Source organism: Agromyces intestinalis, from assembly GCF_008365295.1.
Classification (GTDB): Bacteria; Actinomycetota; Actinomycetes; order Actinomycetales; family Microbacteriaceae; genus Agromyces; species Agromyces intestinalis.
Genome location: NZ_CP043505.1, coordinates 2,618,399 through 2,673,546, shown reverse-complemented (window position 1 = coordinate 2,673,546; position 55,148 = coordinate 2,618,399). Strand labels below are relative to the sequence as shown.

At 70.2% G+C, this 55,148-nt stretch carries 56 protein-coding genes, 3 tRNA genes and 1 pseudogene (2 of these 60 running past the window's edge); 23 read left to right on the top strand and 37 right to left on the bottom strand.

Going from position 1 to position 55,148, the window contains the following annotated elements; all coding sequences use genetic code 11:
• The 15 genes from cls to hpt all read right to left on the bottom strand — a co-directional run.
• Nucleotides 1–489, bottom strand: partial view of a cardiolipin synthase gene (cls, locus tag FLP10_RS12160; protein WP_149161101.1) — the 5' end (the start) only. It extends 987 nt beyond the left edge of the window; the window shows 489 of its 1,476 coding nt (coding positions 1–489); it begins with the start codon at nt 487–489; its stop codon lies off the left edge, out of view.
• A 6-nt stretch (nt 490–495) separates the two neighbouring features.
• The gene (locus FLP10_RS12155; RefSeq protein WP_149161100.1) at nt 496–675 is read right to left on the bottom strand and encodes a hypothetical protein; all 180 of its coding nucleotides are present in this window, start codon (nt 673–675) and stop codon (nt 496–498) included.
• Between the two features lie 42 nt (nt 676–717).
• Nucleotides 718–876 carry a hypothetical protein gene (locus FLP10_RS17485; RefSeq protein WP_168209058.1) on the bottom strand — a complete coding sequence of 53 codons (159 nt, stop codon included), beginning with the start codon at nt 874–876 and terminating at the stop codon, nt 718–720.
• A gap of 37 nt (nt 877–913) precedes the next feature.
• Complete coding sequence (gene lysS, locus FLP10_RS12150; RefSeq protein ID WP_149161099.1) at nt 914–2,440, bottom strand: lysine--tRNA ligase; 1,527 nt, start codon at nt 2,438–2,440, stop codon at nt 914–916.
• 153 nt (nt 2,441–2,593) lie between these two features.
• Entirely contained in the window at nt 2,594–3,457 is an 864-nt protein-coding gene (gene panC / locus FLP10_RS12145; RefSeq protein ID WP_149161098.1) for a pantoate--beta-alanine ligase, read from the bottom strand.
• Nucleotides 3,454–4,227: a Rossmann-like and DUF2520 domain-containing protein gene (locus FLP10_RS12140; protein WP_149161097.1), complete on the bottom strand. Its 774-nt coding sequence runs from the start codon at nt 4,225–4,227 to the stop codon at nt 3,454–3,456. The genes panC and FLP10_RS12140 overlap by 4 nt, the downstream gene beginning before the upstream one ends.
• On the bottom strand, nt 4,220–6,034 hold the full coding sequence (locus FLP10_RS12135) for a PH domain-containing protein (protein ID WP_149161096.1): 1,815 nt from the start codon (nt 6,032–6,034) through the stop codon (nt 4,220–4,222). The genes FLP10_RS12140 and FLP10_RS12135 overlap by 8 nt, the downstream gene beginning before the upstream one ends.
• Entirely contained in the window at nt 6,031–6,633 is a 603-nt protein-coding gene (locus tag FLP10_RS12130; RefSeq protein WP_149161095.1) for a PH domain-containing protein, read from the bottom strand. The genes FLP10_RS12135 and FLP10_RS12130 overlap by 4 nt, the downstream gene beginning before the upstream one ends.
• Nucleotides 6,626–7,099 carry a DUF3180 domain-containing protein gene (locus FLP10_RS12125; RefSeq protein WP_149161094.1) on the bottom strand — a complete coding sequence of 158 codons (474 nt, stop codon included), beginning with the start codon at nt 7,097–7,099 and terminating at the stop codon, nt 6,626–6,628. The genes FLP10_RS12130 and FLP10_RS12125 overlap by 8 nt, the downstream gene beginning before the upstream one ends.
• Nucleotides 7,096–7,590, bottom strand: coding sequence for a 2-amino-4-hydroxy-6-hydroxymethyldihydropteridine diphosphokinase (gene folK, locus FLP10_RS12120; protein WP_149161093.1), 495 nt, complete (start codon nt 7,588–7,590; stop codon nt 7,096–7,098). The genes FLP10_RS12125 and folK overlap by 4 nt, the downstream gene beginning before the upstream one ends.
• Nucleotides 7,587–7,958 (bottom strand): dihydroneopterin aldolase, encoded by a 372-nt coding sequence (folB, locus tag FLP10_RS12115; protein ID WP_246150015.1) that lies wholly within the window; start codon nt 7,956–7,958, stop codon nt 7,587–7,589. The genes folK and folB overlap by 4 nt, the downstream gene beginning before the upstream one ends.
• Nucleotides 7,951–8,805: a dihydropteroate synthase gene (folP, locus tag FLP10_RS12110; RefSeq protein WP_210418396.1), complete on the bottom strand. Its 855-nt coding sequence runs from the start codon at nt 8,803–8,805 to the stop codon at nt 7,951–7,953. Before folP ends, folB begins: the two co-directional genes overlap by 8 nt.
• Complete coding sequence (gene folE, locus FLP10_RS12105; protein ID WP_149162240.1) at nt 8,798–9,397, bottom strand: GTP cyclohydrolase I; 600 nt, start codon at nt 9,395–9,397, stop codon at nt 8,798–8,800. The genes folP and folE overlap by 8 nt, the downstream gene beginning before the upstream one ends.
• Nucleotides 9,398–9,405: 8 nt before the next feature.
• Nucleotides 9,406–11,424, bottom strand: coding sequence for an ATP-dependent zinc metalloprotease FtsH (gene ftsH, locus FLP10_RS12100; protein WP_149161091.1), 2,019 nt, complete (start codon nt 11,422–11,424; stop codon nt 9,406–9,408).
• 76 nt (nt 11,425–11,500) lie between these two features.
• Nucleotides 11,501–12,052 (bottom strand): hypoxanthine phosphoribosyltransferase, encoded by a 552-nt coding sequence (hpt, locus tag FLP10_RS12095; RefSeq protein WP_149161090.1) that lies wholly within the window; start codon nt 12,050–12,052, stop codon nt 11,501–11,503.
• A 170-nt stretch (nt 12,053–12,222) separates the two neighbouring features.
• On the opposite strand from hpt, the gene FLP10_RS12090 reads away from it, so the two are divergent.
• Nucleotides 12,223–12,630, top strand: a complete 408-nt coding sequence (locus tag FLP10_RS12090; RefSeq protein WP_149161089.1) for a hypothetical protein — start codon at nt 12,223–12,225, stop codon at nt 12,628–12,630.
• Nucleotides 12,631–12,736: 106 nt separating this feature from the next.
• Entirely contained in the window at nt 12,737–13,081 is a 345-nt protein-coding gene (locus FLP10_RS12085; RefSeq protein ID WP_149161088.1) for a hypothetical protein, read from the top strand.
• 26 nt (nt 13,082–13,107) lie between these two features.
• On the opposite strand, the gene tilS is transcribed toward FLP10_RS12085, so the two are convergent.
• Nucleotides 13,108–14,283: a tRNA lysidine(34) synthetase TilS gene (gene tilS / locus FLP10_RS12080; RefSeq protein WP_149161087.1), complete on the bottom strand. Its 1,176-nt coding sequence runs from the start codon at nt 14,281–14,283 to the stop codon at nt 13,108–13,110.
• An 81-nt stretch (nt 14,284–14,364) separates the two neighbouring features.
• Here tilS and ppa point away from each other — a divergent pair, with 81 nt between their 5' ends.
• Nucleotides 14,365–14,859, top strand: coding sequence for an inorganic diphosphatase (gene ppa / locus FLP10_RS12075; RefSeq protein ID WP_149161086.1), 495 nt, complete (start codon nt 14,365–14,367; stop codon nt 14,857–14,859).
• Nucleotides 14,860–15,176: 317 nt separating this feature from the next.
• Here ppa and FLP10_RS12070 read toward each other — a convergent pair whose 3' ends face one another.
• On the bottom strand, nt 15,177–16,463 hold the full coding sequence (locus tag FLP10_RS12070; RefSeq protein ID WP_168209190.1) for a C40 family peptidase: 1,287 nt from the start codon (nt 16,461–16,463) through the stop codon (nt 15,177–15,179).
• An 85-nt stretch (nt 16,464–16,548) separates the two neighbouring features.
• Nucleotides 16,549–17,913: a M23 family metallopeptidase gene (locus tag FLP10_RS12065; RefSeq protein WP_246150014.1), complete on the bottom strand. Its 1,365-nt coding sequence runs from the start codon at nt 17,911–17,913 to the stop codon at nt 16,549–16,551.
• A gap of 378 nt (nt 17,914–18,291) precedes the next feature.
• On the opposite strand from FLP10_RS12065, the gene FLP10_RS12060 reads away from it, so the two are divergent.
• The 3 genes from FLP10_RS12060 to FLP10_RS12050 all read left to right on the top strand — a co-directional run bounded on the left by FLP10_RS12060 (nt 18,292) and on the right by FLP10_RS12050 (nt 18,642).
• Nucleotides 18,292–18,364, top strand: a tRNA-Glu gene (locus FLP10_RS12060).
• A 38-nt stretch (nt 18,365–18,402) separates the two neighbouring features.
• Nucleotides 18,403–18,476 (top strand) — tRNA-Asp (locus tag FLP10_RS12055).
• Nucleotides 18,477–18,569: 93 nt separating this feature from the next.
• Nucleotides 18,570–18,642: transfer RNA gene (locus FLP10_RS12050), tRNA-Phe, on the top strand.
• A 37-nt stretch (nt 18,643–18,679) separates the two neighbouring features.
• Here the strand turns inward: FLP10_RS12050 and FLP10_RS12045 are convergent.
• Together FLP10_RS12045 and FLP10_RS12040 are read right to left on the bottom strand one after the other, a co-directional pair.
• Nucleotides 18,680–19,978: a tyrosine-type recombinase/integrase gene (locus FLP10_RS12045; RefSeq protein WP_149161084.1), complete on the bottom strand. Its 1,299-nt coding sequence runs from the start codon at nt 19,976–19,978 to the stop codon at nt 18,680–18,682.
• Entirely contained in the window at nt 19,978–20,175 is a 198-nt protein-coding gene (locus FLP10_RS12040) for an XRE family transcriptional regulator (protein WP_127794348.1), read from the bottom strand. The genes FLP10_RS12045 and FLP10_RS12040 overlap by 1 nt, the downstream gene beginning before the upstream one ends.
• A 138-nt stretch (nt 20,176–20,313) precedes the next feature.
• On the opposite strand from FLP10_RS12040, the gene FLP10_RS12035 reads away from it, so the two are divergent.
• The 3 genes from FLP10_RS12035 (at nt 20,314) to FLP10_RS12025 (ending at nt 22,664) form a co-directional block, all read left to right on the top strand.
• A complete protein-coding gene (locus tag FLP10_RS12035; protein ID WP_149161083.1) occupies nt 20,314–21,027 on the top strand; it encodes a hypothetical protein in 714 nt (237 codons plus the stop codon).
• A 222-nt stretch (nt 21,028–21,249) separates the two neighbouring features.
• Complete coding sequence (locus FLP10_RS12030) at nt 21,250–21,561, top strand: hypothetical protein (RefSeq protein ID WP_149161082.1); 312 nt, start codon at nt 21,250–21,252, stop codon at nt 21,559–21,561.
• On the top strand, nt 21,558–22,664 hold the full coding sequence (locus tag FLP10_RS12025) for an ImmA/IrrE family metallo-endopeptidase (RefSeq protein ID WP_149161081.1): 1,107 nt from the start codon (nt 21,558–21,560) through the stop codon (nt 22,662–22,664). Before FLP10_RS12030 ends, FLP10_RS12025 begins: the two co-directional genes overlap by 4 nt.
• Here the strand turns inward: FLP10_RS12025 and FLP10_RS12020 are convergent.
• A complete protein-coding gene (locus FLP10_RS12020; RefSeq protein ID WP_149161080.1) occupies nt 22,648–23,580 on the bottom strand; it encodes an alpha-glutamyl/putrescinyl thymine pyrophosphorylase clade 3 protein in 933 nt (310 codons plus the stop codon). The genes FLP10_RS12025 and FLP10_RS12020 overlap by 17 nt on opposite strands.
• Nucleotides 23,581–24,525, bottom strand: coding sequence for a thymidylate synthase (locus tag FLP10_RS12015; protein ID WP_149161079.1), 945 nt, complete (start codon nt 24,523–24,525; stop codon nt 23,581–23,583). It abuts the gene before it with no gap.
• Between the two features lie 93 nt (nt 24,526–24,618).
• Here FLP10_RS12015 and FLP10_RS12010 point away from each other — a divergent pair, with 93 nt between their 5' ends.
• On the top strand, nt 24,619–25,032 hold the full coding sequence (locus FLP10_RS12010) for a (deoxy)nucleoside triphosphate pyrophosphohydrolase (protein ID WP_149161078.1): 414 nt from the start codon (nt 24,619–24,621) through the stop codon (nt 25,030–25,032).
• A 42-nt stretch (nt 25,033–25,074) separates the two neighbouring features.
• On the opposite strand, the gene FLP10_RS12005 is transcribed toward FLP10_RS12010, so the two are convergent.
• Nucleotides 25,075–26,130, bottom strand: a complete 1,056-nt coding sequence (locus tag FLP10_RS12005) for a DUF5996 family protein (protein ID WP_149161077.1) — start codon at nt 26,128–26,130, stop codon at nt 25,075–25,077.
• Between the two features lie 129 nt (nt 26,131–26,259).
• On the opposite strand from FLP10_RS12005, the gene FLP10_RS12000 reads away from it, so the two are divergent.
• From FLP10_RS12000 to FLP10_RS11990, 3 genes are all read left to right on the top strand, one after another.
• Entirely contained in the window at nt 26,260–27,306 is a 1,047-nt protein-coding gene (locus tag FLP10_RS12000; protein ID WP_149161076.1) for a hypothetical protein, read from the top strand.
• On the top strand, nt 27,303–27,683 hold the full coding sequence (locus tag FLP10_RS11995; protein ID WP_149161075.1) for a GntR family transcriptional regulator: 381 nt from the start codon (nt 27,303–27,305) through the stop codon (nt 27,681–27,683). The genes FLP10_RS12000 and FLP10_RS11995 overlap by 4 nt, the downstream gene beginning before the upstream one ends.
• Before the next feature lie 222 nt (nt 27,684–27,905).
• A complete protein-coding gene (locus tag FLP10_RS11990) occupies nt 27,906–28,598 on the top strand; it encodes a DNA alkylation repair protein (protein WP_168209189.1) in 693 nt (230 codons plus the stop codon).
• A 71-nt stretch (nt 28,599–28,669) separates the two neighbouring features.
• Here the strand turns inward: FLP10_RS11990 and FLP10_RS11985 are convergent, their stop codons facing one another.
• From FLP10_RS11985 to FLP10_RS11960, 6 genes are all read right to left on the bottom strand, one after another.
• Complete coding sequence (locus FLP10_RS11985) at nt 28,670–29,530, bottom strand: sulfurtransferase (RefSeq protein ID WP_149161073.1); 861 nt, start codon at nt 29,528–29,530, stop codon at nt 28,670–28,672.
• A 56-nt stretch (nt 29,531–29,586) separates the two neighbouring features.
• A complete protein-coding gene (locus tag FLP10_RS11980) occupies nt 29,587–30,630 on the bottom strand; it encodes a zinc-dependent alcohol dehydrogenase family protein (protein WP_149161072.1) in 1,044 nt (347 codons plus the stop codon).
• Nucleotides 30,631–30,743: 113 nt separating this feature from the next.
• Complete coding sequence (locus FLP10_RS11975) at nt 30,744–31,472, bottom strand: hypothetical protein (protein ID WP_149161071.1); 729 nt, start codon at nt 31,470–31,472, stop codon at nt 30,744–30,746.
• Complete coding sequence (locus FLP10_RS11970; protein ID WP_149161070.1) at nt 31,469–32,194, bottom strand: hypothetical protein; 726 nt, start codon at nt 32,192–32,194, stop codon at nt 31,469–31,471. The genes FLP10_RS11975 and FLP10_RS11970 overlap by 4 nt, the downstream gene beginning before the upstream one ends.
• Nucleotides 32,191–32,571: a PadR family transcriptional regulator gene (locus FLP10_RS11965; protein ID WP_149161069.1), complete on the bottom strand. Its 381-nt coding sequence runs from the start codon at nt 32,569–32,571 to the stop codon at nt 32,191–32,193. The genes FLP10_RS11970 and FLP10_RS11965 overlap by 4 nt, the downstream gene beginning before the upstream one ends.
• Nucleotides 32,572–32,638: 67 nt before the next feature.
• On the bottom strand, nt 32,639–35,113 hold the full coding sequence (locus FLP10_RS11960; protein ID WP_149161068.1) for an HAD-IC family P-type ATPase: 2,475 nt from the start codon (nt 35,111–35,113) through the stop codon (nt 32,639–32,641).
• Between the two features lie 74 nt (nt 35,114–35,187).
• Between FLP10_RS11960 and FLP10_RS11955 the strand changes: the two genes are divergently transcribed.
• Both FLP10_RS11955 and FLP10_RS11950 read left to right on the top strand, forming a co-directional pair.
• Nucleotides 35,188–36,219, top strand: coding sequence for a DMT family transporter (locus tag FLP10_RS11955; RefSeq protein ID WP_149161067.1), 1,032 nt, complete (start codon nt 35,188–35,190; stop codon nt 36,217–36,219).
• Complete coding sequence (locus FLP10_RS11950; RefSeq protein WP_149161066.1) at nt 36,162–36,866, top strand: alpha/beta fold hydrolase; 705 nt, start codon at nt 36,162–36,164, stop codon at nt 36,864–36,866. The genes FLP10_RS11955 and FLP10_RS11950 overlap by 58 nt, the downstream gene beginning before the upstream one ends.
• A 341-nt stretch (nt 36,867–37,207) precedes the next feature.
• Here the strand turns inward: FLP10_RS11950 and ypfJ are convergent, their stop codons facing one another.
• The 3 genes and pseudogenes from ypfJ to pip form a co-directional block, all read right to left on the bottom strand.
• A complete protein-coding gene (ypfJ, locus tag FLP10_RS11945; RefSeq protein WP_149161065.1) occupies nt 37,208–38,089 on the bottom strand; it encodes a KPN_02809 family neutral zinc metallopeptidase in 882 nt (293 codons plus the stop codon).
• A 46-nt stretch (nt 38,090–38,135) separates the two neighbouring features.
• Nucleotides 38,136–38,930: an alpha/beta hydrolase gene (locus FLP10_RS11940; protein ID WP_246150013.1), complete on the bottom strand. Its 795-nt coding sequence runs from the start codon at nt 38,928–38,930 to the stop codon at nt 38,136–38,138.
• Between the two features lie 185 nt (nt 38,931–39,115).
• Nucleotides 39,116–40,072 (bottom strand): annotated as a pseudogene (gene pip, locus FLP10_RS11935) (prolyl aminopeptidase); the annotation flags it as partial.
• Nucleotides 40,073–40,367: 295 nt separating this feature from the next.
• Between pip and FLP10_RS11930 the strand changes: the two are divergent.
• The 8 genes from FLP10_RS11930 (at nt 40,368) to FLP10_RS11895 (ending at nt 50,513) form a co-directional block, all read left to right on the top strand.
• Nucleotides 40,368–41,894, top strand: coding sequence for a sugar transferase (locus tag FLP10_RS11930; protein WP_149161063.1), 1,527 nt, complete (start codon nt 40,368–40,370; stop codon nt 41,892–41,894).
• A gap of 81 nt (nt 41,895–41,975) precedes the next feature.
• On the top strand, nt 41,976–42,950 hold the full coding sequence (locus tag FLP10_RS11925; RefSeq protein ID WP_246150012.1) for a glycosyltransferase: 975 nt from the start codon (nt 41,976–41,978) through the stop codon (nt 42,948–42,950).
• The gene (locus FLP10_RS11920; RefSeq protein ID WP_246150011.1) at nt 42,947–44,671 is read left to right on the top strand and encodes a GMC oxidoreductase; all 1,725 of its coding nucleotides are present in this window, start codon (nt 42,947–42,949) and stop codon (nt 44,669–44,671) included. Before FLP10_RS11925 ends, FLP10_RS11920 begins: the two co-directional genes overlap by 4 nt.
• A gap of 239 nt (nt 44,672–44,910) precedes the next feature.
• Nucleotides 44,911–45,546 (top strand): acyltransferase, encoded by a 636-nt coding sequence (locus tag FLP10_RS11915; RefSeq protein ID WP_149161062.1) that lies wholly within the window; start codon nt 44,911–44,913, stop codon nt 45,544–45,546.
• Nucleotides 45,543–46,424 carry a WecB/TagA/CpsF family glycosyltransferase gene (locus FLP10_RS11910; RefSeq protein WP_149161061.1) on the top strand — a complete coding sequence of 294 codons (882 nt, stop codon included), beginning with the start codon at nt 45,543–45,545 and terminating at the stop codon, nt 46,422–46,424. The genes FLP10_RS11915 and FLP10_RS11910 overlap by 4 nt, the downstream gene beginning before the upstream one ends.
• Nucleotides 46,421–47,473: a glycosyltransferase family 2 protein gene (locus FLP10_RS11905; RefSeq protein ID WP_210418395.1), complete on the top strand. Its 1,053-nt coding sequence runs from the start codon at nt 46,421–46,423 to the stop codon at nt 47,471–47,473. Before FLP10_RS11910 ends, FLP10_RS11905 begins: the two co-directional genes overlap by 4 nt.
• Nucleotides 47,470–48,378 carry a DUF6492 family protein gene (locus tag FLP10_RS11900; RefSeq protein WP_149161060.1) on the top strand — a complete coding sequence of 303 codons (909 nt, stop codon included), beginning with the start codon at nt 47,470–47,472 and terminating at the stop codon, nt 48,376–48,378. The genes FLP10_RS11905 and FLP10_RS11900 overlap by 4 nt, the downstream gene beginning before the upstream one ends.
• Before the next feature lie 275 nt (nt 48,379–48,653).
• Nucleotides 48,654–50,513 (top strand): DUF4082 domain-containing protein, encoded by a 1,860-nt coding sequence (locus FLP10_RS11895; RefSeq protein ID WP_210418394.1) that lies wholly within the window; start codon nt 48,654–48,656, stop codon nt 50,511–50,513.
• 31 nt (nt 50,514–50,544) lie between these two features.
• Here FLP10_RS11895 and FLP10_RS11890 read toward each other — a convergent pair whose 3' ends face one another.
• The 5 genes in view from FLP10_RS11890 to FLP10_RS11870 are tightly spaced (at most 30 nt apart) and all read right to left on the bottom strand, a layout consistent with a single transcriptional unit that may run on beyond the window.
• Nucleotides 50,545–51,933, bottom strand: coding sequence for an O-antigen ligase family protein (locus tag FLP10_RS11890; protein ID WP_149161058.1), 1,389 nt, complete (start codon nt 51,931–51,933; stop codon nt 50,545–50,547).
• Entirely contained in the window at nt 51,930–52,685 is a 756-nt protein-coding gene (locus tag FLP10_RS11885; protein WP_149161057.1) for a hypothetical protein, read from the bottom strand. Before FLP10_RS11885 ends, FLP10_RS11890 begins: the two co-directional genes overlap by 4 nt.
• A gap of 30 nt (nt 52,686–52,715) precedes the next feature.
• Complete coding sequence (locus tag FLP10_RS11880) at nt 52,716–53,411, bottom strand: hypothetical protein (RefSeq protein WP_149161056.1); 696 nt, start codon at nt 53,409–53,411, stop codon at nt 52,716–52,718.
• The gene (locus FLP10_RS11875; protein WP_210418393.1) at nt 53,408–54,727 is read right to left on the bottom strand and encodes a rhamnosyltransferase WsaF family glycosyltransferase; all 1,320 of its coding nucleotides are present in this window, start codon (nt 54,725–54,727) and stop codon (nt 53,408–53,410) included. The genes FLP10_RS11880 and FLP10_RS11875 overlap by 4 nt, the downstream gene beginning before the upstream one ends.
• Nucleotides 54,728–54,755: 28 nt before the next feature.
• Nucleotides 54,756–55,148, bottom strand: partial view of a glycosyltransferase family 2 protein gene (locus tag FLP10_RS11870; protein ID WP_168209188.1) — the final stretch only. The gene runs 618 nt beyond the window's last position; only the last 393 of its 1,011 coding nucleotides appear in the window; the start codon falls outside the window, past its right edge; the stop codon is at nt 54,756–54,758.

Here is a 55,148-nt window from a genome sequence, read left to right as displayed (position 1 = left end):
GAAGAAGTCGGCGGTCGTCTCGTCGTAGGCGAAGATGTAGAACTCCGCGTGCACGTACCGCTCGGCGCCGCGGATCGCGGCGGCCATCGCCGCGAGCGACCCGTCGTAATCGCTGATCAGGCTCGCACTGTTCGAGCCGATGAGCGGCATCGCCCCGAGGTTGCGATTCATGCGCACCACGCCCTCGAACCATGCCGGCCACGACCCGCTGTCGCTGACGCGCTCGACGCCGTGCGTGGACTCGAGGATGTACCGGTTCACCTCGGCCTGCTTCGCGCGGCGCGCCTTCGGCAGCTTCGGGTTGCCGATCAACAGGAAGAACAGCACGCCGATGAACGGGATGAAGAAGATCGCGAGCAGCCACGCCATGCCCGCGGTGGGCCGACGATTGCGCGGCACGACGATGATGGCCGTGACGCGGATCACCAGGTCGAGCGCGATGAGCAGGGCCGCGACGACCAGCGCCGTCGTCTCCCCCGTGCCCCCCATGCCCGGCTAGCTCGCCGGTCGTTCCCGAGCGGCGCGCTTCGCGCGCTCTTCGGCTTCGATCCGGGCGTAGGCGTCGCGCTCGGTGCGATCGGCCCGGAACAGCGCGCGCATCACGAACCAGAAGATGAGCCCGATGAGCACGGTCGGCGCGAGCGACCAGATCGCGTTCGCCCAGAAATCGTCCATAGTCCCCTCAGACTACCTGTGGATGTCTCACTGCCGGATGTCTCACTGCCCGCCGGTGATGATGCCCCACACGCCCGAACCGATCAGGTACAGGCCGATCGCCCCGACGATGATCCAGATCGCGACGCGAGTCGTCGACGGCTTCTTGGGGTCGCGAGGCTCGAGCTCGTCCTTGGGCAGGTAGTCGTTCATGCGGGGCATCCGTTCATGCGAGGCATCCGTGTGGCTGTGGCATCCGCTACTTGACCAGCGGGAAGAGGATGGTCTCGCGGATCCCGAGGCCCGTGATCGCCATGAGCAGCCGGTCGATGCCCATGCCCATGCCGCCCGAGGGCGGCATGCCGAACTCGAGCGCGCGCAGGAACTCCTCGTCGAGGCGCATCGCCTCGGGGTCGCCGCCGGCGGCGAGCTTGGCCTGCTCGACGAACCGCTCGCGCTGCACGACCGGGTCGACGAGCTCGGAGTAGCCCGTCGCGAGCTCGAAGCCGCGGATGTAGAGATCCCACTTCTCGACCACGCCGGGGATGCTGCGGTGCCAGCGCACGAGCGGGGAGGTGTCGAGCGGGAAGTCCATCACGAACGTCGGCGCGACCAGGTGGGCCTTCACGTGGTGCTCCCAGAGCTCTTCGACGTACTTGCCCGGCAGCGGGTGATCGATCTCGATGCCCGCGGCGTCGGCCAGCTCCTTCAGGCGTGCCATCGGCGTCTCGGGGGTGATCTGCACGCCGACCGCGTCGGAGAGCGAGTCGTACATCGAGATGCGCGCCCACTCGCCGCCGAGGTCGTATTCGGTGCCGTCGGCCCAGGTGACCACGTGCGAGCCCGACACCGCGACCGCCGCGTCCTGGACGAGCTGCTGGGTGAGGTCGGCGATGCCGTGGTAGTCGCTGTACGCCTGGTAGGCCTCGAGCATCGCGAACTCGGGCGAGTGCGTCGAGTCGGCACCCTCGTTGCGGAAGTTGCGGTTGATCTCGTAGACCCGCTCGATGCCGCCGACGACGGCGCGCTTCAGGTACAGCTCTGGCGCGATACGCAGGTAGAGCTCGGTGTCGAAGGCGTTCGAGTGCGTCACGAACGGGCGAGCGGATGCCCCGCCGTGCATGACCTGCAGCATCGGGGTCTCGACCTCGATGAACCCGCGGCTTGCGAACGTGGTGCGCAGGCTGGCGTTGACCTTGGCGCGGTCGATGACGTTGCGCCGGGCCTGCTCGCGCGCGATCAGGTCGAGGTAACGGCTGCGCACCCGGGTCTCTTCGCTGAGCTCGTTGTGCAGGTTCGGCAGCGGCAGCACGGCCTTCGCCGCGATGCGCCACTCGCTGACCATGATCGACAGCTCGCCGCGACGGCTCGTGATGACCTCGCCCTCGACGAACACGTGGTCGCCGAGGTCGACGAGCTCCTTCCACGCCTGGAGCGACTCCTCGCCGACCTCGGCGAGCGAGACCATGGCCTGGATGCGGCTGCCGTCGCCCGACTGCAACGTCGCGAAGCACAGCTTGCCGGTGTTGCGCGAGTAGACGACCCGGCCGGCGAGCCCGACCCGCTCGCCCGACTGCTCGTCGACGCCGAGGCCGACGAAGCGGTCGCGCACCTCGGGGATCGTCGACGTGATCGGCAGGCTGACCGGATACGCCCCGCCACCGAGGTCGGCGCCGTCGTTCAGGCGGTCGCGCTTCGCGAGCCGCACGGCCTTCTGCTCGGAGATCTCGGCGGCGATCTCCTCAGCGGTGGGCTCGTCGGCGGCGGCGTTCTGCGTGTCGGCCATGGCTCTCTCTCGTGCGGCGGAAAACAGCATCCCAAGCCTACGCTGCCGACCTCGGCGCGCCTGATCGCGGCCGCCCGAGGCATCCGCAGCACTCGTCGCTCGTCCGGCACCCGCCCGGCCGCGCGCTCAGCCGGCACCCGCCCGGCCGCGCGCTCAGCCCAGCGTGATCGCCGAGTTGTCGATGAGGCGGGTGGTGCCCACACGCGCGGCGACGACGACGATCGCGCGCCCGGTCGCGTCGTCGGCGACGGGCAGGAACGTCTCGGGGTCGACGATCACCAGGTAGTCGGGCTGCACGTCGTGCGCGCCGAAGGCCGCGTCGGCCTCGGCGAGTGCTTCGGCGACGCCGTCGGCGGCGGCGCGCTCGGCGGCGCGGAGCGACTCCGACAGCGCGAGTGCGGCGCGGCGGTCGTCGGCCGAGAGGTAGCGGTTGCGACTCGAGAGGGCCAGCCCGTCGGCCTCGCGCACGGTCGGCACGATCTCGATGCGCAACGGCAGGTCGAGGTCGCGCACCATGCGCTCGACGAGGAACACCTGCTGCGCATCCTTCTGCCCGAACACGGCGACGTCGGGCTGGGCGATATGGAACAGCTTCGACACCACGGTGAGCATGCCGTCGAAGTGCCCCGGGCGCGACGCGCCCTCGTAGAGCGCACCGACCTCGCCGGCGGTCACCAGCGTCGAGACCGGCCCGGTCGGGTACATCTCGGCCGCGCTCGGCGCGAACACCAGCTCGACGCCCAGCCGCTCGAGCGCGGCGACGTCGGCGTCGAGCGTGCGCGGGTAGCGGTCGAGGTCTTCACCGGCGCCGAACTGCAGCGGGTTGACGAAGATCGAGACCACGACGACGTCGGCGAGCTCGTGGGCGCGGCGCACGAGCGCGAAGTGGCCGTCGTGCAGCGCGCCCATGGTGGGCACGAGGGCGACGGATGCTCCGCCGGCACGTCGCTCGGCGAGGATGCCACGCAGTGCGGAGATGGTGTCGACGATGCGGGTCGCGACGGCGGGCGTGGTCACCGGGTACCTCCTGGCGGCCGGTCGGTTCCGGCCTCATCGATGCTACCCGCATCGTCTGGAAGCGGCCCGACCTCGGGCAGCGGTCCGCCGTCATGGCGGGCGAGCGCGTTCTCAACCGTGCTGCGCACGAGTGGCGCGAGCACCGCGCCCGGCCGGGCCACGCCGATCCCGCCGAGGATGCCGCTGGCCTGGTCGACGATCGCGGTCGAGAACGACACCGCGGTCTCGATCGCCTCGGCGTAGGCAGGCCGGTCGGCCTCGGCGACGACGAACGGCTCGCCGCCCATCTCGACGACGAGCGCTTGGGCGATCGGCAGCACGGGTGCCGGCGCGGTGACCGCGAACCAGGTGCCGACGAGTCGCGCCACGTCGATCGTGGTGCCGGTGAAGCTCATCGCGGGGTGCACGGCGAGCGGAATCGCCCCCGCACGGCGCGCGGGCTCGAGCACGTCGGTTCCGTAGCCCGCCGCGGTGTGCAGCACGAGCTGCCCCGGCTGCCACACGCCGGCGGCGGCGAGCCCCGCGACGAGCTGTTCGAGTTCGTCGGCGGGGATGGCGAGCAACACCAGCTCGCTGCGCTCGACCACGTCGGGCACCGCAAGCACCGGCACGCCGGGAAGCATCGCGTCGGCACGGTCGCGGCTGCGTTCGGACACCGCCGCGACGCCGGTGATCGCGTGCCCCGCGCCGCCCAGCGCCGCGGCGAGCACCGCGCCGACCCGGCCGGCGCCGATCGCGCCGACGCCCAGACGCCCCGCCCGCTCAGGCACCCGAGACTCCCGCCTCGCCGACCGCGGCCTCGCCGGCGCCGGCCTCGCCGACCCCGGCCTCGCCGACCCCGGCCTCGCCGACCTCCGCCTCAGACGATCGCGCAGGGTCGGCGGCTCCGATCGCCGCGAGGCCCCAGTGGTGCGAGGTGTCGCCGGCAGCCCGCACGATCGCCTCGCCCGCCAGGTGCGCCCACGCGCGCTCGGCCGCCACGGCGTCGAGCACGGGCACCCGCGGCGTGATCGGGCCCATCACGGTGTGCAGCCGAATCGTCGCGAGGCGCAGCATCCGTCGCAGCGGTCCGTCGCTCACCGCAACCGACTGCAGCCGTGCGAGCGGCACCAGCACAAGGCTGCGCGAGAGCACGCCGCGACGCAGCGCCGCGACCCCCTCGCGCTCGGCCCAGCCGATGCGCCGCCACGAGAACGGGTGCAGCCAGGCTGCGCGGCGCGGCGCGGGCTCGAAGCCGCCGTCGTCGCCGCGCCCGGTGAGCCCTGCGGGCACGAGCGCGTCGAGCGCGCCCGGCTCGCCCGGCAGCATGAGCGCCAGCACCCGACGCACGTCGTCGGCGGTGCCGACCGGCAGCACGATGGTGCGAGTCTGCGACTCGGCGTTCGCACTGATCGACTGCCCGGCGAGGTTGACGCGCACGCTCCACCAGCCGAACGGTCGCCACAGGATCCACTGCGACGCCTCGATCGCGTGCACGCGCCCCGGCGGAATGGTTCGGTTCGCCGTCGACAGCAGGCCGTGCCCGATGCGTACGCCGTCGGGCGTTCCGGCGATCGAGTACCGCAGCGACTTCGTGATCTGCGACCAGGCGTAGCTGGCCAGGCCGATCACGCCCGGCACGATCGAGAACCAGATCCAGAACCAGCCGTTGATCGTGCCGGCGACGATGAGCGCGATCATGAGGATGAGCCAGATCGTCCATCCGCCGAGCAGGGTCGAGCCGATCACCCGCCCGATCGGCAGGTGCACGACCGACTCGGGCGGGGCGAGGGCGGGGTCGAGCTCGGGGGCCAGGAACTCGTCGACACGCCGGTTGAGCAGGTCGGCCGTGCGCGATCGGGCGGATGCCTCGGTGCCCGCGTGCCCCGCGGCATCCGTCGTGGCATCCGCATCGGCCGCTGCGCTCAGCCCGGCCGCGGCGCCCGGCCCTGCCGCACCCGGGCCGCGCGCGCCGCCCGCGCCCGCCGCCGCGCGCGCGGCGCGCGCACCCGACGAGAGCCGCAGGATGTCGGCGCGCAGCCCGTCGGCGAGCGCCGAGCCGAGATACGCCAGCTGCACGTTGCCCGACTGCCCGGCGACCGACACGTCGAGCTTCGCCGCGCCGAACAGCCGCGCGAACAGCGGCCGGGTCACGTTGATGCCCTGGATGCGGTCGAGTCGCGCGCTGCGGTGCGATCGGAACAGGATGCCGCTGCGCACCTCGACCGCCTCGTCGGTGATGCGGAACGAGTGGAACCGCCACGACAGCCAGAACCCCGCGATGATCGCGACGAGCACGACCACGAGCCCCAGCAGCGCCCACCCGAGCCATCCGTGCGACACGATGCCGCCGATCGGGTCGTTCGCCCAGTCGTTGCGCCAATCGCCGAACCCGGTGTCGAACGCGTCGTCGGCGTCGGGCGAGAAGACCGGGATGAGGAATTCGGCGAGCCGCTCGCGGAGGTTCGCGATCACGATGCCGAGCACCGCGAGGAACGCGAGGCCGCCGCGCAGCAGCGGGCTGGCCGGGTGCAGCCGATGCCACTCGCCGTCGGCGAGGCCCGTCGACGCGCGCGCGATGCCCGTCTCGCCGGTCACAGTCCGGCCCGGCGCGACTCGGCGAGCTCGACGAGGTGGTCGCGCAGCCGGTCGGCCTCGTCGGCCGGCAGACCGGGCACGGTCACCGCGGTCGCGGCGGCCGCGGTGACGAACTTCAGATCGGCGAGGCCGAGCGCGCGGGCGACCGGCCCCCGGGTGATGTCGACGAGCTGCATGCGGCCGTACGGCACCGCCACCTGCCGGTGGAACATGATGCCGCGGCGGAACAGCAGGTCGTCTTCGCGCAGCCGGTAGCCGATCGAGCGCACCCGGCGGGGCTCGAACGCGATGCCCACGATCGCCACGACGGCCAGCGCGAGCGCCGCCCACAGCCCCCATGCCCAACCGAGCACGCTCCACATGACGAGCAGCGCCGCGACCGCGATGACGGTGCCGATGAGCGAGCCGATCACCTCGACGACGATGTACTTCGGCGAGACGCGTCGCCAGTCGGCGTCGACGTGGTCGAGCGCGTCGGCCGGCGCCTCGGCCGGCGCCTCGGCCGGCGCCTCGGTGGCGGCGCGCTCGGGCAGGGCGCGTTCGGGCAGGGCCGGCTCGGATGCCTCGGGCTCGACGTCGTGCTCGGGCGCATCAGGCATTCGCGTGGGTCTCCTTCTGGGCTTCGGGGTCGTCGGGCGGGAGGGTGCAGCACCACTCGGCGACCAGGCCGCCCGCGAGCAGGAGTGCGGCTCCGGCGGCGGTCGCGACGGCGAGCCAGACGTTGCCGAGGCCCGGCACCACCACCCGAGTGAGCAGGAACAGCGCGATGCCGCCGGCGACGCCGATCACGAGCGCGCCGCTCACGCTGCACGCCTTGGCCAGCGCGGCGACCCGCATCGCGTGGAACGGATCGATGCGGCGCTTCGACGTGCCCTTCACCGCACGCCGGATCGGCCAGGCGACGAGCACGACGATGACGCCGATGCCGGCGAGCGTGACGGCGAGGGAGATGGGCGGCACGAGCGCGGGGCGGCCGGCCGTGACGATGCTGAGATCGAGCAGGTAGCCCGCGACGAGTCCGCCGAGGGCGAAGGCGACGAGGGTCGACGGATGGGTGCGCTTCATCGCCGCACCACCTCGTCGTCGGCCTGCGCACGCAGCACGGCGATCGGCCCCCGGCCGGCGAGCACCGCGTCGGGCTCGACGTCGAGCCACGGCTGCAGCACGAACGCGCGCTGCCAGGCTCGCGGGTGCGGCAGCGTGAGCCGCTCGTCGTCGACCTGGAGCCCGTCGACGTCGATCAGGTCGAGGTCGAGCGTACGATCGCCCCAGCGTTCAGCGTCGGGGCTGCGGTCGCGACCGTGCGCGGCCTCAATCTCGAGCAGTCGCTCGAGCAGCACGAGCGGTGCGAGCTCGACCTCGAGCACGACCACGCCGTTCAGGTACCCGGGCGCCTCGTGGTCGACCCCGTCGAGCTTGATCGCCGCCGACTCGTACACCGGCGACACGGCGACCAGCCGCACGCCCGGAGTGTCGGCGAGCTCGCGCACCGCTCGATCGATCGTCGCCTCGCGGTCGCCGAGGTTCGCGCCGTACGCCACCACCGCGCGGCTCATGCGCGCCCCCGCACGACGGTGACCGAGACATCCTCGAACGGAACGCCGATGGGCGCGCCCGGCTTGTGCACCGTGACCTCGACCTGCTGCACCGCGTCGTGGGCGAGCACGACCGCGGCGACGCGCTCGGCAACCGTCTCGATCAGGTCGACCGGGTCGCGCCGCACCGCGGCGACGACCTCCTCGGCGAGCACGCCGTAGTGCACGGTCTCGCCCAGCGCGTCGCCGGCCGCAGCCGGCGCGAGATCGACGAAGGCGACCACGTCGACGACGAACTCCTGCCCGTCGCGCCGCTCGAAGTCGAAGACCCCGTGGTGGGCGTGCACGCGCAGCCCGGTGAGGGTGATGCGATCGCGCAGGTCAGCCACGTCGACCACTCTGCCATGCACCGAGCACGTCGAGCGCTCGTCTCGTGGCGACCACATCGTGCACGCGCACCGCCCACGCGCCCTGCTGCGCCGCGAGCACGCTGATCACCGCGGTGGGCAGGTCGCGTTCGTCGATGGATGCCTCGTCGGGAAGCATCGCGCCCAGGAACCGCTTGCGCGACGCGCCGACGAGCACCGGGAACCCGAGCGCCTGCAGTTCGTCGAGCCGGCCGAGGAGTTGCCAGTTCTGGTCGCCGCGCTTGGCGAACCCGAGGCCCGGGTCGAGCACGATGCGCCCGGGATCGACCCCGGCTGCGACCAGCGCGTCGACGCGGACAGCGAGCTCGTCGCGCACCTCGCGGGCGACGTCGTCGTACTCGGCGAGCCGGTCCATGCGGTCGGAGTGCCCACGCCAGTGCATGGCGACGTACGTCGCGCCCGACGCTGCCGCGATCTCGGCCATCGCCGCGTCGGCCAGGCCGGCGGACACGTCGTTGATGATCGAGGCCCCCGCCTCGACGGCGGCCGCGGCGGTCGCAGCGCGCATCGTGTCGACGCTGACCCGTATGCTCCGGCCCGCGAGTTCGCGGATGACCGGCACCACCCGGCGCAACTCCTCGTCGGGGTCGACGCGGGCCGCGCCCGGACGCGTCGACTCGCCGCCGACGTCGACGAGGTCGGCGCCCTGCTCGACGAGCTCGAGCCCGTGCGCGATCGCGGCGTCGGCGTCGAACCACCGGCCGCCGTCGCTGAACGAGTCGGGGGTGACGTTCACCACGCCCATCACGAGCATCGGCGTGCCCGCCGCCGACGCGGGCGCCGCGGCATCCGGCGCTGGCTCACTCATCTGCGGAGCCCGCGCCGATGAGTGCGATGATCTCGGCCCTCGCGGCCGGCTCCGAGAGCGCACCGCGGCTCGCGACGGTGACCGTCGAGCTGTGCTGCTGCCGCGCGCCCCGGGTCGTCACGCAGCGGTGCTGCGCGTCGAGCACCACGAGCACCCCGCGCGCGCCGAGACCCGCCTGCAGGGTGTCGGCGATCTCCTCCGTCAGGCGTTCCTGCAGCTGCGGCCGGCGGGCGAGCGTGTCGACGACCGCCGGGATCCGCCCGAGCCCCACCACCCGGTCGCCCGGCACGTAGGCGACATGCGCACGCCCCACGAACGGCAGCAGATGATGCTCGCACACCGAACGGAAGTCGAGATCGCGCAGCACCACCGCCTCGCCCGTGGCTGCAGCGCCGCCGTCGTTCTCGCCGACGGGCACGCTCTCGGCGAGGTGACTCAGCGGGTCGATCGCCAAACCGCCGAAGAAGTCGGCGTAGGCCTCGCCGACACGCTCGGGCGTGCGCTCGAGCCCCGGGCGATCGGGATCCTCGCCGATCGCGAGCAGGATCTCGCGAACGGCCCGTGCGATGCGCTCGACGTCGACGTCGGCCATGCCATCGGTCACGCCGTGGCCGGTCGCGGCTTCTGCCGCGGCGAGCGCGCCGGCGTCTTCTGCTCGGTGGGGGTGTCGCCCGAGTCGACGCCGCCGTCGACCATGCCGCCGTCGATCGGCAGCTTGTCGGCCGGGAACGTGATCGGCGGCACATCCGAGACCGGGCGCTTGTCGCTCGAGAGCCACAGCGGGCGCTCGGGCAACTTCTTCACGTCCTTGAAGATCTCGGCGATCTGGTTGTGGTCGAGGGTCTCCTGTTCGAGGAGCTCGGCGGCCAGCTTGTCGAGGATGTCGCGGTTGTCGTTGAGCACCTGCCAGGCCTCGTCGTGCGCCTGCTCGATGAGCGTGCGCACCTCGGCGTCGACCTTCTCGGCGATCTCTTCCGAGTAGTCGCGCTGGTGGCCCATGTCGCGACCGAGGAACACCTCGCCCTGCGACTGGCCGAGCTTGACCGCGCCGACGTTCGCCGACATGCCGTACTCGGTGACCATCTTGCGCGCGGTCGCCGTGGCCTTCTCGATGTCATTCGAGGCGCCCGTCGAGGGGTCGTGGAACACGATCTCCTCAGCGACGCGGCCGCCCATCGCATAGGTGAGCTGGTCGAGCAGCTCGTTGCGGGTGACCGAGTACTTGTCTTCGAGCGGCAGCACCATCGTGTAGCCGAGTGCACGGCCCCGCGGCAGGATCGTGATCTTGGTGACCGGGTCGGTGTAGTTCATCGCCGCCGCAGCGAGGGCGTGGCCGCCCTCGTGGTAGGCGGTGATGAGCTTCTCCTTGTCTTTCATGACCCGCGAGCGGCGCTGGGGGCCCGCGATCACGCGGTCGACGGCCTCGTCGAGGGCGCGATTGTCGATGAGCTGCGCGTTGCTGCGTGCCGTCAGCAGCGCGGCCTCGTTCAGCACGTTCGCCAGGTCGGCGCCGGTGAAGCCCGGCGTCTTGCGCGCGAGCACCTCGAGGTCGACGCCCTTGGCGAGGGGCTTGCCCTTCGAGTGCACCTCGAGGATCTTCTGCCGACCCTTGAGGTCGGGCGCATCGACGCCGATCTGCCGGTCGAAGCGGCCGGGGCGCAGCAGCGCCGGATCGAGGATGTCGGGGCGGTTCGTCGCGGCGATGAGGATCACGTTCGTCTTCGGGTCGAAGCCGTCCATCTCGACGAGCAGCTGGTTCAGGGTCTGCTCGCGTTCGTCGTGCCCGCCGCCGAGGCCGGCGCCGCGGTGACGTCCGACCGCGTCGATCTCGTCGACGAAGATGATGGCCGGCGCGTTCTGTTTGGCCTGGTCGAACAGGTCGCGCACGCGGGACGCGCCGACGCCGACGAACATCTCGACGAAGTCGGAACCCGAGATCGAGTAGAACGGCACGCCCGCCTCACCCGCGACCGCGCGGGCGAGCAGCGTCTTGCCGGTGCCGGGAGGGCCGTACAGCAGCACGCCCTTCGGGATGCGCGCGCCCACGGCCTGGAACTTGGCCGGGTCCTTCAGGAAGTCCTTGATCTCGTGCAGCTCTTCGATCGCCTCGTCGGCGCCGGCGACGTCGTCGAAGGTGACCTTGGGGCTCTCTTTCGAGACGAGCTTCGCGCGCGACTTGCCGAACTGCATGACCCGGTTGCCGCCGCCCTGCATGCCCGAGAGCATGATCCAGAAGAAGAGGCCGATGAGCACGAGGGGCAGCAGGATGCCGAGCATCGAGAGGAACCAGTTCGGCTGCGGCACCTCGTCGTTGAAACCGTCGCTCGGCTTCGCGGCGTCGACCGCCGCGACGACGTCGGCGCCGCGCGGCGTCACGTAGTAGAACTGCACCTGCTTGCCGAACTCGTCGTCGGCCTCTTTCAGCGTGAGGTCGACCCGGTTCTCGCCGTCGACGATCTTGACGGCGGCGACCTTGCCGTCGTCGAGGAACGCGAGGCCCTCCTGGGTGGAGACCTGCTTGAATCCCGACGCGGTGATCAGGCTGGAGCCGATCCAGACCGCGACGATCGCGAGCAGAATGTAGATGATCGGCCCGCGCAGGATCTTCTTCATGTTCATGGTCTTGCAAGGCTACCGTCGCGTACCCGAGCGGCACCTGTCTGTTCGCTGTGGGCTCAGCTGCAGCCGTGACCGCTCAGCTGTAGACGTGCGGCGCGAGGATCGCGACATCCCGCAGGTTGCGATACCGCTCGGCGTAGTCGAGGCCGTACCCGACGACGAACTGGTTCGGGATGTCGAAGCCCACGTATTTCACGTCGACCTCGACCTTGGCGGCATCGGGCTTGCGCAGCAGGGCGCAGATCTCGACCGTCGCGGCACCCCGCGACTCGAGGTTCTCGCGCAGCCAGCTCAGGGTGAGGCCCGAGTCGATGATGTCCTCGGCGATGAGCACGTGCCGACCGGTGAGGTCGGTGTCGAGGTCCTTCAGGATGCGCACGACACCGCTCGACTTCGTGCCGGCACCGTAGCTGGACACGGCCATCCAGTCCATCTGCACGTGACTGCGCAGCTCGCGCGCGAGGTCGGCCATGACCATGACCGCGCCTTTCAGCACGCCGACGAGCAGGATGTCGCGACCCTCGTAGTCGGCCTCGATCCGGCGAGCGAGCTCGGCGAGCTTCGCGTGGACCTCGGCTTCGGTGACGAGCACTTCGGTCAGGTCGGCCTCGATCTCGCGCGCGTCCATTCGCGATCCCTCTCTCTCCAGCGGTCGGATGCCACGAGCCTACGCCGCCCGCAGCATCCGATCTCGGTGCTGCCCCTGATCCGATGCCCTCGTTATCCGGAGGACGCTGTCCGCACAGGTGCTCCCGCACCCGGCACATCCCTCCCACCGACACGCAGAAGGAGCACGACATGCGCATTCCCGACATCCCCATTCAGCATCTCGAGATCGATCCGAAGGTCTTCGACGGCCTGCCCGACATCACGGCGCTGCTGTACGACGAGCCGATCCTGATCGCGAGCGACACCGCCGCCAAGCCGGCGATCACGGCGGTCAACCGCGCGAAGGCGCCCGACATCGGCGTCGCGATCCGCGCGAAGGGCGCGGTGCTCGTCGACGGCCCGCTCATCGTCGACGGAACCGTCACCGCCCTGCGGCTCGGCGGCCAGGCCGCCGCCGAACTCGACGGCCTGCACGCCGACATCGCCGCCGCGCGCTCGGAGCTCGCCGCGCTGCGCTCGGAGCTCGACTCGGTGAAGCGGTTCCTGCGCGACACGTCGCAGCGCTACGGGGCGCACACCTCGGGGTACTTCGTCTGAGCCCGATCTCGGTGCTGTCCCTGATCCGCCGGCCGCGGCATCCGGAGGACGCTGTCCGCACGGGCGAAGGACGCCCGGCGCACCCCGCGCGAAGAAGGAGTGGATCATGTCGGACCCCGTCCCGGTCGACCGCCGCAAGAAGCTGCCGAACCTCGAGCTCAGCGACGACGCCCGCCTCGACCAGTTGGAGCGCTACCTCGACGACCTCAGGCGACTGCACGAGCTGCGCGACTGGGCGACCACGACCGGTCAGACGGTCGCGGATCACGACGACCGCCTGAACGAGCTGACGACCAGACTCGACGAGCTCGTCGCGAAGGTCGACCACGTGGCGTGGGAGCTCCTCGCGGTGAAACGGGTCATCCTGGGGGGTCAGCTGCACAGCGCGGCGAGCTTCTTCGACCCGAACGATCCGATCCCGCCGGCGGACGCCTTCAACCACGACGCCTGATCGGCACCGTCCTGCCCCGCGTCACCTCAGTGGTCGTGGGGCAGGACCTCGGTCGACCCGGTGGTCGAGAGCACGACGTGCGCTCCCGCCCGAGTGGCGCGGACACCGGCCGGCAGATCGATCGGCCCCTGACCGTGCCAGTCGGTCACGAGTCGGGCCACCTCGAGGGTCTGGGTGCGGCTGAGGGCGACCCCGAACTCGCTGTGCACCACGTGCCGGATGACCCGCTGGCGGATCGCCGCCGGGTTGGCGGCGAGCCATCCGGCGCTGATCGCGATGCCCGCCTCGGCGGGCGCGCAGACCTCTTCGATGAACTCGTCGATCTGGTCGTCGAACGCCTGCTCGTCCTCGCGGAGCTGCTCGGCCGTGCGCCCGAGCGCCTCGGCGATGCCGGGGCCGAGCTCAGCCTCGAGCACCGGCAGCACGCGCTCGCGTACGCGCACGCGCGCGTACGCGGAGTCGGAGTTGTGCGGGTCGTCCCACGGGTCGAGCCCCGCGTCGAGGCACGCCTGACGGGTCGTCGCACGGCGGATGCCGAGCAGCGGCCGCGCGTACCGGCCGCTCGCGGGCGCCATGCCCGAAAGGCTCGCCGCCCCCGATCCGCGCGCGAGCCCGAGCAGCACCGTCTCGGCCTGGTCGTCGAGCGTGTGGCCGAGCAGCACGAGGGCCGCCCCCGTCTCGTCGGCGGCCGCATCGAGGGCGGCGTAGCGGGCGGCGCGGGCGGACGCCTCGGGGCCGTCGCCTCCCGCCGCGTCGACGTCGACCCGGCGCACGAGCACGGGATCGAGCCCCAGTTCGCGCGCCTGTGCGGCGGCCCGTGCCGCGACCTCGGCCGAGGCATCCTGCAGTCCGTGGTCGACGATCACCGCGCCGGCGCGCCATCCGCCCCGGGGCGCCTCGAAAGCCGTGGCGGCTGCGAGCGCGAGCGAGTCCGCCCCGCCCGACAGCGCGACGAGCGCGAGCGGCGCGTTGGACGGGGGCGCCGCCGCCGCACCGGTGCGCGACGGAGGAGTCTCGGGCGACACGCCGGGTGCGACCCCCGCGGGTTCGGCGTGTCGGCCCGAATCTCCTACGCCGTGACCCGCGGGCAGGTGGAGGGCGGCCCTCACGGCGCGACGAATGTCGGCGATCGGCGGCGTCAAGCGCGGGCGGCGTGGGCTCGAGGCATCCGCGCGCTGCTCGGAAGGCTGGTCGGAAGGCATCGGGGTAACCTTATTCCGCCGATCGCGCGCCCGTTCCCGGGCGGCCGGCGAGACTTCCACGTTCTGAAGGAGCACATCATCATGGGCGAGTACACCGCCGTCATCGAGATCCCCAAGGGGAGCCGCAACAAGTACGAGGTCGACCACGAGACCGGCCGCGTCTTCCTCGACCGCGTGCTCTACACGACCTTCGTGTACCCGACCGACTACGGCTTCTTCGAGCACACGCTCGGCGACGACGGCGACCCGCTCGACGTGCTCGTGCTGCTCGACTACCCGCTGTTCCCGGGCGTGGGCGTGAAGGTGCGCCCGGTCGGCGTGTTCCACATGACCGACGACGGCGGCGGCGACGCGAAGGTCATCGCGGTGCTCGCCGGCGACCCCCGGTGGAACCACATCCAGGACGTGAACGACATCCCCGAGTACACCCGCAAGGAGATCGAGCACTTCTTCGAGCACTACAAGGACCTCGAGCCCGGCAAGTGGGTCAAGACCGAGGGCTGGGCCGACGCGGCCGAGGCCGAGCGCCTGATCCAGAAGGCGATCGAGGCGTACGTGCCGCCCGCCGGTCACTGACGTCGCGCTTCCCGAGGGGGCGAGCCCGTGCGGCTCGCCCCCTCGGCGTCTCCGCCGGCGCGCCCCACGCCCACGCCGCCGCGGGGACGCTCGTCGTCGCTTCGAGCGCGATCGAACGGCAACACACGTCCCCGGCGCGCCCCACGCCCGCCGCGGGGACGCTCGTCGTCGCTTCGAGCGCGATCAAGCGGCAACACGCGTCCCCGGCGCGCCCCACGCCCGCCGCGGGGACGCTCGTCGTCGCTTCCAGCGCGATCAAGCGGCAACACGCGTCCCCGGCGCGTCGGGTCGGCAGGAGGGCGAGCCGGTGTCGCGGGTCAGGCCGCGGGGCGCGCCGCGGCCGCCGGTGAGCCCCAGATGAAGTAGTCGCGCACTGGCACTCCCTCGCGCGGCGCCTCGAGGATGCGCCCGCCGCCGAGGTAGATCGCGACGTGGTAGTAGTCGCCTCCGCCTCCCCAGAACAGCAGGTCGCCGCGCTGGATCTGCCCGAGCGGCACCGCCTTGCCCTGCCCCGCGAGGGTGCGGTACTGCGCGGTCGCACTGTGCGGCCCGATCCAGATGCCCGCCGACCCGTACGCCTGCATCGTGAGGCCCGAGCAGTCCCACACGTCGGGTCCGGCGCCGCCGAGCACGTACGGCTCGCCGAGTTGGGCGCTCGCGTAGGCGATCGCCGCCTCCACGGCCGATCCGTCGGGCGGCGCGGGCGCCGGGTCGGGCGCAGGGGCGGGGCCGGATGCTCCGCCCGACGTCGGCGGATTCGCGGCCTGCTCGGCGGCTGCAGCTGCCGCTGCCGCCTCCGCTGCCGCCGCTGCCGCGGCTGCCTCCGCCTGCTCACGCGCGATGCCCTCGGCACGCTGCCGCTCGAGGTCGGCGGTGGTGTCCTTCAACGAGGCGAGCTGGGCGTACAACTCGGTCGAACGACGCGCGGCCTCCGCCACCGCGGCGGCCGCGGCATCCGCCGCCGCGCGTGCCTCGGTGGCGCGCTGCTCGGCCGCCGCCGCGAGCCGTTTGCGCTCGGACGCAGCGCGGTCGGCCTGCCTGCGCAGCGACTCGGCACTGTTGCGGTCGGCCGTCGCCTGCTCTGAGATCGTCTGCGACCGGGAGCCGAGCTGGGCCGCCATGCCGAGCTGCTGCAGCAGTTCCTCTGGATCGCCCGAGAAGGCCAGCTCGGCGCCGAGATCGGTGCCCGCCGAGCGCGCCAGGTGGGCGGCGAGCAGCCCCGCTCTCATGCGCGAGATCTCGGCGACGGCCTCGGCCTCGCCCGCCCGCTTGGCGAGCACGCGTTCGCGTTCGACCTGCGCGTCCCGCGCGATCACGGCATTGCGCCATGCCTCGTCGGCGATCTGCGAGGCCTGGATCGCGGCATCCGCCTGCTGTTGCAACCCGGCCAACAGCTCACCCAGCCGGGCGATCTCGGCCTGCTTGGTCTGCTCGTTCTGCTTGGCCTGCTCGATCTCGGCCCACGACGGGTAGTCGTCGGCCACGGCGGGCCCAGCACCGCCGACGACCGCGACCGACGCGGTCACCGCGCCGATCGCGACGGTCGAGAAGACCGTCGCCGGCTTCACCCGCGACACGGGTCGAGTTCGATTCGGTTCGGTCATCGCCGATCCCCCTTCCGGCGAACGGATGCGCGAGGCATCCGCCATGGATCTTGCTGGTGTGGACGCTGGATCCGAGGCCCCCACCTCAGAAGTAGATGCCCCGATCGGCCATGAACGAGATCGGGTTGATGCGGCCGCCGCCCTCCCACACCTCGAAGTGCAGGTGGCACCCCGTCGACGCCCCCGTGGTGCCGGAGGAGGCGATGTTCTGCCCCGCGTCGACCCACTGCCCGACACCCACGAACGTGCCGCCGGGGCGGATGTGCGCGTACCCCGTCCAGATGCCGCCGCCGTGGTCGATCTGCACGTAGTTGCCGTACGTGCCCGACCAGCCCGCGAACCGGACGATGCCGCTGTTCGCCGCATAGATGGGTGCGGAGCATCCGGTGCCCAGATCGACCGCGTAGTGGAACGAACCCGAGCAGCCCCCTCCCGAGCAGATCGAGCCGCGCGCGCCGTACCCGGATGTGATGTAACCACCGGCCGGTCGCGCCCAACCCGAGCTCGCGACCACGCCGGGCGAACCCGAGCGCATCGCCTCCTCCATTCGGCGGCGCTCCTCCTCCTTGCGGATGCGCTCGCCCTCTTCGTACGCGGCGGTCGTCTTGGCCTCGGTGTCCTGCAGGAACTTCAGCTGCTGGTCGAGTTCGATCTTCTTCTGCTGCGACTCGGCGAGCGCCGCCTCGGCGGCCGCCTGCGCTTCGAGCGCGGCCTGCAGGGCCTCTTCGGCGGCGATGCGCAGCTGCTCGCGCTCGCCGCGAGCGACCTCGGCCTGAGCGCCCAGCGATCGCGCGGTGTTCGACTTCTCTTGCGCACGACGGTAGACCGTCGACGTGCGCTCGACCATCTTGTCCATGTTGCCGAGCCGACTCAGCAGCTCGTCGGTCGCCTTCGCGTCGCCCTGATCGAGCACCAGGTTCATCGTGAGGTCGTTGCCGCCCGTGCGGTAGAGCTGCGCCGCGACCTGCCCCGCGTTGCGCTTGGCGGTGTCGGCCTCGGCGGCCGACGCGTCGGCCTGGGCCTGGATCTCGTCGGCCCGCCGCACCGCATCGTCGTACTTCTGCTGCGCGACGATGAGCTCGTCGGTGCGCCGCTCCGCCTCGGCGCGCGTCGCCGCGACGTTCTGCTCGAGCTGCACGAGCAGCGCCTTGATCTGCTCGACTGCGGCCGCGGCCGCGGCGGTATTCGCTTTCGCCGCCTGCAGTTCGTCCCACGTCGGGTAGGTCGCCGCGTGCGCCGGCGGCGCGGCCGGCTGCAGGATGGGCAGCGTGATCGCGAGCGCGACGATCGCAAGGGCGGCGACGGTCCGGCGGGCAGAGCCGGGGCGGATGCCGCGGAGCCGGCGTTCGCCGTGGGGCCGGCGTTCGCCGTGGGGCCGGCGTTCGCCGTAGGGCCGCGCCGCGTCGTGCCGCGCGCCGGTGCGCGGGCGGAACAAAGCGGTTCGGTCCATGGTTCCCCGTCCGCGCGGAAGTCCCCCGCGCCTCGTGTCGTGCAGGCGGTCGCTGCCCACGATAGGCACGGGCGTCGCGTGATCCGGGCATTCGCGTCGCGCGTGGCGCGAACGGTGCCGCCCGCAGCATCCACCGCGACTGCTCGCTCGGCGCGGCGCGCGCGACCCCCTCGATTCGCACCAATCTCCGATCGAGTGGGCAGAGAACGCGCGAAGCCGGGTGCGAACTGCGCGTGCTCTCCCCGCTCGATTCACTCGGGCGAGGAGCGGTCGGGTGCGGAAATGCGCGGGTCGCGGCATCCGGTCGCCCTCGTTTTGGAATCTCGTCTCGTTACCCGTATGCTTTTCTCTCGGTGGTTCTGCCAGGCAAGAACCTCCGGCCCCATCGTTTAGCGGCCTAGGACACCGCCCTTTCACGGCGGCAGCACGGGTTCGAATCCCGTTGGGGTCACGCCGAACGGTGAGTACAATTGAATAGCTTCTTTACGAGGCCCTGTGGCGCAGTTGGTTAGCGTGCCGCCCTGTCACGGCGGAGGTCGCGGGTTCAAGTCCCGTCAGGGTCGCTCAGGCGACAAGCCCTTTCCCTTGGTTGAGAGAAGGGGCTTTCTCCTTATCGAGGCATCTTTCTCGTGCAGTTCTGCGAAGCGGATGCCCCGGGCTCTGTAGCTCAGTTGGTAGAGCGTTCGACTGAAAATCGAAAGGTCACCGGATCGATGCCGGTCGGAGCCACAGTCAAAACCCCCGGTTCACCGGGGGTTTTTTCGTGTTAGCGGGACATTCCGCGAGGCCGTCGGTGAGGCTGTGCCATTAATGTGCCATTAACGGTTCGCCTGGTTCGGCGTTGTGCCATTTCTGGTTCTGGGCCGGCGGTCTTCGCGGTGCGCTTGTCGGCGTTCCGGCCGATACTTCTGTCGGTGCTCTTGCCCGTGCTTTCGTCGGCTCGCTTGAGCGCATCGTTCAACGCGGCGCCGGCTCGGATCGCGACGCCTTCCCGAGCGCGTGAGTAGCGCTCGGTGACCTGCAGGCTCGAGTGTCCGAGGGTCGCCTGCACGTCGGGCGCGGTGGCGCCGGCGTCGAACAGGATCGTCGCGAACGTGTGCCGCAGGTCGTGGATGCGCAGGTCGGGTCGGCCGATCACCTCGCGCAGCGCCTCCCAGCCCACCGCGCGGCGGGCGTTGTGGTTGGTAAGTCGCCCGCCGTCGGGTCCGTCGAACAGCAGGTCGCTCCCCCGCTTGCCCCGCGCGGCGGCTTCGGCGTACGGACGCAGCGCGTCGATCAGCGGGACATCCCGTGACTTGTGGCTCTTGGGCGACTGCTCGATGAGCTCGCCGCGCATGCCCGGGCTCAGCGAGCGGCTGACGCGGATGACGCCGCGCCCGAAGTCGACGTCGCCGACGCGCAGTGCCGTCGCCTCCCCCGCGCGCATGCCCGTGTAGACGAGGGCGGCGAAGTAGCGGCGGTAGACGCCGTCGGGAATGAGGTCGAGCAAGGTGGCGATTTGCTCGAGCGTGAGCGCACGCGACACCGGCGAGATCGACTCGCGCATGCTCGGCCGCTTCACCTCGCGGGCCGGATTGTAGTCGATGAACCGCGAACGGCGAGCACCGTCGAGCAGTCGGGAGAGCACCGCGAGTGCGTCGTTCTTGGCGGATGCCCCGCCCGACCAGGCAACCATCGCCGACTCGATCATGGGCGAGGTGATCTCATCGAGCCGGTGCCGGCCGAGACTCGGCTTCACGCGGAGCCGCCAGGCAACGCCGTAGCTGCGCGCCGTCGCCGGGCGGATCGACGACTCGATCGCAGGCCAGTACGTGTCGTACCACTGGTCGAGCGTCATCGACCCGTTCGGGTTGCGGCCGGCCACCATCTTCGCGAGCTCGCGTTTGGCCTCGGCGAGGGTGAGGAAGGTGCGCGAGCGCTCGGCGGCGCCACCTTCGACGCTCGGGGCGACGACGCGGATCTGGTAGCGCTGGCGGTCGGCGCGCCAGCGGATGCCCTCGGGCAGCGGCCGGCCCGTGCGCGGATCGACGCGCGACGGGGTGTCTTTCGTCGGCCGCCCAGCCATCAGTGTTCCGTTCCACCCCGCGCGAGCAGCTCGTCGATCGTGTCGGCACTCCAGAGCAGGTGCTTGCCCATGCGCGCGTCGGGCTCGGGGATAAGCCCGTCGTGGCGCAGCTTGTCGAAGCTCGAGACCGGGATGCGACAACGCTCGGCCGCCTCTACTCGGCTCAGATACTCGACCCTCCACGCGGTGTCGGCCATAACGCTCCCCCTCGACTCATCGGCCGCCGGCTGGCATCTCGTGCATGCCGACCCACGCGCGGCTATTTGCAAGTACCTGAGATTATCACCGCACATGGGTTTCGGCAAGTATCTGAGTTGTGTGGCTAGACTCGTGCCATGGACCTACCCGAGTCCCCCTGGTGGGCGGACCAGTCTCGAGACGGACTCCTCGTCGCAGACGACCTCCCCGAAGAGTGGTACCTGCATCTCCACTTCCCGGGCGACCGAGGTGACGACCCGTCGCTCGAGATCGACGAACTGCTCGGCTACGACCGGTGGATGACCGCGCCGAATGAGCAGTACCGCGTTTCCGTGGCCGACCAGAACGAGACGATCGACGGCCGCTGGCGATGGATCGAACACATTCCGACGCACACACGCGTGATGATCCGCCTGCAGCGCCAGACGTTCGCCGTACCGGAGGAAGTGCGCATCACCGGTGTCATCTACCTTCCTTGGCGAGGCGGCCAACCGATCACCAGCCAACTCCTCCGCGAGTTGCCGACCGCCCGCATCGAGGCCGCGATCAACAAGCGGCTGTTCGCGATGAAGCGCACCGAGACGAGATCCGGCGGCAAGATCGTGCTGCCGTCAGGCCACAAGATCAGCGAGCGCGACCTGCTCAACCCGATCGGCGACCCGAAGAAGACGCCCGACTTCTACGAGCTGGTCGCCCTGCAGCACGGCCAGCTCTCCCGGAAGAACGACAGGAACCCGAGCGCGACGATGTCGGAGATCAACGGCGTCGCCCTGTCGACTGCCCAGGGTTGGATCACGAAGGCCCGCGACCGAGGGCTCCTGCCGCCCGGGAGGCGCGGACGCGCCGGCTAGCGAGACGAAACATTTCCAGATTCATGAGACGCAGGGACTAACTTGGGTCGCTTCCTCGATGTCGGTCGCGTGCAGACTCCTGCCCACGCGACACGACCCTGGCTCAATACGCTTTTATCCAGCAAATTTGGATACGCCGGTAGTGTTTCGGGCACGGCGTTCGGCATCAGGGGCGTAGCTCAACCAGCTCCTTCACCATCTGGGACAGGCCCTACATTGGAATTGAGCTTTCGCACTCGGCACCTTCGCGAGTTTTGTATCCATCCGCAGGTCGACGCACTTGGGCCGGATGATGTAATTGACCTCCAGGCACGCCTTGCCGAGCTGCTGGCTGCTGACACCTTGGGCGAGATCCCGATCGGCGTTAAGGTGTTCCCGGAGGATCCGGCGAAGGTGTGTGTCGAAATCAATGAGCGGTGGCACCTTCTGGCACGGTTGATGCAACTTCAGAGCAACGGGGCCACTGACGATGGGGTGGGCCTGGATCAGTATCGAATCCGCTTGGATGAGCTCAAGCCCACGGAGGAAGCGTGACTACTGCCGTTAGCACCTTCGAACCACGTTGGGCCTCGACGCCAGGCGACTCCATCCGGGCGATCTTGGAGCGGCGCGGCTGGACAGCAGACGACCTTGCAGATGAGCTCGGAATCGGCGACCCTGCAACTCGTCGCCTGATCCAAGGTGAAACGGAAATATCCGAGGATCTCGCTTCGAAGCTTGCAGCGTGCTTGGGAGGCTCGGCCAAGTTCTGGCTGACCCGCGAGCGACAGTATCGCGAGAGCCTGTTCTGGCTGTCTGCCGACCAACTCGCTCAGCAGATGCCGATCGCCCAAATGGTGCAGTTGGGCTGGATCGCGAAGAGCGAGTCTTGGCGCGAACAAGCGAAGCTGGGTCTTGAGTTCCTCGACGTTGAGAATGCCGAGGAGGGCGCAGCCCTCGTAGCACAGGCGAGTAGCAACACTCACTATCGCGCGTCAGACACGTTCTCCTCAGATGCTGTCACCCTTGCGGTCTGGCTCAGGAAAGCGCAGCTTGAAGCAGCTCAACTCGATGTCGCCGATTGGTCGGCGCAGGAGTTGCGGGCCCAGCTAGACAAGATTCGAGCGCTCACGAAAGAAGCCGATCCAGCGGTGTTCGTGCCAGCACTTCAGAGGATCGCGGGCCGCGCTGGCGTGGCAGTCGTGGTCGTCCGCCCTCCAAAGGGAGCTGCTCTGAGCGGAGCAGCGCTCACAGGAATGGGCGGCCGACGCATAATCGCACTGACCGCCAGACATCTAAGCGATGATCATTTCTGGTTCACGGTGTTTCACGAGATCGCACACCTCCTCCTACATGGTGCAGAGGAGACCTTCATCGACGACTTTGGTGTTGGTGCAGATGCCGCTGGTAGTGCTGCGATCGAAGAGGAAGCGGATAGCTTCGCGCGGGATGCTTTGGTGCCGCGCGGCACCGGGCAGCTCCACGGACTCACCGGGCGCGGTCCCACTAAACGTGACGTACTTCGACTGGCTTCCCGAGCGGGGGTCGCTCCGGGCATAGTCATCGGTCAGCTTCAGCATGCTGGCGTGCTCCAGTTCAACCAGCTCAATACTCTAAAGCGACGCTATAAGTGGGATGGATCTAGCCTGAGAACCTGAGGTACTTGCTCGGGCTCTTCTGCCAATTGCATACGGCATCCTCCATTACATCGGGCGGAAGTCCGGTCAAGTTTGAGAATTCGCGCAACGCCTCCTGCGCTTGCCGCGCACTCAGGCTGTGGGTGCCTTCTTCTTCGAGCAGAAGTCGAGCACCTGCGAGAGGGCCAGTGGCTCCCACAAGATACGAATGCGGTGGCGCAATATCAGCGAGCCCCAGTTTCTTCAGCGTCATGAGGTAGTCAAATCGACCGATGCGCCCCAGCCGTTTGACGTCGCCGAGCGACTTGTACATAGCCTCAAATCGCGACTCTGGTGTCGCTGCATCAAAGGTGGAAAGCCTGGCCTCGTGATCATCACCGGCGTCATGCACCCAATTGATGTAGCTTTCGAAAGCCTCACCTGTTCCAGTCGGCGTCCAAGCCTTCAGGCTTTCATACTTGCGATGGTTGCCGAACCCGTGGGGGCCTGGGGATCGTCGCAGCTCCTCCTGGTGGTCGTCGAGCCAGAATCTGAAAGACGTGATGTCATTCGACGTACGCTCCCATGTCCAGGGCTCGGCTCCAAGTGCCCCGTAGACGTCTCGAACGTAGCGCCAGCCTGCTCTGCGGTGTCGGCCAAAATGCACGAAAAGATAAGCCAGCCAGATGGCCTCGTCGAGATCTCCTCGGTCCCGATGGATGATCGATGCTTTGACGGGGTCGAACGCATCGTCATGCGGGTCACCGCTCGCGGCGCTCAATGGGCGCGACTGGAGCAAGCCAAAGTAGCGAACCCGCTGCTCCGAATCGATGATCTGCTCGATCAACGCTTCCCTATGTTCGGGTTCAGATATCCCGGGCAATGGTCCGACCTGGGCTTCATATAGATCGATCGCGGCTGAGATTCGCCGCGCATCTTCAACGTAGTTTCGTCGCACTCAGTGCTTATCCAATCGTGCATGCTTATCAGTGATGTAGATGGCGTAGAACTCGTCGTCCAGACTCTCTCGAATACGGACAAAGTCAGACTCGGACGTTGCACGGTGCGCGAGCAGCAACCTTCCGAGGTCGTCCCAGTATGGATGCGTGCCGAAATCTGCAGGCCCGGGAGCTTTCGAGTCTCCACTCCTAATCTGCTCTTCAACGCCGAGCAGCCATCGCAAGCCACCTTCGGGATCCTCTTTAGGCATCGCCGGCATGGGCTTCAGGTGGTGCCAACCTTCTTCTAAAAACTCGGTGGCCGCAGCAGCGTCCGAATCGTACAGATGAAGACTCCCGACGAAATGCATGTAGGTCCCAACCTCGGTGCCGAGGCACCTTGCGACCACTTCTTGAATCATCGTGAATGCAAAGACATCGTGGGGCAATCCACGGTACGCATCATTGGAGCGCATCGTGACGGCCAGGTGCAGCGCTTGGTCACGGAGAAAGAACTGGAGCGTTGTGGTGCATGGAATGTCCTTCTGATTCGACAGGTCCGAATGCTCGAACAGTTGGATTACGGCCTGGCGGCTGTCTTGCTTGCTACGCAGCCGCTTTACTACCTCCATCAGGCGTTGACCATCTCCGAACAACCGAGGCCCGTACGCGCCCTCCACCCTGCCCGCAACCGCAAACCTCTCGTACATCGGGATGTAGTGGACGATCGGAGCAACCTCATCCGTCCCCGATAGGTACCAGAGCCACTCCCCGAGAGCGCTAAAGATCGGGCTGCGCCGCTGACTTCGGCTAAGTCGAGCAAGCGGGTTTCGTAGCTCGATTGCCGCGCCGAGCTGCTCAAGTGCGGACCCTTTGCTCGGCGCGATCTGCTTACCTGACTCGAGGAGGTGTTTAAACACCACCTGCAGGACGTCGTCGAGCGAGTCCTCCTCGACCAGTAGCATTCCGGCGCCTCCTTCCTTCCGGAGCTTAGAGCAGCATCAACCCTTCGCGAGCTTGAACACGGCCCAGCAGGCTCGCGTGTCTAGAGTGGCTTCATGGCAGCCGCCCACAACGAACTACAAGTCGTGGCCGCAATAATCATGCGCGAGCATGAGGTTCTTGCTTGCCGTCGGAACCCCGACAAAACCTTCGGTGGGAAATGGGAGTTCCCTGGCGGCAAACTCGAGCCTGGCGAGTCGCTCCGCGAGGCGCTTGTCCGCGAGATACACGAAGAGCTCGACGTTTTGATTGAGGTCGGCGACGAACTAACAAGTGACGTCACGACCACCGATGGGCTGGTAATCAAGCTCACCTGCTTTCGGGCGTCGCTAAAGGCGAGAGCACCAGAGCGAAGTACCGATCACGACGCCTTGACTTGGGTTTCGATTTCATCCCTGCCCGGACTCGACTGGGCCCCAGCTGATTGGCCAGCCGTCCGCGTACTGCAGTCAACGGAAGCCGCAAACTAGATTTCGGCAAGCCGCCGAGTTGCCGAACCGAATCCGAACTCTTCAGAGCGTTACTACCTTGTATTCGCAGTTCCCGCGACGCACCGCGCGGAACGAAACGATCTCGCCCGCAGAGAACGACCAATGCAACACCCGGAGTGAATGGACGTATGCTACCGTAGGTAGTTGCAAGAACCTGAGGTAGCTCGGAGGAAGGCGATGCGTGGTGGAGTGATCCTGTACCGGGGTTCCGGGGCCGACGCGCGCCGATACCTCGAGTCCGATCGCTCCCGCGCCGACGACTACTACCTCGAAGGCGGCACGGCACTGGCCGAGTTCTCCGTCGTCGACGGCAACGGAGACCTGATCGGCGAAGGCGCACTCACTCCAGGCCAGTACGCGCAATGGGTCGACTGGATCAACCCGCTCACCGGCGAATCGATGGGCACGCCCGGCCCAGAATCCTGCGGCCGCGTTCTCACGGGACTCGGCCTCCTCCATCACCCAGGGCGGGCAGTTCGGCGGGGCGACACGAGGCGGCGGTGCGAGCCGGCCCGAGAAGCGCGTGCTCGAGAGGTCCATGGATCCCCAGAACAGCTGCACGGGGCTCGCCTTGCCGGCGAACCCGGCACGCCAGCGGGCGAACACCCGCTCGACCCGCAGCAGCTGCTGCCAGAACGTGTGCGCGGCGGAGGCGTCGTAGGCGCGATCAGAGGTGTCCTCGGCGAACGGGATCGCCGGAGACACCTCGTTGGGTCGTGCCGAGATCGTGCACGGCACCCCGAGTCGGGCGCACGCCTGTGTCACGTGCGCGAAGAAGTCGGCGACCGATCGCGGGCGCAAGGCGATTGTTTCGGTGCTGCCATCGCCAGTCCGCAGCACCAGCACCTGGTCGACGAAGTCGAACTCCGCATCGAACGGCCGGTCGAGCGCGTGCATGAGCCGGGTGCGCAGACCGCGGGCACTCACTTCATAGGCGACGTTCCACCAGTGGTTGACGAGCACCGTCGACGCCAGCTCGACCTTGCCGACGACCTGCAACCAGAGGTGCAGTGTTTCGCGCGTGGCGGTCCAGTCGTCGACCCTCAGCGCCGGCCAGGCAGCGACATCGGCATCCATGTGGCGAGGCTACTCCGCGACGCCTGCGCGTCGGCTACCGCTCATCCATCGGGTGGATTTGTACTCGCGCAGTGGCACAAGTTGTGTTAGACATATGACACAACAGCCCAGATCGATCGGATGCCTCGTATGCCCTACGACAGGATCGCCTCGCTCAGCCCATTCGACTTCTTGACCTTCGCGTTCTCGTTGCCACTGTTCTCCCTCGTGGTCGCGGCAGTCGTGACCGGGATCGTGCTCATCGTCGCCCGGGCGCGCGAGGATCGCCGGCAGCGCACGCCGATGACATCGCTCGCCGTGGAGTCGGTCGCGGTGGGCTACCGGCGCGAGCACCTCGCGGTGGGTATCGGGGCGATCTTGGTGATCGTCGGGTTCGCGATTGAGAACGTGGTGCGCGGGTACATGCTGAACTTGGTCGACATCGTCGAGTGGTGGCAGTACGCCACTCCGGTGTTCGTCGCGACCCTCTCCCTCACCGTCGCGCTCGTCCTCATCGTGTTCCGGGGCTCCGCTCCGCCGGAACAGCCGGTCTTGTCGGTCGCCCGTCGCACGTGGACCACGTTCATCCCGAGGGCTGGTCTTCTCGGCGCATCGGTGACCCTTGCTGTTCTCCTCACGACGACCATCGCGGCCGGCATGGCGTCGTCCGCGGATGATCGCGGCCGATACATCTACGTCGAGATCGCCGTCCCGAACGAGGAGGCAATCGGTCCGCTCCGGCCCTGGTTCTACGGGTGGTCGTTCGGGGTACCGGTCCTCGTCTGCGCGGCCGCGCTGGTCGTGGTGGCGTGGGCAACGCTGCGAGCGAACGCGATCCGGTCGTTCCGGCGCCCCGAGACCGTGAGTGCCGAGCAGGCGGCTCGGGTTCAGATCGCGTCGGGAGTCGTCCGCATCGCGACGGGCGGGATGCTGCTCGCACTCGCCGGCGCCTGGCGGTTCATCGGCCGGTCGGGCAGTTTCTCGCAGCTGACCGTCGGGGATGCGCAGGGCGAAACCTACGAGGCGTCATGGCGGTACTCGGAGTTCGCCGCCGCGGGCGGTCTGCTGGCCCCGGCCCTCGAGATCACCGCATTCATCCTCCTTCTGCTCGTTGCGAGTCGCATCGGGCGCTCGACGTCGCGACACCGAACGGCGGCCCCTGTCGAACACCTCCCCAACCCCGAGGCCGTGCGATGACCGCCCAATCGATCGTGCCCCCGGTCGATGAGACGAGCCCGATGCTCGGCATCTACCGCCAGTTCCGCGGCCTCATCGTCTCGGGGCAGCTCGGCGCGGGCGAACGGCTGCCCACCGTTCGCCAGACCGCCAGCGATCTCGGCGTCGCGCCCGGCACCGCAGCCAAGGCGTACAAGATGCTCGAACGCGACGGACTCGTCGTGACCCGCACCGCCGCAGGAACCCGCGTCGCCGCCGAGGCCGCGGTACTGCCGGGCGCGGTCGTGCGACGCATCCGCGAACTCATCGCCGAGGCCGAGGCCGCCGACGCGAACCCCGAGGACGTCATCGATGTGCTCCGCCTCGCATGGCAGTCAGCGCGCACGCCCACCGCCTGAGGCAGCCTCGGGGCAGATCGGTCATGCGGGATGCGTCCACCTCGCGGTTCCCGGCGCGACCGCACGACGGGCAGGACTCACGGCACGTACGGCTGCGACCAGAAATCGGCACGAATGCTCAGAAGCCGCGCCCCGGGTTCGGCCCAGAGAGCGACCAACCGAGGCGATGTTCGGGGTGCCGGCTCCTCGACAGCACCGCTGCCCCCGGCCATGATCGACCACATGGCGTCGTCCACCGCATCGGCCGCTAGCGGCCCGCCCACCGCCGCCTCGGTGCGGCGGCAGCTCGAGGCATCCGTCTCGCTCGCCGAGCGCGAGAGGACGATGAAGCGCATGGCGGATGCCTCGATTCCCGTGCTGGGGGTGCGCATGGGCACCGTGTTCGAGATCGCGAAGGCGAACGTCGGGATGCCGCTCGACGAGGTCGACCGGATGCTCGACGACGATACCTACGAGGTGCGGGTCGCCGCGGTGAGCGTCCTCGACTTCAGGGCACGGCAGCGGCGCACGACCGACGCCGACCGGCGGGCGATGTTCGAGCTGTGGATGCGGCGGCTCGACCGCATCGACACGTGGGACCTCATCGACCGCGCGGCACCGCGCGTGATCGGCTGGTACCTGCTCGACAAGCCGCGCGACCCGCTGTTCGCGCTCGCGCGCGACGACGAGTGGTGGCATCGTCGCACGGCGATCACCGCGGCGTTCTGGATCATCCGCGCCCGCGACCTCGATGACCCGCTCGCATTGTGCGAGCTGCTCGCCGACGACCCCGTGCACTTCGTGCAGACGAACGTCGGCGTGGCCTTGCGCGAGATCGGCCGGGTCGACCCGGGGCGGCTCGAGGACTTCCTCGCGCGGCGGGGCGACGACCTCAGCGCGCACGCGCGTCGCACGGCACGTTCGGCGCTCGGCTGAGGCATCCGGCCATGCGCTGCGCCGCGGGATACGCCGCCGGACGCGGCGCCGATCCTGACAGCCGGCGCTGATCAGCCCGCGTCGGGCCCGGTGGCGACCGGCCGGTCGGGGTGGTTCGACCATTGCGACCACGATCCGGGGTAGAGCGCGGGCTCGTACCCGGCGAGCTCGAGTGCGAGACCCGTGGTGGCCGCGCTCACGCCCGATCCGCAGTACGCGCCGACGGGCGCGTCGTCCTGTACGCCGAGCGCCTCGAATCGTGCGCGCAGCTCGTCGGCGTCGAGGAACCGCCCGTCGGCGTCGAGCACGCTCGCGGCCGGAGCGTTGCGGGCGCCGGGGATGTGCCCGGCACGCGGGTCCATCGGCTCGACCTCGCCCCGATAGCGTTCGGGCGCTCGCGCGTCGAGCAGCGTGCCACCCGACGGCAGCGCCGCCGCCTCGCCGATCGAGAGCACCGGCAGGGCGCCGTACTCGAGCTCGATGTCGCCCGGTTCGGGTGCGACCGGTTCGCCGGTTTCGACCGGAAGGCCCGCGGCGACCCAGCCGCGGTATCCGCCGTCGAGCAGTCGCACGTCGGACACGCCGGCGTAGCGCAGCAGCCACCGCGCTCGCGACGCCGGCATCTGGGCCGCGTCGTCGTACGCCACAACCGGTCGGCCTCGGCGGAGTCCCCAGCGCCGCGCCGCGTGCTGCAGCACCTCGACCGTCGGCAGCGGGTGCCGCCCGTCGACCGGCGCGCCGTGCGAGGCGAGCTCGTGGTCGAGATCGACGTAGACGGCGCCGGGCAGGTGCCCCGCGAGATACTCGGGGCGCCCGTCGGGCCGATCGAGCCGCCACCGCACGTCGAGGACGAGCGGCGGGTTCGGCCCGGACAGCAACGCGGCGAGGTCACGCGGGTCGACGAGCAGGGCGGAGCGGTCGGGGCGGGGCATGGCCCGACCCTATCGCCCGGGCGACGATCCGGCGCTCGCCGCGAACCTGCCGACGCCTACAGCTCGACGACCGTCATGCCCGAGCCCTGCGCTCCGGCGGTGCCCATCTTGGCCAGCGCCTCGGGCACGTCGTCGAGGCGGATCGTGCGCCCGACGAGCTCGATCGGCCGGAACGCCTCGCTCGCGACGGCACCCAGCATGTCGGGGTACTCGTGGGCGGCCATGCCGTGACTGCCGAGCAGTTCGAGCTCGCCGGCGATCACGGCGTCCATCGGCATGGGCGCCGACGCGGCATCCCCCACCATGAGGCCGATCTGCACGTGCCGGCCGCGCTTGCGCAGGCTGCGCACGCTGGCGAGCGAGGTCTCGGGGCTGCCGTACGCGTCGATCGAGAGCTCGACGCCGCCCTCGCTGATCTCGCGCACCCGCTGCGCGGCGCCCTCGCCGCCCTCGACCGGGATGGCGCCGAGCTTCTCGACGAGCTGCAGGGCTGCCGGCGAGACATCCACCCCGTAGGTCTCGACGCCCGCCGCGACCGCGATCATGATCGCCGAGAGCCCGACCCCGCCGCAGCCGTGCACCGCGATGCGCTCGCCGGGCTGCAGCCGGCCCCGCGTGACGACCGCGCGGTACGCCGTCGCGAACCGGCAGCCGAGCGACGCTGCCTCGACGAAGCCCAGCGCGTCGGGCAGCCGGATGAGGTTCAGCTCGGCCTCGTGCACGATGACCTCTTCGGCGAACGAACCCCAGTAGGTGAACCCGGGCTGCTGCTGCTGGTCGCAGACCTGCTCGTTGCCGCTCAGGCACTCGGGGCAGCGGCCGCACGCGCTGATGAACGGCGCGGTGACGCGGTCGCCGACCGTCCACCCGCTCTCGGGCGAGACCTCGGCACCCAGCTCGAGGATCTCGCCCGCGAACTCGTGGCCCGGCACGTGCGGCAGTCGCACCGTGTCGTCGTGGCCCATCCACGCGTGCCAGTCGCTGCGGCACAGGCCAGTGGCGCGCACGCGCACGATGGCGCCGCGCGGCGGGCATGCGGGTCGATCGACCTCCACGACCTCGGGCTCGGCACCGAACTCGGTGTAGCGGACTGCGCGCATGCTCCTCCTCGTTCAACGCCCCAAGTGAGTATGGCGGATGCCGCGGCGCGGGTGGAAAACGGGCAGGATGCCCCGGGCCGTGTCGGCACCGGGGCATCCTGCGCGCCTGCTGATCAGTGCGCGTCGTCCATGCCGGTCACGTGCACGGCGTAGCCGATGCAGCCGGCCGTCGTCCAGTCGTAGTCGTCGCCGAGCGGGCGGTCGGGCGCACCGTCGAGGGCGAGCTTGAACTCGTCGGTGTATCCCGCCCAGCCGGTGCCCCAATCGCCTTCGACACGCAGCCAGTACGGCGTGAACGTGTACGTGAACCCGGCCTCGAGCATGCAGTCGGCGATGATGCCCTGCTGCGTGAGCCAGATCTCGGTGTTCGCGGGGTCGTCGCCGTGGGAGTCCGCGAGCCGTGGGATGACGGCGATGTCGGTCGAGGCGTCGAAGATCGGCGAGCCGGCCGCGTTCGTGCCGACGGCCCCGGGGATTCCGGCACCCTCGACGGTCGTCGTCGCCTCGGTCGAGGGCGCCGGGTCAGTCGTCGAAGTCCCGCCCGTCGAGGGCGCGACGGAGTCGGGCACCTCGGTCGCCTCGGTCGCCGCCGGGTCGGCCACAGGCGCAGCGGATGCCTCGTCGAGCGCGTCGTCCGACGCCGGCGTGGTCATCCGGGCGTCGTACTCGGCCACGGAGTTGGCCGCGCTTGCGGCGAGCGTCGCACCTGCGCCGGCCGCGACCACGAGGCCGGCAGCGGCGACGAAGACCAAGACGCGTGCGGCGCGCGTCGGCCGGCGTTCGAGGCGCCGCTCCTCGTCGAGCAGCTCGGTGAGCTCGGGGCGGTCGGGGTGATGGGTCATCTGGATCTCCTCGGGTTCACGGCGTGCGCGGCGCGCACGGCGACGTCTTCGCGCCACCAGTGGAATGCGGCGGCGAGGCAGAGGATCGCGAGGCCCGCGCTCGCGATCGACGTTGCGGCGTCCCACCAGGGCGCACTGCCGACGACGACCACCATGGTCGCGCTCGCGTACCAGAGGATGCGCCCGGCGTGCAGGGCGAGCAGGGCGGTCGGCACGGCGAGGGCGGCTGCGGCCGCCGACCGCCAGCGCCGGCGCGAGAAGCCGACGAGGGCGACGAACGCGGCGAGCGTGAGCCCGGCGACCAGCAGCGTGTCGCGCGGCACCCAGCCCAGATCGCCGATCGCCACCGCCCGGAAGACCCGCGCCATCGTGAAGACGCCGAGTGCGACCTCCACGAGTCCGATCGTGAGCACTGCGACCAGCAGCCCGGCGTTCGCCCGCAAGGCGAACCGATGGGCTGGATCGGAGGCCCGGACCTGCCGACGTCGCCACACGAGGTCGGCCGGTGCGCCGAGCAGCGCACGGCGACGGAGGTCACGCGCGAGTGCTCCGGCGCCCATGCCTGCCTGCTCGGCCCAGACGGCGTGCTCGTGCAGGTCGGACGCGATCTCGTCCTGGCGGGCGGCGGCGACCTCGGGCGCGAGGCCGCGTGTGTAGGTCAGCGTCCATCGCAGCACTCCGCGCGCGGCGCGGCGGAACGGGCCGCTTCGCGCGGGGCTCACGCGATCGCCGGCTTCGAAGCGGAGCGCGGTGCGGATACGGCCGCCGCTGCGAGCGACGCGGCGCGCGAGGCATCCGCTGCCGCCCGAACCGCCTGCTCACCGGCACCGGTCACCCGATAGAGGCGCCGCCGTGGCCGGCCGTCGGCCTCGGCCGCCTCGGGCGACTCCCACTCCGATTCGAGCAGACCCGCATCGGCGAGCCGGCCGAGTGCCTTGTACAGCGTGCCGTGCGCGATGAGCGCGGCGCCGTCGCGGTCGGCGAGCGCGCGCGCGAGCGCGAAGCCGTAGAAGGACGCGTCGGCTGACTGCAGGGTCAGGCCGGAGTCGAGGATCGCGAGCTCCAGTGGAAGGAGCACGCCTGCTTTGCGACGTGGCATGGACAAAGAATAGGAATATAGGTTCCCATTGCGCAAGGGGCTGGCGCGAATTGGCGCCCGCGCGCCCTCACCCGCCCTCGCGACGCAGGCGCGCGCGCTCGGGCTCGGCGATCTCGGACGCGGTGCCGAACCGGCGCCGATGCCAGAACCCGAGCACCTCGATCGCGATGATCGCGATCGGCACGACGATCGCCATGTCGATGACGGTGTCGATGTCGGGCATCTCGAGCGCCAGGAACTCGACCGCGATCGGCACGATGAGCACGAGCACGAGCCCGGCGACCATCGCCGCGACGACCGCCGCCTTGATCCAGGTGAACGGCCGCGACAGCACCACGAGGATCCACAGCCCGATGCACGCGAGAGTCACCATCGACGCGGTCTGCACCTGCGACTCCGAGGCGCCGATCGCCCGCGCGTGCCCCGACACGTACGCGATCGATAGCGCCACCACGAGCCCAGCCGGGATGGCGAACGACAGCGAACGCTGCAGGAAGCCGGGGATGTACCGCCGGGTGTTCGGCAGCAGCGCGAGCAGGAACGCGGGGATGCCGATAGTGAGCCCGTCGGTGATCGAGAGCTGGCGCGGCAGCAGCGGGAACGGCCAGAGCAGGATCCCGAACAGCAGCGACATCGCGACCGCGTACGACGTCTTCGAGAGGAACAGCATCGACACGCGCTCGATGTTCGCGATGACCCGCCGGCCCTCGGCGACGACGCCGGGCATGTGCGAGAACTTCGAGTCGAGCAGCACGATGCGCGACACCGCCTTGGTCGCCGCCGACCCCGATTCCATCGCGATGCCCATGTCGGCGTCTTTGATGGCCAGCGCGTCGTTGACGCCGTCGCCCGTCATCGCGACGGTGTGGCCGCTCGACTTCAGCGCGCGCACCATCTCGCGCTTCTGCGAGGGCGTCACCCGGCCGAAGACGTGGTGCTGCTCGAGCACGTCGGCGAGCTCGGCGAGGTCGGTCGGCAGGGCGCGCGCGTCGTAGCCGCCGCCGGTGTCGATGCCCACCTCGCGTGCGACGGCGGCGACGGTGAGCGGGTTGTCGCCCGAGATGATCCGCACCGAGATGCCCTCCTTCGCGAAGTACGACATGGTCGCCTTCGCGTCGGGTCGCACCACCTCGCGGAAGGTGAGCAACGCCACGGGCCGCAGGTCGGCGGGCAGTTCGGCGTCGGGCGCGTCGCCGGTCGCATCGCCGGATGCCTCGGGCCGGCCGTCGGCGTCGGCGATCACCCGAGGCGACCAGGCCAGCAGCAGGGTGCGGCGGCCGGTCGCGGCGAGCTCGGATGCCTCGGCGAGCGCGGGCTCATCTGCCGGTGTGCGGCCGGCGAGCACGAACTCGGGCGCACCGAGCACCCAGGTGCCCTGCGCGTGGCCGCGGAAGCTCGCGGAGCTCCACTTGCGCGATGACGAGAACTCGATGCGCGAGACGGGCTCGAGGTGCGGCAGCTCGGTGAACTCGTCGGCGAGGCAGCGTGCGGTGGCGTTGGCGTCGGGCACTCGGCCGTTCCACGCGAGCACATGGCGCCAGCCGTCGGGTTGGTCGTGACCGATGGGGTGTGCGGCGTCGAACCGCACCTCGCCGCTCGTGATGGTGCCGGTCTTGTCGAGGCAGATCACGTCGACGCGGGCGAGCCCCTCGACGGCGGGCAACTCCTGCACGAGCACGTTGTGCGCGCCGAGCTTCACCGCGCCGACGGCGAACGCGATGCTCGTCATGAGCACGAGTCCGAGCGGGATCATCGCGATGACCGCGGCGATCGACGCGGTGGCGGCTTCGTCCCACGCGCCCGAGCGGAACGCCTCCTCCCAGCCGCCGGCGGCCTGCATGTTGGCGTTCACGACGATCAGCGCGATCGGGCCGATGCCCCAGGTGATCCACCGCAGGATCCGGTCGATCGAGCTGCGCAGCTCCGACTTCACGAGCGAGAAGCGCTTGGCCTCGGCGGTGAGCTTCGCGGCGAACGCATCGGCGCCGACCGCGGTGACGCGGGCGACGCCCTCGCCGCCGACCAGGATCGAACCCGACAGCAGCTTGTCGCCCGGGCCCTTGTCGATCGGTTCGGACTCGCCGGTGAGCAACGACTCGTCGGCCTCGAGTCGCACGGCCTCGAGCACCTCGGCGTCGGCGGTGACCTGGTCGCCGCTGCGCACGATGAGCAGGTCGTCGAGCACGACGTCCTGCATGGGGATCTCATCCTCGACGCCGTCGCGCCGCACCCGCGCCTTCGGTGCGTGCAGCAGTGCGAGCCGGTCGAGCGAGCGTTTGGCCCGGTACTCCTGGACGACGCCGATGATGGCGTTGGCGATCGCCGCGAACCCGAAGAGGGCGTCCTGCCATCGGCCGAGCACGAACAGGAACGCGAACGCCGTGATGACGATCGCGTTGAAGAGCGTGAGGACGTTCGCGCGGAGGATCGACCAGACGCTGCGGCTCGAGGCATCCGTCGAGCGGTTCACGCGACCGTCGGCGACCCGGGCGGCGACCTCGGTCGCGGTGAGGCCGGTCGCGTCGTCGATCACCTGCGTCACCGTTCCCCCTCTGCGGCCACTGGGACGAGTGTCGCACAGATGCGGTCATCGGTCGATTGTGGAACAATCCTGGCATGCGTTACGTCGCGGCAGTGCTGCTGGCTGCCCTGTGCTTCGGAACGACCGGCACCGCACAGGCGCTCGGCCCCGACGCCGACCCCATCTCGATCGGCGCCGCACGCCTCGTGATCGGCGGCGGCGCGCTCGGTCTCATCGCCGCCATCCAGTGGTTCGCACGGCGGCTGGATCCGCCGCGCCGGGCGAGTGAAGCATCCGTCGCTTCCCCGCGCCGGGCGATCGCGACCTGGGGGCTCGTGCTCCTCGGAGCCGCAGGCGTCGTCGCCTACCAGCCGGCCTTCTTCGCCGGCACTGCGGCGAACGGGGTCGCCATCGGCACCGTCGTCGCGCTCGGCTCGGCGCCCGTCATCACCGGCGCGCTCGACTGGCTCACCCGGCGGCGCTACCCGGGCGCCCGCTGGCTGGCGGCGACGGCCGTCGCGACCTGCGGCGTCGCGCTGCTCGCCTTCGCCGACGGCGGCACCGGCGGCGGGACTTCGCCGCTCGGACTGCTCGCCTCGGTCGGCGCGGGCGCCTCGTACGCGGTCTACACGCTCGCCGGCAAGGCACTGATCGACCGCGGATGGCAGTCGAACGCGAGCATGGGCGCCATGTTCGGCACGGCGGCGGTGGCCGGGCTGCCCGTTCTGCTGCTGACGGATGCCTCGTGGCTGGCCACCCCCGCAGGCCTCGCCATGGCGCTCTGGCTCGGGCTGGTCACCACCACGATCGCCTACGTGCTGTTCGGGGCCGGGCTCGTCGGACTCGCGCCCGCGACCGTCTCGACGCTGACCCTCGCCGAGCCGCTGACCGCGGGACTGCTCGGCGTGCTGCTGCTCGGCGAGCAGCTCGCTCCGAGGGCCTGGCTCGGGCTCGCGGTGCTCGCCGCGGGCATCGTGGTGCTCGCGGTGCCCGGTTCGGGCCGCCCGCGCGGTGACCGGGCGCGACCGGCTCCGCCTCCCATGTCGGAGGTCGCGCCTACCGTCGACGCATGGACGTCATCCTCATCCCCGGTTTCTGGCTCGACGCCTCATCGTGGGGGCAGGTGACCCCGCTCCTCGAAGAGCAGGGGCACCGGGTGCACCCCGTCACATTGCCGGGTCTCGAGTCGGTCGACGCCGACCGGTCGGGCATCGGCCTGGCCGACCACATCGCCGCCGTCGTCGACCTCGTCGACCGGCTCGACGGTCCGGTCGCGCTCGTCGGCCACTCGGGCGGCGGGGCGGTGGCGCACGGTGTCGTCGACGCCCGCCCCGATCGCATCGCCAAGGTGATCTACGTCGACGCGGGCCCGCCCGCCGACGGCGACGCCATCAACGACGAGCTGCCCGTGGTCGGCGACGAGGTGCCGCTGCCCGACTGGGCGGTCTTCGAAGACGCCGACCTGGTCGACCTCGACGACGACCTGCGCGCCGAGTTCCGCGAGCGGGCTGTGCCGCTGCCCGCCGCAGTCGCGAGCGACCCGATCCGGCTCGTCGACGAGCGGCGCTACGACGTGCCGATCACGATCATCGCGTGCGAGTTCCCGAGCGCGCTGCTCGTCGAAGCGATCACCGGGGGGCAGCCGTGGGTGCGCGAGCTCGGGCGCATCCGGCAGGTCGAGTACGTCGACCTGCCCACCGGCCACTGGCCGCAGTTCACCAAGCCCGTGCAGCTCGGGCAGGCGATCGCGGCGGCGCTGCCGGCACTCGGCTGAGCGCGGGCGGCGCGTGCGAGCCGTTGCGCCCCTGCTCGGGGTGCGGCGGCCCGCCGCGTGACGCATCGACGCGCGCCTGGCCGTCGTGACCCGCGCTGCGACGCGGTTCGGGCTTCGAGTACCAGTGGTCGACGCCCCGGGTGCAGGTGCACGTGCACGCGATCACCTCGTCACCGTCGACCGCGCGGAAGAACTCGCGGTGCGGTACCGGGCGTTGCTTTCGTCGCATCGGTCGGATCCCGTCATTCCGCGGGCCGGCATCCGTGTCGACCCGTCACGGTATGAGACGGCGAACCCGGGCGATCATGACGCGGGTTCGCCGAATCGGCTCCGAATCCGGGTCAGAGCTGACCGGCAGGCACCCCGAACGTGTCGCAGGCGGCCGCGCCCTGCTCGTAGCCGGTCGTGAACCAGCGCTCGCGTTGCTCGCTGGTGCCGTGCGTGAACGAGTGGGGGTCGACCTGCCCCTGCACCGACTGCTGGATCCGGTCGTCGCCCACTGCGGCGGCCGCGCTCAGCGCGTCGTCGATCTGCTGTTGCGTGAGCGGCATCAGGAACGGCACGCCCGCCTCGTCGGTCGGCGAACCTGCCGCCCAGGCGCCGGCGAAGCAGTCGGCCTGCAACTCGGTGCGCACCGAGTTCGAGGCCGGGCCGGTCTGCCCGTCCTGGGCCTGCTGCAGGATGCCGGCGAGGTTCTGGATGTGGTGGCCCCACTCGTGCGCGACGACGTACATCTCGGAGAGGGTGCCGCCGTCGGCGCCGAATCTCGACTCGAGCTCGTCGAAGAACGCCACATCGAGGTAGATCGTCTCGTCGTTCGGGCAGTAGAACGGCCCGGTCGCGCTCGACGCCCCGCCACAGCCCGTCGCGACCTGCTGGTCGAACATCACCAGGTCGGCCGGCGAGTGGTAGGCGACGCCGAGCTGCGGCGCCTCGTCGGCCCAGAACACGTCGAGCGATGCCGACGCACCCTTCATACGGCACTCGATGTTCGCGTTCGCGTCAGCGCCCGTCTGGCACGCCTCGAGCGACGACTCCTCACCGGCGCCCGTGCCGCCTTCGGCGCCACCCCCGACGAACCCGCTGAGGTCGACGCCGAGCAGCTGCGACAGCAGGAAGATCGCGATGATGCCGATACCGCCGCCGCCGACCGCGATCGCCGTACCGCGCCCGCGTTTCGACGCTCGCCCGCGGCTGATATCGGAGTCGGGATTGAACGTCATGAGTCGAAGGTACCGACCTGGCGGTTCCGAGGCATCCGCTTGACGTTCACCCCGCGGATGCGGCAGTGAACCGCGCGACCGCCTCGGCGATCTCGCGACGCGCGGTGTCGCTCTCGACCGTGGCTGCGCCGTCACCGGACTGCACGCCGTAGTCGCCGAACGCCGCGTGGTTGAGCCCGGGCAGCAGCACCGTGGTCGACGCGGGCGGCAGGTTGCCGGCCGCCGCGGCGATCTCCTCGGGCGTCGAGAGCCCATCGAACTCGCCGGCGAGGGTGAGCACCGCCAGGTCGGTCTGCGACAGGTCGTTCGCGCAGTAGCTGCCGAAGAGGATCAGGCCCACCACGCCGGCGTCCGAAGCATCCGGCCCGTCGGCGAGCTGGCACGCGCGCACCCCGCCGAGCGAGTGCCCGCCCAGCCACCAGCGCTCGATCCCAGGCACCAGCGCGGTGTATGCCGATGCCGGGCGGGCGTCGAAGAACGCGAGGTTCCAGGCCGGCCTCGGCACCACGATGGTGAGGCCCGACTCGGCGGCGACGCCGCTCAGCTTCCACAGATACGCGGCGGGATCGACGCGCGCGCCGGGCAGGAACACCAGCCCCTCGCCGCTCGGGTCGTCGGGGGTGATGACGAGCCCCTCACGGAAGGCGTCGAACCGGCCATCGCCGAGCGGCTCGATCGTGACGGCGTCATCGCGCCACGCGGCGATCGCCGCCGGCCGCTCGCCCATCATGACGGTGCCCGCCCACGCCGCGAAGACGACGACCGCGAGCGCGAGCGCCGCCACCACGGCGACGACGATGCCCGGCGCGCGGCGCCCTGCCGGGCGATCCGATGCGCTCACTCGCGGTCGGATTCGGCGTCATCGGGGCCGGATGCCTCCTGGTCGGACACATCCTCGGATGCTCCGCCCTCGTCCTCCCAGGTGGACACCTGCTCTTCGTGCGCCTCGGCCTCGTGCGCCTCGGCCTCGTGCGCGTCGGCCTCGTCGATCGGGTCCGGTTCGTCGGGCGCCTCGTGGTCGCGGCTCTGCTCGGCGAATCGATCCGTGGCCTCGATCAGCGCGTCGAGGATGCCGGGCTCGTCGAACGCATGGCCCGCGTCGCCGATGATCCGCAGCTCGGCCTCGGGCCACGCCTCATGCAGATCCCACGCCGTCATCATCGGGGTGCACATGTCGTACCGCCCCTGCACGATGACCGCCGGAATCCGTCGCAGCCGCGAGGCATCCCGAATCAGTTGCCCCTCGTCCCACCAGCCGCCGTGGCGGAAGTAGTGGTTCTCGATGCGCGCGAACGCGGTCGCATACTCGGGCGAGGTGAACTTCGCGATCGTCTCGACCTGGGGCAGCAGCGTGATCGTCGACGACTCCCAGCGGCTCCACGCGATCGCGGCCGACTGGTGCACCTCGGGGTTGGGATCCTGCAGCAGCCGGCCGTACGCCTCGATCAGGTGGGTGCGCTCGAGCACCGGAACGGGCGCGATGAAGTCCTCCCACAGATCGGGGAAGATCGCCGACGCCCCACCCTCGTAGAACCAGTCGAGCTCGCTGCGGCGCAGGGTGAAGATGCCGCGCAGCACCAGCTCGGTCACGCGCTCGGGATGCGTCTGCGCGTACGCGAGGGCGAGGGCACTGCCCCACGACCCGCCGAACACCTGCCAGCGCGCGATGCCGAGGTGGTCGCGCAGCCGCTCCATGTCGGCGACGAGGTGCCAGGTCGTATTCGCCGAGAGGTCGGCGTCGGGCTCGGAGGCGTGCGGGATCGAGAGCCCGCATCCGCGCTGATCGAAGAGCACGATACGGTACCGCTCGGGATCGAACAGCCGCCGGTGTTCGGGCGTCGTCCCCCCGCCGGGCCCGCCGTGCAGGAAGACGACGGGCTTGCCCTCCCGCGCGCCCGACACCTCCCAGTAGATGTGCTGTCCGTCCCCCACGTCGAGCATGCCGGTCTCCAGCGGCTCGATCTCCGGATACAGGTCCCTCATGCACACACGGTAGCGATGATGCCCGTCGGGCGGTGCACGGCACTCCGTCACCCGATGGAGGGCCCCCCTCATTGGGGGAGGCCGATCGAGGGGATCGCCAGTACTGTCGCCGCAGGTGCCACGGACGGTCGCAGCGAGGCGGGGGACGTCCACATACGGCCGACGGGGCGCTGACTACCCGTATCTACCCGAACCGGAGCGCGCCTGTGAACGCCTCAACGCGGTCGACCCTGCGGCCTCCCGCAGCACCACCCGAGATCCCGACCCGCGCCGTGCGCACCTCGCGAGGACCCCGATGACGACCATCGGTACCGGCGATGCCCGGGTCGACGCGACGAGCCTGGGGCTGGTCGGTCGGCGGGGCGATGCGATCGTCGACAGCGCGCCGGTCGCCAGCGGACCCAGCTGGGCGCAGCGGTACCGCGTCCTGCTCATCATCACGGACGTCGCCGTCGTGCTCGGGGCCGTCGGCCTCGGACTCTTCGTCAGCCTCCCGGCTCCGCGGACAGCCGCGGTGCCGCCTGCCGCCTCCGCGGCGGCCGCGATCGGGCTCGTCGCGGTCTGGCTCGCGATGCTCGCCGTGCTGCACTCGCGCGACATCCGGGCACTCGGCATCGGCGCGACCGAGTACAAGCGCGTCGTGAACGCCACGCTGCTCGCGTTCGGCGCCGCGGCGATCCTCTGCGCCATCGCCATCGTGCCCGCGGTGCGGTCGTTCCTGCTCGTGTCCCTTCCCGTCGGCACGGTCGCGCTCGTGGCCGGGCGCTGGCTCTGGCGCAAGTGGCTCGGAGCCCGCGCGACGGAGGGACACTTCCTGTCCCGGGCGATCGTGGTCGGCGGCGCCGACGACGTTCGATACGTCATCGAGCAGATCGCCGAGACCGGCGGGCCGCTGTTCTCCGTCGAGGGCGTCGCGCTCGATCCCGAGCCCGACGGGTCGACCCGCGGCACCATGATGGTCGGCGGGCGCCTCATCCCGGTGATCGGCGACCTCGACGACGCCGCGGTCGCTGCGGCGCGCATCGGCGCCGATGCGGTCATCGTGGCGGGCCAGCCCGCCAGGGGCGGCGCGTACATCCGCTCGCTCGCCTGGTCGCTCGAGCCGTGCGGCGCCGAACTCGTCCTCTCGAGCCGGCTCGCCGACGTCGCCGGGCCCCGCATCCATCTCCGTCCCGTGCAGGGACTGCCGCTCATCCACGTCGAGACGCCGCGGTTCGAGGGTGGCAAGCACGTGCTGAAGCGCACGTTCGACATCGTGGCCTCGGGCCTCGGGCTCATCGCCATCTCGGGTCTCCTGGCGGTGATCGCGATCGCCGTCAGGCTCGACGGCCCCGGCCCCGTCCTGTTCCGTCAGCGCCGCATCGGGCGCAACGGCGAGACGTTCGAGATGCTGAAGTTCCGTTCGATGGTGCCCGACGCCGAGGAACGCCTCGCCGAACTCACGGCGCACGACGAGGGCAACGGCGTGCTGTTCAAGATCAAGGACGACCCGCGTATCACTCGGGTGGGGCGGTTCCTGCGTCACCACTCGCTCGACGAGCTCCCCCAGCTGTGGAACGTGCTGCGTGGCGAGATGAGCCTCGTCGGGCCTCGCCCGCCGCTGCCGGCCGAAGTCGCGGCGTACACCTCCGATGTGCATCGGCGGCTCTTCACGAAGCCCGGCCTCACCGGCCTGTGGCAGGTCAGCGGCCGTTCCGACCTGACCTGGGAGGAGAGCGTCCGGCTCGACCTCTACTACGTCGAGAACTGGTCGCTCACGGGCGATCTGATGCTGATCTGGCGGACGCTCAAGGTCGTCTTGCGGCCGAGCGGCGCCTACTGAGCCGGCCACGACGCTCCGACCCGCCCATCCTCCCGCTTGCCCCGCCAGACCACAGAACGATCCAGAGGGACCCGAACCACGATGTCCAGTCCGCACCGCCAGCCGTCGATCGCAGCGGCGCCCTCCCGCCCGAGCGCAGCCGAGGTGCCGCCCGACGGGTCGGTCGACCCCCGGCCCACGTCACCTCGAGGGCTGCCCGCCGACGCGATGACCCCGGATCGCACCGGAGCGGTGATCATCCCCGCGCATGACGAGTCCGCCGTCATCGGGCGCACGCTCCGTTCGCTGGCTCCGTTGGCCGCGCACACCGGCATCGAGGTCATCGTGGTCTGCAACGGATGCTCCGACGACACCGCCTCGGTCGCGAGGGAGTTCGAGCACGTCCGGGTCGAGGAGATCGCCGAGGCATCCAAGACGGCGGCCCTCAACGCCGGAGACCGCATCGCCGCATCCTGGCCGCGGCTGTACCTCGACGCCGACATCGAGATCGCGCCCGAATCGGTGATCGCGGTCTTCGACGCCCTCGAGGAGCCGGGCCTGCTCGCCGCGCGCCCCTCCTACGTGTACGACACGAGCGGCGCCACGGCGCCGGTGCGCGGGTACTACCGCGCACGCAGCCGCATCCCGGCACCGGCGTCTCGCCTCTGGGGGGCCGGCGGCTACGCCGCGAACGAGTTCGGCCACCGGCGCCTGCCCGAGTTCCCGAGCGTGACCGCCGACGACTCGTGGTTCGACGCCCAGTTCGACGAAACGGAGAAACGCGTGATCGCGACGTGGCCGATGCGGGTCCGCACCCCCCGCGACACCGAGGGGCTGCTCGCCGTGCTCACCCGGCAGCGGCGCGGCTATGTGGAGCTCGGCATCCCCTCGTCGGCCGGCCCGCGCGGTGTCGCCCTGCTGAGCTCGGTGCGGGGGCCCCGGAGCCTGCTCGACCTGGTCTGGTACGTCGGCCTGACAGCGGTGTCGCGTCGTCGCGCCGAGAAGATCCTGCGAACGAACCAGCGTGCCTGGGAGCGCGACGCGTCCAGCCGCGCCCACGTCGGAGCGGCGCAGTGACCACGGCGGCCGAACAGGGCCTGCCGACGGGCCGATACGACTGCTGCGTGGTGGGCGCCGGGCCGGTCGGGCTCGCCTTCGCGATGGAATCCGCTCGCGCGGGACGCACAGTGCTGCTCATCGACGCCGGCACCGAGCGCTCGGGTCGGCGCGACATCGAGTCGACCGAGATCGGCAGCACCCGGATCATCGACGACGCCCGCCACGCGCCGCTCCAGCTCACCCTTCGCCAGGGCATCGGAGGGACCTCGTGGCTGTGGGGCGGCCGGTGCGTACCCTACGAGCCGATCGACTTCGAAGCGCGCGACTACGTGCCGGGCAGCGACTGGCCGATCGGTTTCGCCGACGTGGCACCGTGGCAGGCGGCGGCCGCCGAGTACCTCGACTGCGGCACGGCCGAGTTCCGATCGAGCCGCCCAGATTGGGAGGGGCTCGGCGAGTTCGAGATGTCGAACCTCGAGCGATGGGCGCGCCAACCCAAGCTCGGGCCGCGCCTCGGCGCGCTGGTGGCCGAGGATCCGCGCATCACGGTCGTCACCGGAAGCCGCGTCACCGACCTCGACCTCGATGAGGACGGCTCGGTCTCCGCACTCGTGGTCGAGCAGGCGGGCGCGACCGCGCGGCTGCACGCGGACGCGTACGTGCTCGCCATGGGCGGACTCGAGACGACGCGCTTCCTGCTCGACGTCCAGCGTCGACGGCCGGCGGCGTTCGGGGGGCCGAACGATTCGCTCGGTCGCTACTACATGGGCCATCTCACGGGCAGCGTGGCCGACATCGTGCTGAACGATCCGGCCCGCTCCGCGGATCTCGACTTCGAGCTCGACGAGCACGACACCTACATCCGGCGACGGTTCACACTGACCGAACAGGCGCAGCGCCGCCACCGCGTGCTCAACACCAGCTTCTACCTCGACAATCCGCCGTTCTACGAGTACGAGCACCGCAGTGCGACGCTCTCCGCCGTGTTCCTGGGGCTGACCGTTCCGCCCGTCGGCCGTCGCATCCTGGCCGAGGGCATCCGGTTGCGGCACATCGGCCCCCGGCCGTACCGCATCGGCCACCACATCGCCAACATCCTGCGCCGACCGTGGCGGGCCGCCGCGGAGGTGCTGGACATCCTGCGCAAGCGCTACCTGTCGCCGATTCGGAAGCCCGGGTTCATCCTGCGCAACGAAGGCGGCCGGTACGCGCTGCACTACCACGCCGAGCAGGTTCCCGATCCCGAGAGCCGAGTGTGGATGCACACCGACGAGGCGGGGCCCGAGCTTCGCATCGACTACCGCTACCGCGAAGAGGACATCGACTCCCTGCTGCGCTGCCATGAACTCCTCGACGAGCAGCTGCGCGCGTCGGGAATCGGCCGGGTCGAATACCTCGCCGACGATCTCGACGGGGTGCGCGCATCGGTCTGGGAGCAGGCGACCGATGGGTTCCACAGCATCGGCACCACGCGCATGGGCACGGATGCCGCCGATGGCGTGGTCGACCGGGACTGCCGGGTGTTCGGCACGCGCAACCTCTACATCGCCTCGAGCAGCGTGTTCCGCACGGCGGGCGAGGCGAATCCCACGTTCTTCGCCGCGACCCTCGCGGTTCGGCTGGCCCATCACCTCGCGTCGGTGCCGGCCCAGCAGGCCGCAGACGGGGTCGGTGCGGTCGTGTCCCCTGAGGGGGGTTCCCCCACTCTGGGGGGAGAGAACGCGGTGGCACATCAGTAGCGTCGAGTTGCGCCCCGGGCACGACCGCTCGGCCGGGAGCCGATCGTGAACCTCGGCCGGCCGGCCGGCACCACCCGGGACGCGGAACCCGTTCAACCCGACTACCCGAAGACCGCCGATGCGGTCTCCCTCTCCGATCCGGAGCTGCCCGTGATGCGCTCATTCCCGTCGACACGCGGTGTCGTCCCAGGCCGACGGCGCATGCCCATCGTCATGCCGGGAGCAGAGGGCGCACAGCGATGACCGCCGTGTCCGTGGCAGTCGACGACCACGCTGCACCTTCCGTCCGCGTCGCGGCGAGCGCGGCGATCGATCCGACGTCGGCGATCGGCGACGATTCGGCGGTCTGGCACCTGACCCAGGTCCGCGAGCACGCGATGATCGGTCGCGAGTGCATCATCGGCCGCAACGTGTACATCGGCCCGGGTGTCGTGCTCGGCGACCGCTGCAAGGTGCAGAACAACGCGCTCGTCTACGAACCCGCCCACCTCGAGGACGGCGTCTTCATCGGCCCGGGCGTGATCCTTACGAACGACGAGTTCCCGCGGGCGGTGAATCCTGACGGCACCCTCAAGTCCGCCGACGACTGGACGGCGGTCGGCGTGACGGTGCGGCAGGGCGCGTCCGTCGGCGCGCGGGCGGTCTGCGTGGCACCCGTCGTGATCGGCGAGTGGGCGCTCGTCGCCGCCGGCGCGGTCGTGACCAAGGATGTCGCGGCCCACGCGCTCGTCGTCGGAGTCCCCGCCCGCCGGGTCGGGTGGGTCGGACGCGCAGGTGTGCCGCTGGTCGAGGGCCCGACCGACATCTGGGTCTGCCCACGCACCGGGGAGCGGTACCGCTCGGTCGGCGAATCGCTCGTCGAGGAGCCGACATGACGCTCATCCGACGCGATCCCGAGCCCGGCGGCGTCGATCCCCGCCGAGCCCCCGCCGGCCGCCACCAGCCCCCCGCCGAGGGCCGAACCGAACCCGAACGTGTTCGGCTCGGCGGGGTCCCCGTCGACCTGCACGCGCACGCCGACGCCATCGAGCGCATCCGGCGCTGCTCGCTCACCTCGGGCGAACGCCCGCTGGGCGTCGTCTCGGTGAACCTCGATCACTTGCACTACTTCGGCGAGCGGCGCATTCTGAGCGGCGCATTCGGCTTGCGCGAGGGCGTGCACGGTGACATCCGATGGCTGTACCTCATCGACGGCGCGCCGATCGCCGCGCAGGCCCGCCGCACCACCGGGCACGCGTGGCCGCGCCTCGCCGGAAGCGATCTGATCGGACCGATCCTCGCGCATGCCGAGGCCGACGGCGTCACCGTCGGTTTCGTCGGCGGTGCGCCCGAGGTGCGCGACCGGCTGACCGAGGCGCTGCGCGCGCAGTACCCCCGCCTCGACTTCCGCGGCGTCTGGTCGCCGACTCGCGCCGAACTGCTCGATGTGGATGCTTCGGCGGCGATCGCCGCCGAGATCGCCGCCGCGGGGGTCGACCTGCTCGTCGTCTGCCTCGGCAAGCCGCGCCAGGAGCTGTGGATCGACCGATTCGGCGCCGCGACCGGCGCGAAGGTGCTGCTCGCGTTCGGCGCGGTCGTCGACTTTCTCGCCGGTCGCGTCTCGCGCGCACCCGAGTGGATCTCGTCGCACGGCCTCGAGTGGGCCTGGCGTCTCATGCTCGAACCCAAACGTCTCAGCAAGCGCTACTTGGTCTACGGGCCGGGTGCGTATCGCACGCTGCGGCGCAGCAGTGCGGGGGCGGAAGCGCCGTGAGCGCGCCCGGCCCGATCAGCGCCGTCCCGGTCGGTTCCGCGCCGATCGGTTCCGCGCCGGTCGGTTCCGCGCCGATCGCGCGCGACCTCGCGACCGCTCCCCCGGGCCGGTTCGCCGGGCCCGACGAGGCCGTCGACGTCGCGATCGTGGTGGTCACCTACCAGAGCGCGGACGACCTCGACCGCCTGATCGCCTCGCTTCGACACGAAGCCGGGCACCAGCGGCTGCGCGTGATCGTCGCCGACAACGCTTCATCGGATGCCACGCTTCACGTCGCCCGCGGCCACTCCGACCTCGTCGTCGCAGAGACGGGCGGCAATCTCGGCTACGCCGGCGGCATCAACGCCGCCATGGCGTCGATCGGCGAGGCCGACGCGATCCTCGTGCTCAATCCCGACCTCGTCGTCGAGCCCGGTGCCGTCGCTGCGCTCCGCGCACGCCTCCGCGAGTCCCGCGCCGGAATCGTCGTGCCGAAGATCCTCGACGCGGACGGCGAGACGTACCCGTCGATTCGACGCGAGCCGACGCTGCTCCGCGCGCTCGGCGACGCGGCGTTCGGGAGCCGGTTCGCGTCGCGCCCGGGTGCGTTCGCCGAGGTGGTCTCCGACGGCGGCGCCTACGAGAACGCACACCCCCTCGACTGGGCGACGGGCGCGGCGCTGCTGATCGACGCCGGCGCGGCCCGCACGATCGGGCCCTGGGACGAACGGTTCTTCCTCTACTCGGAGGAGACCGACTTCTTCCGACGTGCGCGCGATCTCGGGTACGCGGTCTGGTTCGAGCCCACGGCGGTGGTGCGACACACGCAGGGCGGTTCCGGCGCATCAGTCGACCTCGAGCGGCTCATGGCGGTCAATCGCATCCGGTACGCACGCAAGCACCACGGTCGCGTCGCTGCGGCGGCGTATCGGGGAGCCGTCGTCCTCCACGAACTCGCTCGCGCGTGGATGCCCGCGCATCGCGCCACGCTTCGCACCGTGGCATCCGAACGCACCTGGGCAGACCTGCCCCGCGCGTCCCGACCCACCCGAGCCGGGAGCGGCACATGAGCCTCGCGATCGTCACCCCGAGCTACGCGCCCGACTTCGAGAGCTTCGCACGCCTGCACGAATCGGTGCTGCGGCACACCTCCGAACGGATCCGGCACCATGTGCTGGTTCCTCCGCCCGACATCCGCCTGTTCTCGGAACTCGCGTCCGACCGACTGCAGGTGCACTCCCAGTTCGACGTCCTGCCGGGCTCGTTCGTCTCGACGAGCCGGCTGAGCCGTCTGGCGCGACTGCCGCGACGATTCAACGTCGCGGCGGTGAACCTGCGTCACCCCTGGCCGCCGGTCCGCGGTTGGATCCTCCAGCAGTTGGTGAAGCTCGCCTTCGTCGCGAGCCTCGACGAAGATGTCGCGCTCATCGTCGATTCCGATGTGCTCGTCGTGCGCGACCTCGACGAGACGATGTTCCGCGACGGCGACCGGGTGCGCCTCTACCGGAACCCCGGCGCCGTGCACTCCGGAATGACCCAGCACATCCAGTGGCGCGCGAACGCGGCGCGCCTCATCGGCACCGCCTCCCCCGACCCCGACGCCGCCGACTACATCGCGAGTTTCCTGACCTGGTCGCCGGCGACCGTGCGGGCGTTGCTGGCGCGTGTCGAGTCCGTGTCGGGTCGCCCGTGGTCGACCGTGCTCGCAGCGGAACTCGCGCTGTCGGAGTGCTTGCTGTACGGCGAGTTCGTGGCTGCGTTCGGAACGGATGCGGAGCAGTCGTTCACCTCGGCTGAGACCCGCTGCCACAGCCATTGGGACCCGGCTCCACTCGATTCGGCGCGCGCGGCCGAGTTCGTGCAAGCACTCGGTGCTGACCACCTCGCCATCCACGTTCAATCGACTTCCGCCACCGACCGCCGGGTGCTCGATGACCTGGCCGCGGCCGCCGAGACGAAGGCCGGGACGGTCTGAACGGGTGGGCGTCATGTTCCGAGTTGTTCACGCGAAGGGGTTGCGACGCCTCACGAGGCCGATGTTAGGCTGTGCCGCGGGTGCGGGACCCTACTCGCCACACTCGATCGACGAACACCTCGACCGAGCATGGGAACAACAACGTGTCGCAGAACTCGCAGGGTCGCATGGACCGACGTATCGCTGACCGAAGACGAGCAACCAGGACGCGCACGCTCCCGTTCTTCGCTCTCGCCCTCGCCGCAGCGCTCGCCGCGGGGTCAGCGGCCATCGGCTTGACGGCGACCGCTGCCCCTGCCGCCGCAGTCGGCTTCCTCGACGAGCGCACCCAACCGCGCACCACCGTGGTCGGCAAGTCCGGGCCGGTCGAACTCGGCGTGCGCTTCTCGGTCGCTCGAGCGGGAACCGTCGTCGGCATCGAGTTCTACCGCCCGCGCGGAGCCACCGGCCAGCAGGTCGGAACGCTCTGGGGCCCTGAGGGCGAGCGGCTGGCGAGCGTGCGATTCCCGAAGGACGGTTCGACGGGGTGGGTGTCCGCCGACTTCGACACGCCGGTCGACGTCGAGCCCGGGAAGACGTACATCGCCTCCTACATCGCCCCGAAGGGGAAGTACGTCGTCGACGCACGCGCCTTCACGCGCTGGACGAAGCACGGCCACATCATCCTGCCCAAGGGCGCGGGTGTCTATCGCGACGGCAAGGGCCACGGCAAGTATTCGAAGTTCAAGCAACGCAGCGCGAACTACTTCGTCGATGTGCGGTTCATCCCCAGGCGAAGCGACCGCCCTACCGCCACATCGGCGCCGCCGCCGACGCCGACGACCGCTCCGGTGCCGACCTCCGTGCCGACCCCCACGTCAGCTCCGAACCCGACACCCCCGACCACCCCGACGCCGGCCCCGCCGCAGCAGACGGCTCCCCCGGTCACCTCGCCGCCGAGCGCATCGCCGACCGCGACGCCGGTCCCGACCGCCCCGAACCCGCGAGCGACACTCGACCTTCCGCTCGAGCCGTGGTACGGAGGTCCGTCCTACTACGCGAAGTTCCCGAAGGCCGCCGCATCCGGGTGGACCGACCCCTCGTTCTTCCCGATCGCGGTGTTCTTCGGCAAGCCCGGCCACGCCTCCGCCCTCGCCGCTATCGGCGTCAACACCTACATGGGCGCCGAGCACGACGGTTCGACGATGAGCTCGATCACCCGCCACGGGATCTCGGTGATCGCCCAACCCGAGTGGACGCCGGCTGAGGTGGGCAGCAACGCCCGCGTCGTCGGATGGCACATCAGCGACGAGTGCGAGATGGGGCTCGGCGGCTGCGACGGGGAGGAGTTCGATCGGCTCGCCACACAGCGCCGGTACGCCGACGAGTCGAGATCGCTGGGTGATGGCCGGTTCCTTCAGGCCAACTTCGGGAACGGCGTGCTGGGCACGTGGTGGGCACCGACGACCATGGACGACCACCTCGGCTTGATCGACCTCTCGAGCGTCGACAAGTACGCCTACACCAGCCCGCACGTGCAGGATCTCCTGCGCTCCACGCCATCGTGGCCGCGCGGCATGAACCCTGCGAGCGCCTCCGCGTACGGATGGCAACAGGACCGCATGGAGTCGTTCACGTCCCCCAGCGGCGCCAAGCCGAACTGGGTGTTCGTCGAGACCGCGAAGCCCTATCTGACCGAGAACGGGGCGACCACGATCACCGGCGATCAGATCGAAGGCGCCGTGTGGAACTCGATCATCCACGGCGCATCGGGGATCGCGTACTTCCAGCACAACAACGACGGGAAGTGCGGCAACTACTCGCTCGTGCAGTGCTCGACGGCCCTCAAGAACACGGTGCGCGACATCAACGCCCAGGTACGGTCCTTGGCCCCCGTGATCAACACGCAGTCGTACGTGTGGAACTTCGGCCCCGGACTCGAGACGGCGCTCAAGGTGCACGGAGGCTACGCCTACATCTTCGCGATGACCGATGCTTCGACCGGCTCCCGCACCTTCACCCTGCCGGCAGGGATCTCGGCCGCCAGCGTCGAGGTCGTGGACGAGGCCCGGCGGATCCAGGTGACCGGCGGGAAGTTCACCGACACGTTCGCCGCCGAGCACACGCACCACGTGTATCGGATCGCTCTCGACTGACCGACGCGCGAAGGGCGCCCGCCGGGGCACGTCAGCCGGCAGCGCGCGCTTGCCCGCCGGGACTCGAATCGGGCAGCGACGCCAGGATCCAGCGGTCGGCGTCGGCGACGGCGCGCAGGGCACCGCAGAGGCCGATGACGAGGAAAAGGATGCTCGCAGACATCGGGAACGACAACGCATCGAAGCCGATCATGAGCACCGCGGCGGTGAGGCACGCGGCCACGAGTCCCTGGCCGAATTGCAGCACGTCATGCTCAGCCGAGGCCCGGCGCGCCGCCCAAGCGCTCCACATCGCGGTGAGCAGCAGGCTCGCGAACGCGAGCACGCCGAGCAAGCCGATTTCGACCGCCAACAGCACCCACTGGTTGTCGAAGATGTAGTACCGCGGCAGGAACGTGCCGAGGCCGGCCCCGACCAGCGGCGACACCGCGATGAACCCCGGTGCCCGAGCGAGCCCCGTCGTGCGTGAGATCGCGCTCGGCTCGGTGGACACGCCGGTGAACATCGACATCATGGTGCCGAACATGCCCGGGAACACCACGATCACCGCGGCGACGAGCACCGCGGTCGCCAAGAGCGTGTAGCCGCGTGCACGACGCGGCAGAGCCGGCAGCATCGCGATGAGCCCGACGCCGAAGCCGAGCAGGGCGGACCGCGACGCCGACACCAGCGTCGCGCTCGCGATGACGAGCAGCGGGAGCCACAGCCGCAGGTGGAACAGTCCGTTCCGCTTCGAATGCTCCCCGACCATGGCGTAGGCGAGCGCGAGCGGAAGACAGATCGCCAGCACCGTCGCGTACTCGAGCGGATGCACCGCGGTCCCCGCCGCGCGCACGAATGATCCGCGCACCTGGATGCCACCCTCTTCGGTGCGGTTGAACCCGGGGATGCTGATCTCGTCCACGATCGACATCCCCGTACCGGTCTGCACGAGTCCCAGCAACGCCACGACGCCGACGAGCAGCACCAACCGCGCGACGAGGGTGCGCAGGTCCCGCATCGTGCGGATGCCATCCATCGCGACCAGCGCGACCCCACCGTACGAGACGAAGCGGATGAGCGCGTTGATCGCCGGTGTCACCTGGTCTGCGGGCTGGCCGCGCAGGACTGCGACGGCGAAGCTGACGAGCGCGACGACGATCAACGCGGCGAGCGCGAGTCGCACCGGTTGCGGCGGAGGGACCACCGCGCGGCCGTGTGCCTGGACGTTGTGCGTCACCCACCAGAGCGCGAGGAACAGCCCCCAGAGCAGCGACGGACGACCGAGGGTGCCCAGCGCACTGATCGCGAGATTCGACGGCACGAGGCACACCAGTGCGATGTACACGGTGAGCATCGTGACCGCGTCGAGACCACGTCGACGCTGGAACCCGCGATGGTCGCGTGCAGGGATCGGATTGAATGCCTCGGGCGCGGTCATCTTCGGAATGCGTCGTCGGACACGGGACCCCGCTCGCGCTCGCTCGCCCAGGGGTCGTCCCGGACCGCGCTCACCGGAGGATCGCTCGGACGAGCGACGTCCACGGACACGTCGGCGTCATCGGCGGGCTGCTCGGCCACCGCCGCCCCCACCCGACGCCTGCGGCGACTCATCCCCTCGACGATCGCGGGCGTGAGAATGCTGATCAGCAGGCCGACCGCGGCGACGCCCGCGGTGATCATGAACCGGGTCCGCTGCACCACCACACCGGTGTCGTCGGCCACCAGCGGCACTGCGACGATCCGGCGATCCGAGCTGATGCCCTCGTCGGCTTGCAGCGCGTTGAGGGTCGAGGTGACATGCTCGATCGACGTCGTGAGCACGACGCCCGCGATGTCGTCGTCGTCGGATTCGACCGAGATCGCGATGACCGGGCTCGCCGTCGACTGATCGCGTCCGATCACGACCTCGGTGCCCGGGTGCTCATCGGTGATCGAGTCGTGAAAGGTTTGGGAGTTCGCCGCCCGGACGACGACGTCGCCCACCCCGGACAAGCCCGACATGAAGAGGTACGGGTTGCCGCCCTCGGGAATGCTCGCCGAGTCGGGGAGGAGCAGCAGGCTCGCGTTGCGCTCGTAGGTCGGACGCACCAGGAAGAACACGACGAAGGCCAGCACCATCGTCAGGATGACTGCAGGAAAGAAGAGGTACCAGCGCCGCATCAACATGCGCAGGCTCTCGGTGAGGTTCATAGGGCGTCCACTCTTCGGGTCAGGATCACGTTATCCGGTGTTCACCGCTGGTCCGCGCAAATCCGCGTCCGCTCGATTCGGCCGCCGGAACCGGCGGAGTCCTCGGTCCAACAGGACGGCGAGCCAACCGCCGGTGATGAGCGCGGCCGCCAGGATGGCGCCGAGCGCCAGCAAGCGGTCGCGTGTGCTGCTCTGGACGTGTTCGATCGAGGTCGAGAGCGGCATCACGAACGTGTCGATGTGGGCGTCGGGCGCCGCACCGCGCATGGCCTGCTCGCGATCGGCAGTCGTCAGGATCCGCCCGAGGACCTCCCGCTGCCTCGCCTTCACCCATTCCTCGGTCCGGCCGACGATCGACACGGCGATCTCGGCTCGGGTGAAGCTCATGCCCCATTGGCCGCCGACGTTCGGGACGCCGATCCGCACGCCCTCGCGAACCCCGGCGCCGTAGGCGGGAGCATCCTCAGCGGCGTACCGGTCGATCGGACGACCGTTGTTGACCGCCTCGGCGATGGTGGCGGCGAATCCGATGACGCCCTCGGCGTCGATGCCGTTGTCGGGCCGCAGCGCCACCCCGCCCGGCAGCATGAAGGCGACGATCGGCTTGCTCACGTACGATCCGCCGCTCCGATCGAGCCAGACGAATCCGCTGATCGCGACCGCGAAGACGACCGCAAGCACGTACCACCGTCGCAGGAGGACGAGGACGAGGTCTCGGAAGGTCATGTCGGCCGCTCTCGCAGAGGATGGTCGTCGTCGGTCGGCGCCGCCTGCAGAGGGGGCACGGGCGACGAGCCTATGCCGACAACCTCGGAGATCGCTGCGCCCGCTCCGCGCGACACCGGGCCGCGCAGTTCGTCGCTGATGATCGCGAAGACCGCGTCCTGCACCGTCGACCAGCTCACCGAGGCGGATTCCTCCTCGCCTGCGGCGGCCGCAGCTCGTCGCCGCGCATCCGGCGCCTCCACGACGGTGCAGAGCGCCTCGGCGAGCGCGGAGGGATCGGGCGCAGCCCAGACCACGTGCGAGTGGCGGAGCTCGACGCGAGCGTACGGATCGTCGTTGACCACGGGGATCGCTCCGGCGGCGAGCATTTCCTCCGGCACGAGCGACACGTTGGTGAACGACAGGGCGAGTCCGCCGAGCACCCGGTTGTAGAGGTCGTTGAGCTGAGACGGGTCGAGGTTCCCATGATCGATCACGGGAACGGTCCAGTTGCTCACGGTGTCACCGAACGTGTGGATCGTCTGCTCAGGGTGGCGGCGATGGAACTCCTCGAGCGCGAGCGTGCCGAGCGAGTAGCCGCGACGCTCGTTCTGCCGGCGGACGTAGAACAGGACCCCGCTGCGATCGCCCCGGTTCTCGAACCGGTACGACTGGGCGTCGCGCCCGAACGGGACGAGGTCGGATGCCACGCCGCGCTCCAGCAGCAGGCTGTGCACCATTCGCCCGAGCGCGATGATCCGGAAGCCGAACCGGTAGGTGTTCTCCGCGAGCGCGTACGTCGAGCCGCGCGGATGGAAGAACGGTTCGAAATCCTGCACGAAGTAGAGTCGCGCCATCGGGGCGGTGCCGTACTTCGCGAGCACATGCGCACTCTCCCACGAACTCGCGACCGCCGCAGCCACTCCGGTGATGCCCGCGCGCGCGTCGCGGATCTCCGCGTCCAGCCACGGCCAATGCTCGCGGATGACGCGCGCGTGGCGCTCGAGGTCTCCGCCGCGCGCGTCGTACAGGAAGATCACACTGCTGAGGCCGCGTTCGCGGAGCCCGGCGATCATTCGGAACAGGGTGGTGTGCCCGCCGGATCCGGCGGCGGGTGCGGCCATCACCCAGCCGACCTTCGCGTCCGCGGGCGCCGGTCCGTCGAGGGTCGGCAGGTCGAGCGCGCTCGCCCCGACGAGGTCGGCGTCGGCGATCGCGCGCCCGAGTGAGGATGCTCCGCTGCGATGGTAGAGCTCGTAGATGACCCGTCTCGACACACCGCCGACACCGTCTCGCCGCACCCGTCGGACGAGCTCACCGAGTCCGATGTGCGTCATGGCATCTCCTCTTCGGATCGATCGCTCGTCATAGTCCGGTCTTCTCCCAGTGGCGGCGAGCGCGCGCAGCTCGAAGCCGGTTGCCCACCGCCCAGGCCACGAGCGCCGGTGATCGGCCCGCGCCCGAACCGAGACGCAGCGCCCGGGCGAGCAGCCGCACTTCGCGCACGCCGGTCAGATCCGCCCCGGACGCATCGACGAACCGTTGGTAGTCGACGATCTCCGCCTGGGTGCCGCGTCCTCGTACGCACGCCGCGATCGCTCGCCGCAACGCCTCGATCGCGAGGGTTCGCCTGGCGACCGCGAGGCGGGCGGCATCCGCCACCGAGTCGCCGAGACCATCGGTCAGCAGCACCTCGAAGGCCGCGAGACGTTCCTCCAGGTCGCCGATCACGTCGGTGTCGGTCGCCGAGAGGCTCGC

What these genes read in the sequence shown, in the direction of transcription:
- FLP10_RS12045 (WP_149161084.1), bottom strand. Translation starts at nt 19,978, where the DNA reads ATGGCTGGGCGGCCGACGAAAGACACCCCGTCGCGCGTCGATCCGCGC.
- FLP10_RS11880 (WP_149161056.1), bottom strand. Translation starts at nt 53,411, where the DNA reads ATGACCTTCCGAGACCTCGTCCTCGTCCTCCTGCGACGGTGGTACGTG.
- FLP10_RS17485 (WP_168209058.1), bottom strand. Translation starts at nt 876, where the DNA reads ATGCCCCGCATGAACGACTACCTGCCCAAGGACGAGCTCGAGCCTCGC.
- folE (WP_149162240.1), bottom strand. Translation starts at nt 9,397, where the DNA reads ATGGCCGACGTCGACGTCGAGCGCATCGCACGGGCCGTTCGCGAGATC.
- ypfJ (WP_149161065.1), bottom strand. Translation starts at nt 38,089, where the DNA reads ATGACGTTCAATCCCGACTCCGATATCAGCCGCGGGCGAGCGTCGAAA.
- FLP10_RS12085 (WP_149161088.1), top strand. Translation starts at nt 12,737, where the DNA reads ATGTCGGACCCCGTCCCGGTCGACCGCCGCAAGAAGCTGCCGAACCTC.
- FLP10_RS11995 (WP_149161075.1), top strand. Translation starts at nt 27,303, where the DNA reads ATGACCGCCCAATCGATCGTGCCCCCGGTCGATGAGACGAGCCCGATG.
- FLP10_RS12065 (WP_246150014.1), bottom strand. Translation starts at nt 17,913, where the DNA reads ATGGACCGAACCGCTTTGTTCCGCCCGCGCACCGGCGCGCGGCACGAC.
- folK (WP_149161093.1), bottom strand. Translation starts at nt 7,590, where the DNA reads ATGAGCCGCGCGGTGGTGGCGTACGGCGCGAACCTCGGCGACCGCGAG.
- FLP10_RS11975 (WP_149161071.1), bottom strand. Translation starts at nt 31,472, where the DNA reads ATGACCCATCACCCCGACCGCCCCGAGCTCACCGAGCTGCTCGACGAG.
- FLP10_RS12000 (WP_149161076.1), top strand. Translation starts at nt 26,260, where the DNA reads ATGCCCTACGACAGGATCGCCTCGCTCAGCCCATTCGACTTCTTGACC.
- ppa (WP_149161086.1), top strand. Translation starts at nt 14,365, where the DNA reads ATGGGCGAGTACACCGCCGTCATCGAGATCCCCAAGGGGAGCCGCAAC.
- FLP10_RS11965 (WP_149161069.1), bottom strand. Translation starts at nt 32,571, where the DNA reads ATGCCACGTCGCAAAGCAGGCGTGCTCCTTCCACTGGAGCTCGCGATC.
- FLP10_RS12015 (WP_149161079.1), bottom strand. Translation starts at nt 24,525, where the DNA reads ATGCTACTGGTCGAGGAGGACTCGCTCGACGACGTCCTGCAGGTGGTG.
- FLP10_RS11950 (WP_149161066.1), top strand. Translation starts at nt 36,162, where the DNA reads ATGGACGTCATCCTCATCCCCGGTTTCTGGCTCGACGCCTCATCGTGG.
- FLP10_RS12130 (WP_149161095.1), bottom strand. Translation starts at nt 6,633, where the DNA reads ATGCCTGATGCGCCCGAGCACGACGTCGAGCCCGAGGCATCCGAGCCG.
- FLP10_RS12005 (WP_149161077.1), bottom strand. Translation starts at nt 26,130, where the DNA reads ATGGATGCCGATGTCGCTGCCTGGCCGGCGCTGAGGGTCGACGACTGG.
- FLP10_RS11985 (WP_149161073.1), bottom strand. Translation starts at nt 29,530, where the DNA reads ATGCCCCGCCCCGACCGCTCCGCCCTGCTCGTCGACCCGCGTGACCTC.
- hpt (WP_149161090.1), bottom strand. Translation starts at nt 12,052, where the DNA reads ATGGACGCGCGCGAGATCGAGGCCGACCTGACCGAAGTGCTCGTCACC.
- FLP10_RS11930 (WP_149161063.1), top strand. Translation starts at nt 40,368, where the DNA reads ATGACGACCATCGGTACCGGCGATGCCCGGGTCGACGCGACGAGCCTG.
- tilS (WP_149161087.1), bottom strand. Translation starts at nt 14,283, where the DNA reads ATGCCTTCCGACCAGCCTTCCGAGCAGCGCGCGGATGCCTCGAGCCCA.
- FLP10_RS11980 (WP_149161072.1), bottom strand. Translation starts at nt 30,630, where the DNA reads ATGCGCGCAGTCCGCTACACCGAGTTCGGTGCCGAGCCCGAGGTCGTG.
- FLP10_RS11885 (WP_149161057.1), bottom strand. Translation starts at nt 52,685, where the DNA reads ATGAACCTCACCGAGAGCCTGCGCATGTTGATGCGGCGCTGGTACCTC.
- FLP10_RS11925 (WP_246150012.1), top strand. Translation starts at nt 41,976, where the DNA reads ATGTCCAGTCCGCACCGCCAGCCGTCGATCGCAGCGGCGCCCTCCCGC.
- FLP10_RS12035 (WP_149161083.1), top strand. Translation starts at nt 20,314, where the DNA reads ATGGACCTACCCGAGTCCCCCTGGTGGGCGGACCAGTCTCGAGACGGA.
- FLP10_RS11915 (WP_149161062.1), top strand. Translation starts at nt 44,911, where the DNA reads ATGACCGCCGTGTCCGTGGCAGTCGACGACCACGCTGCACCTTCCGTC.
- FLP10_RS11990 (WP_168209189.1), top strand. Translation starts at nt 27,906, where the DNA reads ATGGCGTCGTCCACCGCATCGGCCGCTAGCGGCCCGCCCACCGCCGCC.
- FLP10_RS12040 (WP_127794348.1), bottom strand. Translation starts at nt 20,175, where the DNA reads ATGGCCGACACCGCGTGGAGGGTCGAGTATCTGAGCCGAGTAGAGGCG.
- FLP10_RS12090 (WP_149161089.1), top strand. Translation starts at nt 12,223, where the DNA reads ATGCGCATTCCCGACATCCCCATTCAGCATCTCGAGATCGATCCGAAG.
- FLP10_RS11955 (WP_149161067.1), top strand. Translation starts at nt 35,188, where the DNA reads ATGCGTTACGTCGCGGCAGTGCTGCTGGCTGCCCTGTGCTTCGGAACG.
- FLP10_RS11875 (WP_210418393.1), bottom strand. Translation starts at nt 54,727, where the DNA reads ATGACGCACATCGGACTCGGTGAGCTCGTCCGACGGGTGCGGCGAGAC.
- FLP10_RS12125 (WP_149161094.1), bottom strand. Translation starts at nt 7,099, where the DNA reads ATGAAGCGCACCCATCCGTCGACCCTCGTCGCCTTCGCCCTCGGCGGA.
- FLP10_RS11910 (WP_149161061.1), top strand. Translation starts at nt 45,543, where the DNA reads ATGACGCTCATCCGACGCGATCCCGAGCCCGGCGGCGTCGATCCCCGC.
- folP (WP_210418396.1), bottom strand. Translation starts at nt 8,805, where the DNA reads ATGAGTGAGCCAGCGCCGGATGCCGCGGCGCCCGCGTCGGCGGCGGGC.
- FLP10_RS11900 (WP_149161060.1), top strand. Translation starts at nt 47,470, where the DNA reads ATGAGCCTCGCGATCGTCACCCCGAGCTACGCGCCCGACTTCGAGAGC.
- ftsH (WP_149161091.1), bottom strand. Translation starts at nt 11,424, where the DNA reads ATGAACATGAAGAAGATCCTGCGCGGGCCGATCATCTACATTCTGCTC.
- FLP10_RS12010 (WP_149161078.1), top strand. Translation starts at nt 24,619, where the DNA reads ATGGCAGCCGCCCACAACGAACTACAAGTCGTGGCCGCAATAATCATG.
- FLP10_RS12155 (WP_149161100.1), bottom strand. Translation starts at nt 675, where the DNA reads ATGGACGATTTCTGGGCGAACGCGATCTGGTCGCTCGCGCCGACCGTG.
- FLP10_RS11890 (WP_149161058.1), bottom strand. Translation starts at nt 51,933, where the DNA reads ATGACCGCGCCCGAGGCATTCAATCCGATCCCTGCACGCGACCATCGC.
- FLP10_RS12070 (WP_168209190.1), bottom strand. Translation starts at nt 16,463, where the DNA reads ATGACCGAACCGAATCGAACTCGACCCGTGTCGCGGGTGAAGCCGGCG.
- lysS (WP_149161099.1), bottom strand. Translation starts at nt 2,440, where the DNA reads ATGGCCGACACGCAGAACGCCGCCGCCGACGAGCCCACCGCTGAGGAG.